The organism is Streptomyces silvae, from assembly GCF_016745505.1.
Taxonomy (GTDB): Bacteria; Actinomycetota; Actinomycetes; order Streptomycetales; family Streptomycetaceae; genus Streptomyces; species Streptomyces silvae.
Genome location: NZ_JAERUC010000080.1, coordinates 1 through 57277, shown reverse-complemented (window position 1 = coordinate 57277; position 57277 = coordinate 1). Strand labels below are relative to the sequence as shown.

The following is a 57277-nucleotide window of genomic DNA, read 5'->3' as shown; positions in this document are numbered from 1 at the left end:
GCCGGACGGCACTTTCATCGGCCAGCTGCTCATCCTCGCCAAGGACCAGACGGGACCGCGCGTCATCACCGCCAAGGGACGCGGGTTCTCGCCGGTGACGACCGACTTCCTGGTGGTCAGCGGCACCTTCCAGCCGCCCGGCGAGGTGAGCCGCCGGTGATCCACGAGGTCGACGAGGCCCTGCGCCGCCTGCTCGGTGAGTCCGGCCTGGAGGCGTCGGGCGTCGAGGTGGCCTTCGACGCCCCCACCCGGGACTGGGCGGCGCGCCGCAACGCCCCCACCGTCTGCGTCTTCCTCTACGACGTCCGGGAGGACGCCACCCGGCGCGGCAGCGGCGCCGGGGAGGTCTACGACGCCGAAGGGCACCTGGTGGCACGGCGCACCCCGCCGCGCTGGTTCGAGCTGACGTACCTGGTCACGGCGTGGGCAAGCCGCCCGCAGGACGAACACCGGCTGCTCTCGCAGGTGCTGGCGACCCTGACCGGCGCCGACACCCTGCCCGCCCGTCTGCTCACCGGCACGCTCGCCGACCTCGGTCTGACGGTGGGACTGGACACGGGCGGCGTCGGACTCGACGCCCCGGCCGCCGCCGACGTGTGGTCGGCGCTCGGAGGCGAGCTGAAGGCGTCCCTCCAGGTCCGGGCGCGGGCACCGCTCGCCGGTGTGACCACCGAGGCGGCGCCGCCGGTCACCGAAGGCCTCCTCGTGCGCACCGCCACCAGGAGAGAGGGCGCGCAGGCGACGCCGGGCCGCCGCCTGCGCTACACGGAGACCACCGACCCGGGCCCGGACGGCGGGCTCGCGGGCCCGCGCGAACGGGGCCCCGCACCCGCCCGTCGCCGCCGCAGAGGGGACCGCCAGCCGTGACGCACACCGTCGGACCCGGCGCCGTCGCCGGACCCGTGTCCGCCGACGTGGAACCCCTCTGGGACCGGCTCCGGCTGGTCGAGGAACGGGTGCGGCACGCCGTCGCCGCACGGCGCGCCACCGACCCCGACCCCGACGACCCGTACCGCGGCCAGTACCTCACTCCCGACGCGGTCGACCGCATCCTGGACGAGCCGGGCGGACTCGGCACACCCGGCCACGAGCCGTGGCAGCCCGCCGCCGGTTCCGTACTCGGCGGACTCGCCCGGCACTTCGGCCTGTCCCCGCTGGACCTGGACCTGCTGCTGGTGGCGCTGGCACCGGACCTCGACGCACGGTTCGAGCGGCTCTACGGCTTCCTCAACGACGACCTCACCCGCCGCCGGCCCACGGTCGGGCTCGCACTGGAACTGTGCGGGCTGCCCGGGGCGGCGTCCGCCCGCTTCCGGATCGCTCCCGGCGCGCCGCTCGTCGCGGGCGGCCTGGTGGAGATCACGGAGCCCGAACGGCCGCCGCTGTCACGCGTACTGGCCGTGCCCGACCGGGTGACCGGACACCTGCTGGGCAGCGACCGTCCCGATGCCCGGCTCGCCGGAGTGCTCGGCGTCGCGCGGGAGGACCCCACCGCGGAGGAAGCGGACGTCCTGCGGACGGCGGCCGCGGCAGGCACCGGCGTCGGGCTCGTCCATCTGCGCACCCGGGGAGGCGACGCGGCGGAGCTGGCCACCGCGGCCCTGCGCGCGGCCGGGCTGCGCCCGCTCGTCCTGGACGCGGTGGCGCTCACCCGGCGCGCGGGCGACGTACCGGAACTCGCCCGGGTCGCCGCCCTCGAAGCCCGACTCACCGGTGCCGGAGTCGTCCTCGGCCCCTTGGAGGCGCTCCCCGGCGAACCCACCGAACGCGCCCGCACACTCGGGGCGTTGTGCACGGCGCTGCGGGGGATTCCCCTGATCACGCACGGCACGGTCGGCTGGGCACCGGAGTGGGCGGCCGACACGCCCGTCGAGCTGGCCGTCGCGGCACCTTCGCCCGAACGGCAGACCGCGCGCTGGCGGCACGCTCTCGAACGGGCCGCTGCCGACACTTCAGGCGCCGCCGACTCCGGTGGAGGCTTCGGGACCGGTGACGCCGACAAGCTCGCCGAGGCGGTCGCCGCGCACCGCCTGGACTCCGGGCAGGTGCGCCGCGCCGCCGACGTGGCGGTACGCACGGCCGCCCTCGCGGGCCGCCCGGTCGGCCCCGACGACCTGCGCAGCGCCGTACGAGCCCAGAACGGCGCGGGGCTCGACCGGCTCGCCCGCCGGGTGGAGCCGGACGTCGGCTGGGACGACCTGGTGCTGCCGCCGTCCACGCACCGGCGGCTGCGCGAACTGGCGCTGCGGGCCCGCCATCGTGAGCAGGTGCTCGGGCAGTGGGGGATGCGGCCCGGCGGCGGCCGGGGGCGCGGTGTGGTCGCGCTCTTCGCCGGCGAGTCGGGCACCGGCAAGACCATGTCCGCGGAGGTCGTCGCCACCGATCTGGGCATGGACCTGTATGTGGTGGACCTGTCCACGGTCGTGGACAAGTACATCGGGGAGACCGAGAAGAACCTGGAGCGGATCTTCACCGAGGCGTCCGCGGTCAACGCGGTGCTGCTCTTCGACGAGGCCGACGCGATCTTCGGCAAGCGCTCGGCGGTGAAGGACGCGCACGACCGGCACGCCAACATCGAGTCGGCGTATCTGCTCCAGCGCATGGAGTCGTTCGACGGGATCGCGGTCCTGACCACCAATCTGCGGGCCAACCTCGACGAGGCGTTCACCCGGCGGCTCGACGTGGTGGCCGACTTCCCGGTGCCCGACCCCGGCCAGCGCCTTGCCCTGTGGGAACGCTGCCTGGGCGTCCGGCTGCCCCGCGCCGACGACCTGGACCTCACCTTCTGCGCCGACCGCTTCGAACTCGCCGGCGGCTCCATCCGCGCCTGCGCGGTCACCGCCGCCTACCTCGCGGCGGAGGCCGGCACTCCGCTCACCATGCGGCAATTGATGACGGCGGTCGCGCAGGAGTACCGCAAGCTGGGGCGGCTGGTGCTGGAGGGGGAGTTCGGGCCGTACACGGCGGAGGCGTTCGACGCCTGAGGTGCCTGCCCGCGCTGATCCACGGCGTCCGGGCGACGCAGCGGGCAAACAGGGTGTGGAGGGTGCTCGTGGTGTGTGGTCCCCGAGGGGTGTGGGCGCCGGACGCCGGCTCGCGGGCTCCACGTGAGGAATGTTCGTTTCTCGGTCTGGGAGGCCGCTGGATGCACGCGCATGACAGGAAGTCCCGTTCCGCCGCTCCGGGTGACAGGGACAGGGCGGTTCGCCCCGCCCTCCCGAGCGGGTTGATGGGGTTGCAGGCCGGTATCGGCAATGAGGCGGTGCTGAGGAGGATGCGCCGTGACCGTGAGGAAGAAGTTCACCAGCACCATGAGGGGTGCGGCCACGAGGGGGGCGTCCAGCGCTCCGATGTCGAGGCCGGTCTGCGTACGTCGGGCCGACCCCTGGACCGGGCGACGCTGGCCCGCAAGGGGGAGCAGTTCCAGGCCGACCTCTCCGGCGTGCGGGTGCACACCGGTGCCGCCGCGGAGCAGGCCGCCGCGGCCGTCCAGGCGCGTGCGTTCACGGTGAACCAGGACATCGTCATCGGTAAGCACGGCGGCGATTCCCACACGCTGGACCATGAACTCACCCACGCGGTCCGCAACCAGCAAAGGGCCTCGGCCGGGCACCCGACGGGCGGCGGGTTCAACATGACCCACCCGCACGACCACGAAGAACGTGAGGCGGAATCGAATGCCACGCGCATGAGGTCGGGCGGCGCCAGCGCGGTCCAGGGCCCGGGCGCCGCCGCCCCGCGCACCGCCTCCTCACCGGTGCAGCGTATGGAGGGCCCGGTGCAGCGCATGGAGGGCTTCGAGACCGAGATGGCGAAGCGGGTGAAGGGCGAGGGCGGAGGGAAACTCCCCGGCGACACCGACCTCGCGACGAGTCTCACGGAGGATTTCACGGTCGTCTCGGACTCCAGGAAGCTGGACGAGGGCGGCGCGTACTCCAACGTCGAGTTCGTCTCCGGCGCCGTCCAGGTGGTCGGCACGAAAGCGGCGGACGGCCCGGACGCACTCGACCGGATCGTCGACGAGATGAGGAAGGTCCGCGACGACTTCTACGCGGCTGCCGAGGGGACACCACTGGCGGACGCCACGATGCGTCTGACGCTGCAGCCCGCCGCCGAAGGTGTGACGCTCAGCAGCGAGGGCTACACCGACCAGGACGGGCAGCCGGGCCGGGGTAAGGGGCTCTACGTCCAGTACACCGTCGGCGTGCCGCTGGCGGGCATCCCCCAGGTGTTCGACAACTACCGGAACGACCCGGCGAGCGTCGGTCAACGGGCACTGCCCCGCGCCCTGTTCCGGCTGAACCAGGCCAAGCCGTTCGCGCAGGGGATCCTGGAGGAGTTCGAGGACGCGACCGCGGGCAAGAAGCGGAGCCGGGTCGACACGGACTCCCTCGACGGCTTCCTCCAGCTCTTCTTCACCCAAGTCGCCGCCGTGGCCGACTACCTCGCGACGGACAGTGACCAGGGACAGCCCAAGAACCTGACCATCTTCCTCTCCCGCTCACCCCTCGCCGACGCGTACCGCCTGCTCGACAGCGGGGCACAGAACTATCTGAAGAAGAACCGGGAACAGATCCTCGACGTGCTGTCCGGCTATCAGGAGACCACGGAGAAGGAGGGCGAGAAGCTGGAGTTCCGTGACACGGCCACCCGGCAGATGGCGGGCCTCGACGAGGTGAGCCTGCTGGACTACGCGAACTCCGCCCTGGCGGGCAAACCGAGCGTGTCCCAGCAACAGGTGTTCGGTGGAATGAAGGAGATCAGGCCGCACGCGGTCGAGGGCTCCACGGTGATCCCGATGGAGATCCGGGCGATCGGCAACTACTTCAAGACCTGGGACGAGCTGAAGACCGAACTGCGGAAGATCGCAGGCTGGGCGCAGCAGGGGTACGCGAAGGACCAGGAAATCCACGGCCGGGGTGGCGCCCGACGCTGAGCACCCCGCCGCGTGCGCCCCACCCGCCCCACCCGCCCCGGCCTGCGACCCGTTGTCCAGGGGCGGGCGGCGTCCGGCGGTGCACGCCGGGCGCCCGGAAAGGCAGCGGTCCTGCCCCTGATCATGCCCCCGCGTCCCTGCCGCCTCCGCGGACCCCCACGGAGACTCGACCTGGACACAGGTGAACGAACCCGAAGGACGCGAAGGAGCGAGTATGCCGACGTACCTCACCCCGGGCGTGTACGTGGAGGAGGTGCAGTCCGGTGCCCGGCCCATCGAAGGGGTAGGCACCGCCGTCGCCGCGTTCGTCGGGTTCGCCGCGAGCGGCCCGTTCCACGCACCGACGCTGGTCACCAGCTGGGACCAGTACACCCAGACGTTCGGCGGCTTCACCGAGGGCGCCTACCTGCCCCTCTCGGTCCACGGCTACTTCGCCAACGGCGGCGGCGCCGCGTACATCGTGCGGATCGGCGGCCAGGCCGAGGACGCCTCCGCCCCGGCGGCCGACGGCGGCCGGCGCGCGCCCAAGGCGGCGGAGCCGGTGGCACTCGGCGGATTCCTCGTCGCCGCGAAGCAGGGCGTCACCGGTGTGTCGGTCGAGGTCGCCGACGCGGAGGGCGAGAACCCGCCGGAGGACCGCTTCAAGGTCCTGGTCCGCCAGGGCGGTCAGGTCGTGGAGACCTACGAGGCCTCCACCCGCAAGAACGTCAAGGGATACCTGGTCACCCAGGCCCGCGCCTCCAAGCTGATCCAGGTCACCGAGGAGCAGGGCGCCGCCCAGGCCAGGCCCACCGCCCAGACCCTGGCCGTGCCCGACGCCCCGGCCGCGCCCGCGACGGGCGGCTCGGGTGAGGTCGCCCGCATCGACCCGGCGGAGTACGTCGGAGACGCCGCCGCCCGCACCGGGTTCGGCGGCCTGGAGACCATCGACGAGATCACCATGGTCGCCGTGCCGGACCTGATGAGCGCCCATCAGCGCGGCGACATCGACGCCGAGGGCGTACGCACCGTGCAGCTCGCGGTGATCTCGCACTGCGAGCAGATGGGCGACCGCGTCGCCGTCCTCGACGCCCCGCCCGGCCTCGGCGCCCAGCAGGTGCGCGCCTGGCGCAACGACGAGGCCGGCTACGACTCCCGGTACGCCACCCTCTACTACCCCTGGATCCGCGTCTTCGACCCGGCCACCGGACGCAACACCACCGTCCCGCCGAGCGGCCACGTCGCCGGTGTGTGGGCGCGCAGCGACGGCGAGCGCGGTGTGCACAAGGCGCCGGCCAACGAGGTCATCCGCGGTGCGGTGGACCTGGAACTCCGGCTCAGCAAGGGCGAGCAGGACCTGCTCAACCCGATCGGCGTCAACTGCGTACGGGCCTTCCCCGGACGCGGCATCCGCATCTGGGGCGCCCGCACCCTCTCCTCCGACCCGGCCTGGCGCTATCTGAATGTGCGCCGCCTCTTCAACTACCTGGAGGAGTCCATCCTCCTGGGTACCCAGTGGGTGGTCTTCGAGCCGAACGACGACCGGCTGTGGTCCAGCATCCGGCGCAACGTCACCGCGTTCCTCACCGAGGAGTGGCGCAGGGGCGCGCTGTTCGGCCGCACGGCCGAGGAGGCGTTCTACGTCAAGTGCGACCGGGACAACAACCCGCCGGAGTCCATCGACCAGGGCCGCGTCATCTGTGAGATCGGTGTCTCGCCGGTCAAGCCCGCCGAGTTCGTGGTGTTCCGGCTGGCCCAGTTCTCCGACAGCACCAGCCTCATCGACGAATGACTCGGGTCCAGCCGAACGAACCGCTCAGCAACGGAAGGTGACAGACAGTCATGGCAACGGGCGATGCTCTTTCCACCCATGTCTTCGGTGTGCAGCTCGGCGGCTACCTGGTCGAGTCGGTCCAGGAGATCAGCGGGCTGACCGTCGAGGAGGAGGTCGTCGAGGTACGCCAGGTCAGCGCGGAGGGCAAGCAGATCATCCGCAAGCAGCCCGGCGCCCGCCAGGCCGGTGAGATCACGATCACCCGGGGACTCGACCAGAGCGGTGAGTTCACCGACTGGATCAAGGAGACCCTCAACAACGGTGCCGTGAACTCCGCGCGGCAGAACCTCACCATCGAGATCAAGGACACCGAGGGCAACACGGTCCGCCGTATCCAGCTGATGCAGGGCTGGGCCTCCAAGTGGGAGGGGCCCTCCCTGAAGGCCGGCGAGTCGTCCGCGGCCACCGAGTCCGTGACGATCGTGTTCGAAGAGATCATCGTCGAATGAGGCGCCGTACCGTCACCGCGGGCAACCTGGAGGAGATCCTCCAGGCCACCGCGCCCGCCCCGGCGCCGGAGCAGGCGGCGGCACCCCCGGCCCCCGCCGCTCCGGCGCCGCCCCGGGAGGAGAACGGCCTGCGTACCGAGTTCGAGTTCGAGCTGCCGCGCGGCTATGTGGACGAGGCGGGCACGGTGCACCGGCACGGCGCGATGCGTCTGGCCACCGCCCGTGACGAGCTGCGTCCGCAGATCGACCTCAGGGTCAAGGAGAACCCGGCGTACCTGAGCGTGGTGCTGCTGAGCCAGGTGATCACCCGGATCGGAACCGTCACCGATGTGCACGCCGGGGTGGTGGAGCGGATGTACGCCACCGACGTCGCCTTCCTCCAGGACTTCTACCGCCGGGTCAACAGCGAGGGCCACACCCGTGCCGCGGTGACCTGCCCGCACTGCGAGGGCGGCTTCGAGGTCGACCTCTCGGGTGGGCGCCTGGGGGAATCGTGACGTACGCCCTTCCCCGGCTCCGGGAGGAGATCGCGTACATCGCCTATCACTTCCACTGGCAGCGCGAGGAGATCCTCGACCTGACCCACGGCGAACGTCAGCAGTGGGTGGCCGAGATCGCCCGCATCAACACCCGCGTGAACGAAGGCGGTTGAGCACATGGGATGGCGCGACAGGCTGCGCCGCCGGGCCGCGGACCCGTCTGCCGCGGATCCGGACCAGGGGGCGCCCGGCACGCCGGGTGCCGCCGCGCCCGACGCACCGGGGCCGTCCTCGTCCGACGCCCCGGCTCCTTCGGCGCCTTCCGTGCCCGGCGACTGGGACGGGGGCTGGCGCCGCACCGCCGCGCCGGAACTCACCGTGTCCCGCGCCCCGCTGGGCGTCAGCGACGGCCTCGCCTTCCGTGCGGGCCTGGCCGCCTGGCAGAACCCGACGTTCGGCAGCGGCCTCGGGCATGCGCTGCTGCCTGCCGCCCCGGCCGGTCTGGTGCACGGCGTCACCCGCCCGGCGGCTCCCCGGGCCACGCACACGGCCGGGGGTCCGCTGCTGCTGAGGGCGGTGCGGCCGGACGCCACGGATGGTGCGGACGCGGTGACGGCCGACGGGGCACCCGAGGTCGCCCGACGGCCGGTTGCGGGGGATCGGAAGCCCGGATCGACGGGACCCCGTCCGGGCTCCTCCGCCGTACGGCCTTGGGGTGACTCGGGTGGCGGCCCCCGTGCGGGGAAGGCGGGTCCGGGCGACGCGGCTCCCCGGTCCCGTGAGCTCACGGTTACGGAATCCCCCGCCGTCCTCGCCGCCTCACCGGCCGCCGTCCAGCGGGCCGTCCAGCCGGGCACGGGCCCGGTCGTGGCCCCCGTCGGCACCGGCCGTCCGCCGGTCGCCGCCAGGACTCCGCTCGTACGACGGGTGGCGGTCGTTCCGCCCGCAGGCGCGGCCCGGCCCCTTTCCGATCCGACCCCCGGGCGGGCGTCCGTGGCCCGGAGCACTTCCGGAGGCCGTACGCCGTCGGCCCCGGCCGCCCGGGACGCCGCTGCGGAGGCGACCGGGCCGCGCCCGGGACCATCCCGTACGTCCGGCGCCGACGGGTCCCACGCGGCGGTCCGGCCCAGCCCGTCGGGGCCCCGCCTGACCGTCGCCCGCCGCCCGTCGGGACCGGTGCGCCGCGTCGCGGCGGTGCGGCCCGCACCCTCTCCGGCGCCCCCGCGAGACGCCGCCAACACCATCCCCGGTGCCAGGGCGGACTCCTCCGCCCCCGTGCAGCGCACCGCTACGCGCACGGACTCCTCCGTCTCCGTACAGCGCGCCGCCACGAGCACGGACTCCTCCGGCACCGCCACACCGGACGTTACGAGCACGGACTCCTCCAGCACCGCCACACCGGACGCCCCTGTGCAGCGTGCCGTCACGCCCTCGCGCGGGCGCGCTCCCCTCGGCGCCCCGTTGAGTGAACTGCCTTCCACCGCAGAGCCGTTCGGCCGTTCCCCTGGCGCACCCGGTGCCGGTTCAGCGCCCGGTCCGGCCCTGCCCGTCGTCCAGCGCCAGGGCGACACCCCGGTGCCGTACGACAGCGGCACGAGCGCCACCGGGGGAGCGGCATCCGCGGGCGCTGCCGATGCCCCGCGCCGGACCCCGGCCCCGGACGGTTCGGGCGCCCGCGTGCGCGGTGGGCTGGGAGCGCCGCTGCCCGGGCTGCCGCCGAGCGCCGCGTTGCCCGGTCCCGCCACTTCTCCTGTTCCTCGCACGTCTTCCACGGGACCCCGCCCGGACGTCCAGCGCGCTCCGGGCGGGGACGCCCCGCTGCTGGGGACGGCCGACGTCCAGCGCGCCCTCGCGGAGCACTCCACCGCCGGGGCCACTCCCGTACCCCACGGAGACGGGCCCGCCACCCCGCTGGTGACGACCTCCCCGGCCGTCGCCCCCGGCCGCCCGGAACCCGCGAACTCCGCAGCTACGGAAGGCGCGGCAGCGGCAGGAAAGGCGCCCGGCGGGGCGAGCGCGGGCAGGCGACCCGGCCCGGACGTCCAGCGCGCTGACCGGCCGGCCTCCGGCGGACACCGCGCTGACGGGCCGGCCTCCGGCGGACCCCGGGCGGGCGGCCCGCGCTCCGGTGGGCAACGCCCTCGTCGCCCCGCCGCACCCGGCCCGGTCGTCGTGGCCAGGGCCGTGGCGCCAGGCTCCGCCTCCATCCGGTCCGCAGGTTCGGCAGACCCGCGCCCCCTCACCCTGACCGGCTCCGCACCGCCCTCGGCTCCCCGCAGCCTCTCGCTGCTGGCGGCCCGCCCGCTCACCCTGAGCTTCCGGGGGACCCCGGCGGGGGCGCCGCCGCCCGCCGCCGCCCGCTCCGGCGGCCGTCCCGTCGTGGCGGCGCGCTGGCCCGGTGCACCGGCCGCCGCGCAGGGCGACACCACGCCGCCGCCCGGGACACCGGCACACCGGGGCGGCCCGTCGGCCGTCTCCCCGGCAGCTCCCCCCGGCCGCTCCGGGATACCCGCACGTCCGCTGACCGGCCCGTATGCGCCTGCCCCCGGCACACCGCAGCTCCAGCGAGCCGTGTCCGCGACCGCGCACCTCGAACCGCAGGGCACGCGGGGCGCGCCGCCCGAGCACGCAGGAAGGCGAACGTCCGGCGTCCCGGCCCCGGTCCAGCGCGTCCCGGTCGTCCGTCCCGCGCCGCCCCGCCCCGTGACCGCGGGCGCGGCCATCGCCGTACCGGCGAAGTCCCTGCCGGTGACCGCCCCGCAGGCGCCGCCGCTCGCCGACCGCCCGGCGGGCCCTCCGGCTCGGGCGGGATCGCTCCCGGGGCCCCTTCCCACGGTCCGGCCGAGGACGGTCGCGCCGGGCGCCGCCGACCCGGTGCAGCGCGAGGCCGTCGCTTCCGCCGCCGACCCGCTCAAGGGCGTGCAGGGCAAGGAGATACCGGCGCGCGGCCGTCCGCGATCGTCATCCGCGCCCCCCGCTCCCACGTCCTCCTCGTCCTCCACCTCGGGCAAGGCGGCCTCACGCCGCCGTCCCGAGCGCCCCCAGGACGACCCCGGCTCCGAGCTCGACGACCTGGCGCGCCGTCTGATCGACCCCGTGTCGCGGCTGCTGCGCGCCGAGTTACGACGCGGTCGCGAACGCACCGGCCGCCCCTACGACGGACGCCGCTGAGGGCACGCCATGGACGAAGACCGACCGGACGACGAACGACTGACGGGCGAGTGACGGACCGATGACCGACAGCATCTTCGCGACCAGCGTGCATTTCCGGCTCGCGATCGGCGGCAACGACCTGGGTGCCTTCCACACGTGCTCCGGCATGGGCGCCGAGGTCGAGATGGAGACCTACGCCGAGGGCGGCAACAACGGCTTCACCTGGCAGCTGCCCGGCCGCGTGACCTGGTCCAACATCACGCTCACCCGGCCCGTCACCGCCGACACGGCGAAGATCGCCCGCTGGCTCGACGAGACGCTGAAGCGGGTGGAGCCCAAGGACGGCGAGATCGTGGCCCTGAAACCGGATCTCACCCGGATCATCAGCTGGCAGGTGTCCGGGATCGTCCCGGTGCGCTGGCAGGGGCCGTCCTTCGACCCCGCCAACTCCCAGGCGGCGGTGGAGACCCTGGAGATCGCCCATCAGGGCCTGCGCCCGTCCTGACCCCCCCACGCCCACGCACTCCGCCCCCGACACGCCGTCCCAGGAAAGGAGGTCCTGCTGTGTCCCCAGCACGCTCCAGCCGGGCCAGGGCCCAGCTGACGCTGAAGGAGCCCCCCGCCTCCGTCGGTGCCAAGCCCGGCGGGACCATCGCGCGGCTGAACCTCCAGTTCAACCCCTCCACCCTGGAGCTGAGCAAGAGCACCGAGTGGCGGCGCACCCCGTCCCGGATGGCGGGGCAGTCGGCGCTGCCGGAGTTCGTCGGCAGCGGCCCGCGCACGCTCTCCCTGGAGGTGTTCCTGGACGCCACTGCCACCCACGACAACTCCGTGGAGCTGGCGGTGGAGAAGCTGATGAAGGGGTGCGTGCCGACCCCGGCCAGCCTGGGCCGTAAGAAGCCGGCCAGCCCGTGGGTGCGGTTCGAGTGGGGCACGGCGCGGACGACGTCGTTCGACGGGGTGCTGTCGAGCCTGTCGGTGAGCTACACGCTGTTCGACGTGGACGGCAAGCCGCTGAGAGCCACCTGCGCGCTGTCCGTCGAGGAGGCGAGTGTCGACCCGGCGGGCCAGAACCCGACGTCCGGGGCGCGCAGTGCCCGCAGTACGCACACCGTGGTGGCGGGCGACAGCCTGGCCTTGCTGGCCTGGCGGGAGTACGGCGACGCGACGGCCTGGCGGGTCATCGCGGAGGCCAACGACATCGACGACCCGATGACTCTCGTACCCGGCACCGAACTGGTGGTGCCGGGGCTGCGTGACGCGGGCGCGGAGGAGGACCAGTGAGCACACCCGAGGCGCGGGGCGGCCGGTCGTTCGCCGCCGACCCGGTCATCGAGACGCCGGCCGAACTCCCGCGGATCTGGGCCGCCCAGCTGGTGAACTGCGTGGTCGACGAGAACGTGGGCCTGCCGGACTCGGCTGTCCTCACCTTCCGCGACCCCGACCACGAGTTCCTCCAGGACGTCGGTATCACCATCGGCACCCCGCTGAAGGTGTCGGTGGTGACCGTCTCCGGGCAGGCACGCGAGCGGCTGTTCGGCGGCGAGGTGACCGCCCTGGAGCTGGACCGGGACCGCACGGGCTCCTTCACGGTGGTGCGCGCCCATTCCAAGGAGCACCGTCTTCAGCGGGGCCGCAAGGTCGTGGCGTACCGGAACATGACGGCGGCGGCGATCGTCCGCAAGGTGGCCGCCGGGGCCGGGCTGGCCTGCGGGAAGGTCGACGCCGAGCCGGTCACCTACCAGCAGCTGTCGCAGGCCAACGTGTCCGACTGGGACTTCCTGCAGTTCCTGGCGGGTGAGAGCGGCGCGCAGGTGCGGGTCGACGACATGGGGCTGCTGCAGTTCACCAAGCAGCGGAAGGCGTCCGGCGCGCCCGCCCCGTCGACCTCGGCCACCCGCAGCCCGATGGTGCTGGAGCACGGAGGCAACCTGCTGGCCCTGCGGGCGTCGCTGTCGGCCGCGGCCGGCGCGCAGCAGGTGGAGGTGCGCGGCTGGGACGTCGCCAACAAGCAGCCCCTGGTGGCCCGCAAGCCGTCGGTGGACAGCGACACGGTGATGCCGGGGCTGAGCCCGGCGTTCGCCGCCCGGTTCGGCACGTCGTCGAAGCTGACCGTCACGGACACCCCGTACCGCTCCCTCGCCGAGACGGAGGCCGTCGCGGATGCCGTGGCCGCCGAGGTCAGCGCCGGGTTCGGCGAGTTGGAGGCGCTGGTCCTGGGCAACCCCAAGCTGAGGGCGGGCGTGCCCGTGGCGCTCGGCAACGTCGGGCAGGCGTTCTCCGGGAAGTACACGGCGACGGCGGTGCAGCACGTCCTCGAACCGCACGGCGGATACCGCACGACGGTGTGGGTGAGCGCCGGCACGGACCGCTCCCTGACGGGCCTGGTGACCGGCGGGAACGCATCCGGCCGCGGACCCCGCATGCCCGGTCTGGCCATCGGCGTGGTGACCGGGGTGCGCGAACCCGGTGGCGCCGAGTCCGGCGGCGTACAACTGAAGTTCCCCTGGCTGGACGACACGTACGTCACCGACTGGGTGCGCACCGTGCAGTGGGGCGGCAAGGGCGGTGGCGGCGTGTTCAGCCCGGAGGTCAACGACGAGGTCCTGGTCGGCTTCGAACAGGGCCTGCTGGACAGTCCGTACGTCATCGGCGGGCTCTACAACGGCGTGGACAAGCCCTCGCCGCACGACGTCCCGCTGGTCGACAGGACGACCGGGAAGGTCAACCGGCGCTCCCTCGTGTCGCGTTCAGGGCACCGGGTGGAACTGCTGGACGCACGGGCACCCGGTCCGTCCGGGGTCCGGGTGACGAGCGCCGACGAGCGCCTCGAAGTGTTCCTGGACAACCGGCGGGACCGGATCGAGCTGACCGTCTACGCCGGGAAGGGCCGCCGACGGCCCCTCAGCTCCGTCCTGCTCGACAAGAAGGGCATCACGCTGGACGCGGGGCGTGGCGACGTGAGCGTCTCGGGCCGGAACGTGGACATCCAGGGCCGGGTCGGGGTGAAGATCGGCGGCCGGACCGTGAGCGTCAACGGCTCGTCGGACGTCACCGTCGACGGCGGTCTGCTGGGCGTCCTCAAGGCCAAGCTCATCCGGATCAACTGACCTCTCCTGCCGACAGTCCCCTCGTTCCCAAGGAGTCCGCATGCCGGCCGCAGCCCGTACCGGTGATCCCACCAACCACGGCGGCGTGATCGCCCTGCCGGCCGGCCCCGCCGCCCAGGCGGTGGCGCGGGTGCTGATCGGCGGCCGCCCGGCGGCCGTGACCACGGGCCTTCCCGGCCCTCCGGGCAGTGTGCACACCTGCGTGGTGCCCCCGCACGCGCTCCTGGGGCCGGGCAACGTGGTCCTGCCCGATCCGGCCTCGCTCGTCCGGGGCCAGGTGCTCATCGGCGGGCTGCCGGCCGCGAAGATGCGTGACAGGACCACGTGCGGCGCGATGATCGTGGGCGGTGCCCTGAACGTCCTGATCGGCGGCGTCTGATGAGCGACCGGTTCATCGGCCGAGGCTGGGCGTTCCCGCTGCGCGTCGGGCCGACCGGCGGGATCGGCATGGTCGAACGGGAGCGGGAGATCGAGGAGGCGATCCGCCTGGTTCTCGGCACCGCGCCCGGCGAGCGGCCCATGCGCCCCGAGTTCGGCTGCGGCATCCACGACTACGTCTTCGCGCCCGGCGACGGTGCCACCGCCGGACGGATCGCCCAGCAGGTGCGCGAGGCGCTGGAGCGGTGGGAGCCGCGTATCGCGGTCGACGACGTGGTGGTCGCGTTCGACGCCGTCGAGGACGGCACCCTCTACATCGACGTGCACTACACCCTGCGTTCCACCAACGACCGGCGCAACCTGGTCTTTCCCTTCTACACGATCCCCTCCGAGGAGGGGGCCGAGGAATGGGGCGCCGCCTGATGGCCCTGCCCTCCCCGAACCTGGACGACCGGCGGTTCCAGCAGCTGGTCGACGAGGCGAAACGCTATGTCCAGCAGCGCGCCCCGGAGTGGACCGACCACAATGTCTCCGACCCCGGCGTCACCCTCATCGAGACGTTCGCCTACCTCGTGGACCAGCTGCTGTACCGGCTGAACCGGGTCCCCGACAAGAACTACACCGCCTTCCTGGACCTGCTCGGCATCCGCCTGTTCCCGCCGGCCGCTGCCGTGGCCGAGGTCGACTTCTGGCTGTCGGCACCGCAGCCCGACACGGTGACCCTGAGTCCGGGCACGGAGGTGGCCACCGCGGGCGGCGAGGCCGACGAGGCGGTGGTGTTCGCCACCACGGACGAACTGCGCATCGTGCCCAGTGAGTTGATCCGGCTGGTGACCGCGTTCCGCGGCGGTGAGCAGACCGACCGGACCGGTGAGCTCACCGAAGGCCGCGACATCCCCGCCTTCCAGGCGGCACCCCGGCCCGGTGACGCGCTGCTGTTCGGCCTGCCGACGGCGGTGCCGCGCTGCGTGGTCGCGGTGAACCTGGACAGCCGCGTGGAGGGCATCGGCGTCGACCCGCGCCAGCCCCCGCTGGTGTGGGAGGCGTGGGACGGCGGCGGCTGGCAGGTGTGCGAGACCGGCGAGGACTCCACCGGCGGCCTGAACCGGCCCGGCGAGATCATCGTGTACGTGCCGGCCGGCCACACCGCGTCGGTCATCGGCGGGACCCGGGCCGGCTGGCTGCGCTGCCGGGTCACCGAGGCGGAGCCGGACCAGCCCTTCTACTCCGAGTCCCCGACGGTGCGCGAGGCATCCGTGTTCACGGTGGGCGGCACCATGACCGTCGAGCACGCCGAGAGCGAGACCGACGTACCGCTCGGCACGTCGGAGGGCGTCGCCGGGCAGACGTTCCGGCTCGGCCGCCCGCCGGTCCTCCTCGACCGCGAGCCCCCCGTGGTGGAGGTCTCCTCGGCCGAGGGCTGGCAGCGCTGGGACCTGGTCGAGCACTTCGGCCGCTCGGGCCCGGCCGACCGCCATGTCCAGGTCGACGCCACCACCGGCGAGTTCACCTTCCCGCCGGCGCTGCGCGAACCGGACGGCACCCTGCGGCAGTGCGGCGCCGTACCGCCCAAGGGGGCCCGGATCCGGGTCGCCCGCTACCGCACCGGCGGCGGCCCCGCGGGCAATGTGGCCCGCGGCGCGATCTCCCTGCTGCGCAGCTCCGTCCCCTACGTCGCGCGGGTCGTCAACCGGGAGTCGGCCGGTGGCGGCGTCAGCGGCGAGACCCTCGCCAACGCCCGTCTGCGGGCACCGGACGCGCTGCGCATGCAGGAACGCGCCGTCACCACCGCGGACTACGAGATCATCGCCGGCCAGGCGGCGCCCTCCGTACGCCGGGTCCGCTGCCTGCCCGCCGCCGAAGGCGCGGGCGCGGTACGGGTGCTGGTGGTCCCGGACGCCGTGGCCGACGAGGGGGACGACCGCCTCCGGTTCGAACAGCTCATCCCCTCCGACCAGATCCTGCGGACGATCACCGCGAGCCTCGACGAACGCCGGCTGATCGGCACCCGCCTGGTCGTCGAGCCGCCGGTCTACCAGGGCGTCACCGTCGTCGCCAGGCTGGCGGCGGCCCCGGCCGACACCGACCGCGTCCGCGACGCGGCCCTGGCCGCCCTGTTCCACCACCTCAACCCGCTCGTCGGCGGCGCTGACGGCACCGGCTGGCCCTTCGGACGACCGGTCCAGTACGGCGATGTCTTCGGTGTCCTGCAACGCGCCACCGGCAACGCGCTGATCGAGGAGATCCTGCTGTTCCCCGCCGACCCGATCACCGGGCGGCGCGGCGCCCCGACGGACCGCGTCGACGTGGCCGCGGGCGCGCTGGTCTTCTCCTACCAGCACCAGGTGGTCGTCACGCCCCTGGAGCCGGAGGTACGCGGATGAGCCGTGCCGCGATACCCGGGCTGCCGAGCCCGCACCCGATCGGCGGGCAGCTGCCCGCGCTGTACGCCGACGACGACTTCGCGCAGCGCTTCACCGCAGGGCTGGACACCGTTCTCGCCCCGGTGTTCGCGACCCTCGACAACCTGTCCGCCTATCTCGACCCCCGGGTGGCCCCGGCCGACTTCCTGGCCTGGCTGGCGTCCTGGGTGGGCGCCGCCGACGACCCGGAGTGGCCGGTGGAGCGACGCCGCGAGACGGTGGCCCGCGCGGTCGAGCTGCACCGCTGGAGCGGTACCCGGCGCGGCCTGGTCGAGGCGCTGCGGCTCGCGCTCGGCGTGCACGCCGAGGTCGTCGGGGACGGCGGCGCGGTGTGGTCGAGCACCCCCGGAGCCGACCTCCCGCCCGAGCCTCCCGCCGAGGTCCTGGTGCGGGTGTGGCCGGACCGAGGGGGCCAGGCCGACCCGGCGCGGGTCCACGCGGTCGTGAGGGCCATGTGCCCGGTGCACACCGTCTGCCGGGTGGAGATCCTGCCCGGCCCGCCCACCGACGAAGGGAGGTGACGCCGTGCGCGCCTGTCCCGTGTGCGGGGCGTCCAACGGCCCCACGGACGACTTCTGCGGCAACTGCGGGACGTACCTGGGGTGGTCGGACGATCCGGCGCCTTCTGGCACGTCGCCGGAGCCGACGCCGAGTACGCCCGCGGAGCCGCCGCCGGGTGCGCCGCCGTCGGGTGAGCCCGCGGAGCCCCCGTCGATGGCGCCTGCGGAGCCGTCGTCGCGTATGCCCGCCCAGTCCGCGGCCTCCGGTACGTCCCCGGCTCCGCCGGCCACGCGCCCACCCGGCCCCGGCCCCACGGTTTCGGAGCCCCCGGCCCCCGGCCCGGCCGCCGGAGCCCCACCCCCCTTACCGCCTGCCGCACCGCCCGACACCGCCCGCCCGCCGGCCGCTCCGGCGCCGCCCCCGGCCCGCGCCGGTGGCCCCGCCGCCACGGCCGGGGCGTCCACGGCACCCGCCCCCATCCAGCCCGTACGCCCCGCGAAGGCCGTGGCCCCCCGCCCGGTCGTGCGCCCCGTGGAGGCGCCCGACGAGGTGGTGGGCGCGCCCTGCCCCTCCTGTGGCACCCCGAACCCGCCCGGCCGCCGGTTCTGCCGGCGTTGCGCGACCCCGCTGAACCCCGCCGCGAAGCCCGAGGCGCTGCCGTGGTGGCGGACGGTGTGGCCGTTCCGCCGCAGGGTGCGGGCGAGTTCGGGCAGGGCTGTACGGTTCCTGGTGATCCTGGCCGTGGTGGTGGCGCTGTGCGCGGGCGCCGTCCTGCTGCTCCCCGTCGGACGCGTGCTGTTCGAGGACACCCGGGACAAGCTGGGCAAGGCCGTGCCCATCACCCCGGTGAGCACCGAGGCGAGCGCCGCATCGCCCGGGCATCCTGCGAAGAACACCGTGGACGGGGTGAACAACAGCTACTGGGGTGCACCCGCGGAGGGCGCGTCGGTGACGTACACCTTCCGTCAGCCGTTCCGCCTGGTCGAAGTGATCATCAGCAACGGCCCGTCGAGAGACGCGGAGCATTACACCGACGAGGCACGCGCGCTCCGGATCGACCTGGAGGTGACGACGGAGGACGGCGAGCGGCAGCACAAGGAACTGAACCTCAACGACAAGCCGGATCCGCAGCCGATGCACATCGCTCTCAGCGACGTGAAGACGGTGCGCCTGGTCCTGCGCGAGCCGGTGGACCTGTCCTCGGGGCGCCAACTGGCCCTGGCGGAGGTGGAGTTCTTCCAGCGCGGCTGACCGGGGCCGGTTGCGATCAGTCCCGCGGCGGCTGGGCCGGCTGGTCCTCCGACCCGCCCGCACGGGCGCGGCTCCGACGGGCGTACGCCGCCTGGGCCGCCGCCCGCAGCCGTACGTAGAAGGGGTTGTCCTGGCTGATCTGCCACATGTGCAGGTAGATCAGCATCTGGTTGAGCACGGTGTCGTACTCGACCAGGGTGCCGGAGGCGTTTCCGGCCGCCTTGCCCCAGCCGACGAGGCGCTCCTTCTGTGCGGCGGTGATCTTGCGCGCCTTCTCGAAGGAGCTCGCGTACTGCTCCAGCTTCTCCGGCTGGGCACCGTAGACCAGTTTCTCCTCCAGCATGTCCCGCTGGAAGTCGTCGAACTCGCCGTTTCCGGCCAGGGCCGCCTTCAGATCGGCGAGCGTCTGCTGACGCTCCGTCGCCAGCGCCGCGACCTCCTGGTCGGTCGCTCCGGACCGCACCAGCTCCATCACAGGGCTGCTGCCGAACGCCTGATGTGCCGCGACATGGGTCAGCTCATGGGCGATGTGTCCCAGCAGGAAGGAGGTGCCGCCCCTGACCTGGGTGTCGACGTTGAAGGTGAACGCCGGGGCGTCCTCGGGGGCGGCCGGGTCGAGCTTCATGCCGGCCCTGCCACCCTGTGGGTACTGCATCACGGTCACCAGCGGAACCACAGCCATCAGCTCCCCGATGACCGACCGCGTCTCCTCGGGCAGCGTCTCGTCCTCGCGCAGCGCCCCCAGCTTCTGGACGAAGTCCCCCATCATCGCGTGGAACCTGCCCGCGGGGAGGGACTGGGACGCCTTGAGGGCTTCGCCGGCGGGATCGCGGAGGTCGAGGCCCGGGTGTTTCCCCTCCTCCATCGTCCGGTCGATCACGGTCAGCAGGTCTCGGAAGACCGCCTCGGCGTCCAACTGCCCCTGCGCCGCCTGGGCCTGCTCGCCGAGCCGCCGCGTGCCCCCGACCCGTGAGCCCGCGCCGCCCTTGTGGGCGACGTAGTCGCCGCACGCCCTGACGATGTCCTTGAGGGCGAGCAGCCTGGCTCCCTGTCTGGCATCCGGCAGCGCGTAGAACGCCGCGAGCGCCCTGTCCACCTCGGTGATCTCGGAACGGCCGCGCCGTGCGGTGCCCCCCGTGCCCTGCTTGAACTCGTCCTCGTTCATCATCCGGGACACCGTGACCATGTGAGTGACGACCGCGTTGCCGGCGGACCCCTGGAACGCCCCCGGGGTGCGCGGGCCACGGCTGCTCCTGGCAGGCGTCACATGCGGTGTGTCGTGCGTCTGCCCGGCTGCTTCATGGGTACGCATGGGCCAAAGTTACCGTCCCGGACCGAGGCCACGGGGGTTCCGGCGGAAATGCCGGAGGAGAGCCTCCGCCCCCCTGGCCCGGAGCAGGCACCCCCGTCAGGAAGCGTCGGCCGGGGGCTCCTCGTCGTACTGGGACGTCCCCGAGTCGAGCAGGGGCTCCTGCGTCTTCAGGTGCGCCGGGGCGAACGCCCGCAGCGCGTGGTAGCCGGTGATCACGACGAGCGTGCCGAGGGCGATACCGCTCAGCTCGAAGTTGTCGGTGATCTTCAGGCTGACACCACCGACGCCGATGATGATGCCCGCGGCGGCCGGCACGAGGTTGAGCGGGTTGCGCAGGTCGACCTTGGCGTTCAGCCAGATCTGGGCGCCCAGCAGGCCGATCATGCCGTAGAGGATGACGGTGATCCCGCCCAGCACCCCGCCGGGGATCGCTGCGACGACCGCGCCGAACTTGGGGCAGAGGCCGAAGAGCAGCGCGAAGAAGGCGGCGGCCCAGTACGCGGCGGTGGAGTAGACCCGGGTCGCCGCCATCACGCCGATGTTCTCGGAGTACGTCGTGTTGGGCGGGCCGCCGACGGCCGTGGACAGCATCGAGGCGGCGCCGTCCGCGGCAATGGCCGTGCCCAGCTTGTCGTCGAGCGAGTCGCCGGTCATCTCCCCGACGGCCTTCACATGGCCGGCGTTCTCGGCGATCAGGGCGATGACGACCGGTAGCGCGACCAGGATCGCGGACCACTCGAAGCTCGGCGCGTGGAAGGACGGCAGCCCGATCCAGTCCGCGTCCGCCACGGCCGACAGGTCAAGACGCCAGTGGTCGACCGCCTCGGCGCCGCCGGCCGGGGAGTGGATCTTCCCGAAGACCAGGTCGAGCACCCAGGACAGGACATAGCCGAAGACGAGCCCGAGGAAGATCGCGATACGGGAGAAGAACCCGCGCAGGCACACCACGGCGAGCCCGGTGAACAGCATCACCAGCAGCGCCGTCCACTGGTCCTGGGGCCAGTACGTCGACGCGGTGACGGGCGCCAGGTTGAAGCCGATCAGCATCACGACGGCACCGGTCACCACCGGCGGCATCGCCGCGTGGATGATCCGCGCGCCGAACCGCTGCACCACGAGCCCCATCAGGAACAGCACGGCACCGACCACCAGGACCGCGCCCGTGACCGTGGCACTGGTGCCGCCGCTGGCCCGGATGGTGGCCGCCACACCCACGAAGGAGAGCGAGCACCCCAGATAGCTGGGCACCCGGCCCTTCGTCGCCAGCAGGAAGATGGCGGTCGCGACACCGGACATCATGATGGCGAGGTTCGGATCGAGGCCCATCAGGACGGGCGCCACGAAGGACGCGCCGAACATCGCCACCACGTGCTGGGCGCCGAGCCCGAACGTACGGGGCCAGGAGAGCCGCTCGTCGGGGCGTACGACAGCCCCCGGTGCGGGGGTCTTCCCGTCGCCGTGCAAGGTCCAGCGCACGCCGAGGCCGCCCATGGTCGCTCCCTGATTGGTGTGTGCGGTGCGCCCTGGGGGTCCACCCGCGGAAAAAGATCAGAGCCATGGTAGTGCCGCGGCGGTCCGCTTCCGCGCGCGGCCCTGCCCGCCGGAACCAATCGTTCCGACCGAGGTGCCCCCGAGGGGCGAGGTCAGCCCTCCGCCGGGCTGCCGGCCGGCGCCTGCTGCGGGGCACCGCTCTCCGCGACCTTGCGGTCGCCCGCCCGCAGCACACCCGCGCCCAGGACCAGCCCGAACGCCAGCACCGTGACCAGGCCGAAGGACGCGAGCAGCGAGGTCGCCTCCGCCAGCGAGCCGATCGCGGAGGGGGCGATGAGCCCGGAGGTGTACGTGATGGTGGCCACGCCCGCGATGGCCCGGCTCGGGTTCGAGCCGGTGCGCCCGGCGGCGGCGAACGCCAGCGGGACGACGACCGCCACACCCAGGCCCATCAGCCCGAAGCCGCAGAGCGCGAGCGCGGGGCCGGGGGCCAGGACCACGAGCAGCCCGCCGGCCGTGGCCAGGAAGCCTCCGACGCGTACGGTCCGTACCGACCCGAAGCGGTCGACGACCTTGTCGCCGGCGATCCGGGCGATGGCCATCATCAGGGCGAAGGCCGTGGTCGACGCCGCGGCGAGCCCGGCGGAGCTGCCCATGATGTCCCTGAGGTAGACCGCCGACCAGTCCATGCTGGCCCCCTCCGCGAACACCGCGCAGAAGCCCACCGCGCCGATGACCAGCGCCGACTTCGGCGGCAGGGTGAAGCGCGGCGGCGCCTCCTCGTCGGGCAGGCTGCGCAGGTCCAGGACGCCCTGGCAGGCGATCAGGCCGATCGCGGTGAGCACCAGCGCGGCCAGGGTGTGGTGGAGCCGGGCGTCGGCCCCGATGTGTGCCGCGACCGTGCCCGCGGCCGAACCGATCAGGGCGCCCACGCTCCACCAGCCGTGCAGCCCGGACATGATCGACCTGTTGAGCCGGTTCTCCACCTCGACGCCCAGCGCGTTCATCGCCACGTCGGACATGCCCGCGGCTGCCCCGTACACGAACAGGGCCGCGCAGAGGGTGAGCAGATTCGGCGAGAGCGCCGGCAGGATCAGCGCGAGCGTCCACATCGCCAGCAGGACGCGCAGGGCCGTCCGGGCCCCGAAGCGGTGGCTGACGCTGCCGGCCAGCGGCATGGCCAGCGAGGCGCCGATGGCGGGGAAGGCGAGCGCGAGACCGAGCTGGCCCGCGCTCACCGAGGCATGGTCCTGGATCCAGGGGACCCGGGTGGCGAAGCTGCCGGTCACCGCCCCGTGCACGGCGAAGACCGCGGCGACCGCGTATCTGGCCCTGCTGATCTGCCCCATGCCGAAGACCGGGACCGCTGGTTCCTGTGTCATACGCCGTGCCCTCCCCTGAGAATTCCGGCCCGCCGGTGTCCCCGGCGCCGCCTCACGCGGTGCGGGCCGTAAACTATCAGGAACCCTGCCTGATAAATAACCCTCACGGCGCCCGGCCCCTCATCGATCTGGAAGGATCCCGGCATGCCCGCATCTCCGAGCACCGCCCGGGCCATCAACGACCGGCTCGCCCTGCGACACCTCCAGCAGGACGGCCCGCTGACGGCCACGCAGCTGAAGACCTTGACCGGCCTGTCCCGTCCCACGGTCGCCGACCTCGTGGAACGCCTCCAGGACGCCGGCCTGGTCCGGGTCGTGGGGGAGAGCGGCTCGGACCGGCGGGGCCCCAACGCCCGGCTGTACGGGATCGTCGCCGACCGCGCGCACCTCGCCGCCCTCGACGTACGGACGGACAGCGTCGCCGTGGTCGTCGCGGATCTGCTCGGCGTCACGCTCGCCGAGGCCACCCTGCCGATCGGCAGCGACACCGGGACGCGGCCGGCCGTCGAGCGCGCCGTGGCGATGCTGGAGCGCACCGCCCGCACCGCGGGCACGGCCCCGCTGCACAGCGTCGGCATCGGTGCTCCCGGCCTGATCGACCCCGTCACCGGCGAACTCAGGGACACCGCCGGTCTGCCCGCCTGGCACGGGGGCCTGGTCAGGGAACTCCAGCAGCGCCTCTCCGCCACCGTCCTCGTGGAGAACGAGACCAACCTCGCAGCCGTGGCGGAACACCGCGTCGGAGCCGCCCAGGACCGCGACACCTTCGTGCTGCTCTGGCTCGGCCACGGCATCGGCGCCGCCGTCATGCTCGACGGGAAGCTGCGGCGCGGCGCCTCGGGCGGAGCGGGGGAGATCGGCTTCATGCCGGTGCCCGGCACCCCGGGCGTCCCGTCGGCGGTCAACTGTGACGGGGGCTTTCACTCCCTGGTGGGCTCGGCCGCCGTCTGCGAACTGGCCGCGGAACACGGCATCGCGGCGCGGGACGCGACGGCGGACGCCGCTCAGGAGCAGGACCCCGCCGCGGCGTTCGCCGTCCGGACCGCCCTGCGGGCCGGCGGCACGGCCGGTGAGGCGTTCCTCTCCGAACTGGCCGACCGCCTGGCCCTGGGAGCCGCCTCCGTGGTCTCCGTCCTGGACCCCGGCTGCCTGGTCCTGGCGGGCGAGGTGGGCCGAGCCGGCGGCGACGCACTCGCCGCGCGGGTGGAGGAGCGACTGGCCCGGATGTCACCGCTGCGTACGGAGGTCAGAGCAGGGACGCTGGGCGGCGGCGCGGTCCTGAGCGGCGCCCTGTTCGCGGCCCGCGAGGCGGCGCAGGACGTGCTGTTCGGCGCGGGGGGATGAGCGAGGGGCCTGGCTGGGTGGTGGACCCGTTCAGGTCAGGCCCGGGACGGCTCCTCAGCTCGGGTACCCGACGGCCCCCGCCTCCACCAGGAAATGGCTCGCCTCGCCCCACCACGACACGTACAGACTGTCCCGCGCGCGGGTGCAGGCGACCAACAGCAGACAGCGTTCCGGTGGGCTTGGATTCTTGGCCCTCCTGTTGTCGGTTCAGGCGAGACATAGGGGCTCGCCTGAACCCTGCGCGAGCGGGATCCGGGGTAGCGGCCACGAACAGAACGACCTCTGCGATGTCCTTGAGAGGGGGTTCTGTAAATCGAAATCGGTTACGTATCTACCCTCAGTTCAGGAGGAATGGAGGAATTTTATTCGCTAGCCGACTCGCCGAGCCACTTGGCGAGGAGATCTGTGAACTCTTCATCCGAGATGGCGTTAGTGCTGGGATTGAACCCTTGCCAGGCGAGCGCTCGCTGGAGGACGTCTATCGGAATTCCGAATGCGCTGCTAAAAACGGCGACGAAGGAAACCGGGCCGAATGCAGGGCCAAGGGTGTCCTTTGCCAAGGTTCCAAGCTCTGTCGCCCCCGATCCTTGGCGGTGAGCCGTCCGAAGGGTGTTCGCGGCCTGCTGTATGAACTCGTTACTCATGAATTTTCCGTGCCTCTTTCTTTGGGTGGCTAGGGTAGAGGTGGTTTGAATATTACACCGACGTGACTGTAATCTCCGTGTGGGCCCCTCAGTTCGACGATGTCGACTTCTGTGAAGCCGTGGCGCGCGGCCATTTTTCCGGTGAATGTGGATCGTGCTGCAGATTCAAGGGCTTGCATGTCACCGGGGGAGGAGTTCCGTGCGGCAGAATTGAAGGAGTCCAAATTGTCTCGCAGGGTCCCTCCGTTCTGCCAGTACCCCTTGACGCCTTGCACATCATCTCCGAAATTTCTTATGGCGTTATCGAACATCGCTGAACCGCGCGGGGTGTCTGGCCCCTTCTCGATAACCAGACTCATGATGCCCTGGGAGTCCAACTCCGCCACAATTCCCTTCCCGCTGGGGTAGACATCCATGTACGGACAGGGTGCGAGCCCGAGCGGATCGATCCATGCGTGTGGGTTGCGCACGTACGCGACCGGATTGGGCGAGGCTTCCAAGCCGAGCGGGTCTGCGGTCAGGTACCGGGCTGTCGTGGGGTCGTAGTGGCGGAAGTAGTTGTAGTGCAGGCCCGTTTCGGGGTCGAAGTACTGCCCTGGGAAGCGTAGTGGCGTGTAGGTGGTGCTGTTCGCGGCCCAGGTGGTCATACCCCATAGCGTGCTCCGCGTGCGCCATGCGATCCGGCCCTCTTCGTCGACGAGTTCGCTGGGTGTGCCCGCCAAATCTGTGACGATGGCGAAAAACCGCGAGTCTATTTCTTCCTGCGGGGTATCGGCGGCGGTGATGCGTTCCCTTTGTGCCACGGGCCGCAGGCCTTGGTGGTCCCAGGTGAGAGTGACCGGGTGGGGCAGCTCGGTGGATGTGGTGGTCTGTTCGCACAAGGTCGTGTCGTCCCAGGTGAACTCCACCTGTTCGACGATGGTTTCTCCGTCCTTTCCCACACGGTGTTTCGCGGTGCGGCGCCCCAGCGGATCGTACGTATAGCGCCAGTGGGTGCCGTCTGGGGTGACAACCGAGGTGAGGCGGTCCTCGGCGTCCCACTCATAGCGCCAGGTATCTGGTTTACGGGACAGGCGGGTCTTCTGCCGGAGGGTGACGCGCCCGAGGGCGTCGTGCTCGTAGCGGACATTGCCGGCACGGATGATGCGGGTTCCCACGTAGGTGCGAGGGCCCGCGGCCTCCTGTTCGGGGTGGCCCGGTGGCCAGGCCGCCTGGGTTTGGTTGTCTGCCTCGTCGTAGGCGTAAGACTCGGTCCAGTTGGCCGCGTGCACTGCCGTCACCCGGCCGACCACGTCGAGGTCGAAGCGGCGGGAGCCGGATAGGCGGTCGAGGACACCGAGGAGATGACCGTCGGCGCGGTAGCTATACGTCCGCTGCTGAATCAGGCTGCCGCCCTCTCCCACCACCGCCTGGGTGCTGAGGCGGCCCAGGGCATCGAAGGTTTGCTGCTGGGTCAGCGTCTCACCGATGTGGCGTGTGACCTCGCGGCCGGCCTCGTCGTAGGCGATGTCGATGGTCCAGTCGGCGGCTAGCATGCCGATGCGCCGGCCAGCTGGGTCGTACGACCATGTCGTCGTCGCGCCGGACGGTGTCCTACGGCCCGTGCGACGCCCGAGCTCGTCGTACCAATAGGCCATGACGCGGCCGTCGATCGCCTCCTCGCGCACTCGGCCGAATCGATCCCGTAGCACCGTGAGTGTGCTGCCGCTTGGTCCGGTGGCCTGCGCTACCTGGTCGGTCAGATCGTAAGCGTAGGTAGTGACCTCACCAGTCGCGTCCTTGCGGACTACCTGGCCCAGCTCGTTCCGCTCGAGCCGAACCATCCGGCCCAGGGCGTTGGTGCGGGAAACCAGCCTGCCCGCTGCGTCGTGGGTGTAGGTCAGAGAGCGGTTGTCGAAGTCGGTCTCGGATGTCAGGCGACCGGCCGCGTCATACCTATAACTCCATGTCATACCCTGCGCATTGACAACCTTCGTCAGCCGCAGTGCGGTGTCGTGCTCGAACTCGTGGCGAACCCCGGCCGCGTCGGTGCGAGCAGCGAGCAGATCAAAGTGGGTGTACTCGAACTGGCTGACCGCACCCATGGGATTGGTGTGGCTGGTGCAGTTACCCTCACCGTCATACGTCCACGACTCGCTCGCGCCGTCCGGCGCTGTACGGCGGGACAGCCTGCCTTCCACCGTCCATTCCAGGTGAATTGTGGCACCGGTCGGGTCGGTGATGGCGATGGGACAGCCGAAGGCATCGCGCTCGTAGCGGGTCACCGCGCCCAGCGGGTCAGCGATCGCCGAGGGCAGCCCGGTCCGGTCGCAGGCCACGCGGACGGTGTGACCGAGCGGCTTGGTCACGAGCGTCAGGTTTCCCGCCTCGTCGTACGCGAAGCGACTGGTCAAGCCGGCGGAATCGGTCACCGAAGTGCGGTTGCCGCGCTCGTCGTAGGTCTGTCGGGTGATTGTCCCGTCCGCACCCTTGACGCGCACCGGTAGCCCGAGGGCGTTGTATTCGGCGGTCATGTCTCGCCCGTCCGGTCGGACCACCGATGTGAGACGGCCGTGCTCGTCGTACGCGGATCGGATGACGTGTCCGAGCGGGTCCGTGACTGACAGGAGCCGGTGGTAGCGGTCGTGCTCGTAGCGGGTAACCGCGCCGAGCGCGTTGATCTCGGCGACGACCTGGGCGCGGTCGTTGACCACGTAGCGCGTGGTGTGGCCGAGGCCGTCCGTCATCGACGTCATGCGCAGACCGGTGTCGGGGTCGGTGTCGTCCCAGGTGAAGTGGGCTTCGAGGTGGCCGTTGGTGCCGGCCTGGTAGACGCAGCGGTCGTGTTCGTCGTAGACGTACTCGTACTGGCTGCCGTTGGTGTCCGTCCACGCAGTGATGCGGCCCAGTTCGTCGCAGTCGAAGCGCAGGGGTTTGCCCGACGAGTTGGTGACAGTGGTGAGGTGGCCGTCGGTGTAGCCGTAGCGGTGAATCTCCTGATCGGTGCCGTCGGGGGCGGCGCCTGCCAGGTGCAGGGCGGTGACCCTGCCTTCGCGCGTGGTGAGTTTCAGGTGGTAGCCGCCGTGGTGCACGATCGACGTCGGAGCGCCCGCCTCGTCGTACTCGAAGGCGATCCAGCGGCCGTTACGGTCGTCGATCTGGGCCAGGAGCGCCAGCTCCCCGGTGGGCTGGTCGACGAAGTGCCTGACCTGGCCTGTCTCGGGGTCGGTGATGGTGTAGCCGTCGGCAACCCGGTCCAGGGGCCAGCGCCGGCCGTGGGTGGGCATGACGGGGACGCCAGGGGCCGGGTGCGGATAGGCGAGCAGGCTGCCTTCGTTGCAGCTGAACACCACGCCTTCCGCATCGATCTCCAGGCGTTGGTCGACCGTGCTCGACCAGCCGGAACCGAACCAGCGGCCGGCGCGGTGCGAGGAGTCGAAGACGCGCTCGAAGACGAGTGGCAGTGAGCCCGGCAGCACGATGTCCGTCTGCGGAAGCAGCATGCGCCCGGTGGCGACATCAACGGGGTCTCCGGCGCACTTGACCTTGCTGCACTGCTGCCCGTTGGAGTCGGGATTGCGCTCGTGGCCTTGGCGATGAGTACCGTTCGGGCGTTTGGGCAGGTCCTTCATCCCGGCCCGTAGACCGCTCTTGATCAGGCCGCCGCCCTTGGTGCCGATGAGCTCGGGGACGAGCCGGCCGATGAATTCGGAGGGGTCTCCCTTGGCTGCGTCCCAGGCGTTCTTCAGCGCGCGGTCGGGGTTGGCGACGGTGGACGTGAGGCCGGCGAGCGTCATGTTGACGCCCTTGTAGTACTCGGCCGGGTGCGTCAGGTTGTACGGGTCCTGGGGATTGACCGACCGGACGAAGTTCACCAGTCCCGCCGTGCCCTTGATGACACCACCGCCGAAGTGGGCCAGCTCCATCCCCTGGCCGACCCCGTAGTCGATCAGTTCCTGCTTCGCCCGGTCCATGCCGGTCGGTTCCTTCGGGGCGTGCGCCATCGCGGCGGTGATCGCACCCTTCGCTGTCTCGGCAGCGTCGTCACGTGCCTGCCGGGCACGTTGCAGGATCTCCTGCGCGTGCCGCCGTTTGGCTGCGCCCGGGTCGGAGAACGTTCCCGGGTGCGGAAGCGGATGGTCGGTGTTGCGGACCGCGTTGTATGCCTCCGCCTTCTCCTTGAAAGCGGCAGCCGCAGTTTCGTAGTCCCGCTTGCCCTCCTTGTAGAGAGCGATAGCCTCACCGGCCTTCGATTGCGCGCTGGTAATCGTCCCCGCGTACGTCTCCAACGCCTTGGCCGCGTCCTCGAACGCGTCCGCCGCGCGCACCCAGTCGGTGGGCAGGGTCTGGAACTTGGCGCGAAACGCGTCGGCGGCCTCGCCCTTCCAATGGCCGGAGTCGAGCTTCTTCATCCCGCCGCCGACGAGATCGAACGCCTTCTGGAAGTCGCGGAGGTTCTTCACCGTCGCGCTGATCTTCTCCGGACGTCCATGGATCAGCTCATCGGCTTCCTCGGTCTGACCGAGCTGCTGCTCCCCGACGTTCGCACCCAGCGAGGACGCGGTCTCATCGCCCCAGTCCTCGACCTTGTCCGCCCACTCGTCGGCACCGACCTTCTCCAGGCCCGAACCCAGCACATCGGTGCCCTTGTCGATGCCGGTGCCGACGATCTCCTTGCCCTTGTCGACAAGATTGCCCGCACCGTCGTAAAGGGCGTCGCCCCACTTCCCCCAGTCCGGCATCAGCGACTCTCCCCCCACCGCGGCTCCTCGGCCTGATCGAGGACCTCCTGGGAGGGATCGAGCTGCTCCTTCAGCCGCTCATCCGTCGCGTCCCGCACCGTCGGATCGAGTATCCCGTTGCGCTCCATCGAGTCGAGCAAGGCGTCGTCCACGTCGTACGCGGTGTCCTTCCAGGTCTGCTTGACCTCGGCCTGGGCGGCATCCCACGACTCGCGGCTGTAGTCCGGGTTGTCGTAGGCGGACTGGGTGCTGATCGTGTCCCAGCTCATCCCCTTGACCTCGTCCTCCGACGCATGCGGGTTGCCGTTCAGGGAGTTCACGCCGATCTTGATCGAGTCCTTGACGTACTGCTCCTGCTCCGCGTACGAACCCGCTGACAGACCGACGCCGAGTGCGAAGCCGTTGCCCTTCTGCGTCAGGGCACGGACACCCCACTCCCACCGGTTGCAGAACGTCTCGAACTCCGACGTCAGCCCGCCGTGCCCCAGCTCCAGCCCCGACAGCGCGAGATCCGAGAACCCCCGGCCCACCGACGCCTCACCGATGAACCCGAGCTCCTTCAACTCCGCATGCGCCAGGTTGATCCCCTTCGCGATCTCCGCCAACGCCTCCGGCGGCACCTGAAGATCCGCGTTCTCCCCGCTCACTGCATCCCCCCGAGATCAACCGCGACCGCATCCGGCACGATGCCCGCCACCGGCGGGAACAACATGCCGTCCGCACTGCCCGCATCCAGCGCCACTCCCGCCGGCCCCGGCAGCAACGGCACCATCACATCCAGCAACCGCGCACCCAGAACGGCCTGATACGTCCACTCCCGCCCGGCATCCCCACGGGCCAGCGCGAACCGGGCCAACGCCGCCTCGTCCGAGAAGGCACAGATCCAGCGCACGCCGTTCTGCTGCGCCGACCACAGATCGCCGGCTTCGTCCAGCGGCACCAGCACTGCCGTCCGCCGGAACTCACCCAGCAGCACTGCAAACTCGCGGCGCGCCGTACGCAACTGGTCCCGTTCGGCCTCCACCGACGTCGCAGCGGGCGCCCGCTCGGGAGGCGGTTCCGAAAGATCATCCAGGTCCGCGAGTCGTGATCGCCTGCGCTGCTGCTCCGGTATCCCGTCCCCGCCCGTGGTCATGCGAAGGATCATCACACGCACGGATTTTCGAGTGCAACGTGACTTCGCCTACTGGCTGGATCCTGCTGCATCGACGACGGGGGACACGTCCAGGACCGCCCACACCGTCTTGCCCGGGCCGTCCGCGCAGGGATACCAGCCCCACCGATCGGCCAGGGCGGCGACCAACAGGAGGCCCCGGCCGCCCTCCTGGTCGGGCGAGGCCGAGTCGTTGGGGGCGGGGAGGCGCTCGCCCCGGGTGTCGGTGACCTCGATGCGGATGGCCGTGCCTTCGGCGGAGAGGCGGAGGCGGAAGTCCCGGCCGGACACGTGACCATGGCGCACCGCATTGCTGCTGAGCTCGGCGACGGTCAGCAGCAACGCATCGTGCGCGTCACTCCCGTACGGAATGCCCCAGGCGTCGAGACGTTCACCGGCCAGACGCCGGGCGAGACGAGCGCCCCGCGGCGTGGAACTGAAACGCAACGTGAAGTGGTGCCAGGTGAATTGAGCGTACGGGGCGCGCGTCGGTCGTACGGGGAGTAGCGGCTGCTTGTCGGTCATTCCTCCACACTGGCGCGCAATGACTGAACGTGACCAGGGGTTACTCGCTGTCGCGGCCTGGATGTACGTGGAGACGGAGGGGTCTGTACGCGGGAGGGGCAGGCTGGAACGGGGTCAGGGCAGGCGGGTCAGGTCGCGCAGCTCTTCCACCAGTGCGTGGACGTCGCGTTCCGCAGGGGGAGTGGCGGGCGTCTCCGGCGGTGTGGCCCGGCAGGCGCGGCAGAGGCCGTCGGGGAGTGCTTCGGGAGCGCCGGGGCGGCCGCATTCGGTGCACTCCGCGAGGAGGCGGCGCTTCGGCGTGACCGTCGTGGTGGGGGTCGGGCCGCTGGCCACGAGCGGCGGCAGTTTGTCGGTGAGGCGGCGGCGTACGAGGCCCACGGGGGAGCCGACCTGCGCGGGGAGGCCTGCGGTGAGCGCCTGGGTGAGGTAGTCGGTATCCACGCCGCGTGCGAACCAGCTGGCAGCCAAGGGCTCCAAGGTGCGGCAGTCGGCTGCGGAGAGTGCCAGGCGCGTGTCCCGGCGGCCGAGTTGGGCCAGGGCGAGGTACGCGGGGGAGGAGGCGGTCGGGGGCGTCGCCTGTGTGCGCTGCTCGGGCACGACGTGTGGTGCGGACGCGGGGGGTGTCGGGGCCGGGGCCTCTGCGTCGGCTTTCGGGGGAGCGGGTGCCGCTTCCGGTGTGGGGCGGCTGCCCTGGGTGGTCAGGAACGTGTCCCACCACTCGTTGTCGCGGGCGGTACGCGACCAGTAGGTGCGGGATACCCAGCGGACCTGGTCGCCTTCGCCGGCCAGGCACCGTACGCGTCGCAGATGTCCGGCCACTCCGAGTGCCTTCAACGCGCTGGAGACGGCCATCTGGCCGTACAACGGGAGGCTCTTGGCGAGCGACTTGATGTCCATGGCCGCGCCGTCCGGGAGCCGGTCGACGTATCCGGCGATGTGCCGTTCGCGCTCCGGCATCAGCGCGAAGTCGTCCGGCCGGGGCGCGCGTTGGCCTGTTGCAGTGCGCTTGCCGTAGCCGGGGCGGGCTTTCGCGTACGGGCGCGAGGATGCGGGTGCGCGAAGGGCGGAGCTAAGGTGCTCGGTAGCCACGAGATCGTCTTCCGTTCGATCTTGAGGTGAGACCCCGGCCTGGTGTTTGCGCACCGCGTCGGGGTCGACTCGTCGGTGGCACCGTAAGCAGGCGTGACGGTGCGCCGCAAGCTGATCACATTTAGTCATACCGGCTGGCTGTGACGGGGTAGGGAGGGTGGGGAGGTTTTCCCAAACCCTTCTTTCACCTACCGGGTGAACAACATCGCTCGGGTCTCGAAGTCCGCATCCCGGCTCCCGAATCCCGAAGCTCAAGCGTCGGGCCCGCGCCCGTGATCATGTCCTCCCAACGAGTGAACGACCCGTTTCCGGCGCTCGAAGCTCGGCTCACGGGTGTCGAGCGTCGGGCCACTCCTTCGATGGAACGCGGCGGGAACGGTGTGCGTGCGAACACGCGGGTCGTTACGGTGCCCGAGTGGGACGAGCCGGAGCGGGCGCTGCCGTCGGGAACCTCGAAGGCCCTTTCTTCGCAGGCTGGTTGTACGCGATGGGCTGAGGCGTGTACGTACATGGGACAGGCGGTGGCGATGACGCAGGACGAGGCGGCCATGGATGCGGGGGCGGTGGCCTCGCCGGGAACGCAGCCTGAGGGCAAGTCGGAGAACGGCGTGGCGGTCGCCTTCGGGCGCCAGTTGAAGCTGCTGCGGGTGCGGGCGGGGCTGGACCGGTCGGAGTTCGGGAAGAGGCTGGGGTACGCGGCACAGTCGGTGGCCTCCTTCGAGCAGGGGCGGCGCATTCCGCAGCCGGAGTTCGTCGACAAGGCGGACCGGTTGCTGGAGGCCGGTGGGCTGCTGATGGCCCTGAAGGAGGAGCTGGCGCGGTCGCAGTACCCGGCGTTCTTCCGGGACGCCGCGCGGCTGGAGGCTGAGGCGCTGGAACTCTTCCTCTACGCGGTGAGCGCGGTACCTGGACTTCTGCAAACCGAGGAGTACACCCGTGCCCTCCTTGCGATGCGTCGGCCGCTGCTTGATCAAGACACCATCGAGCAACGCGTGTTGTCTCGCATTGCGCGGCAGGAGGTATTCAACCGTTGGCCTGCTCCCCTGACGAGCTTCGTGATCGAGGAAGCTGTACTGCGGAGGCCGTTCGGTGGGAGGGCGGTGCTGCGGGGCGTGCTGGAGCAGATTCTGCTTGTGGGGCGTCAGCGAAGCGTCGAGATCCAGGTCATGCCGACGGTTCGCGAGGACTATGCCGGACTGGATGGGCCGTTCACCTTGATCACGCGAAGGAGCGGCGAGCAGCTCGCGTACTTGGAGGTGCAGGGGCGCAGCATCCTGTTGACCGATCGCGACGAGGTGCGCTCCGTGGCGGCGCGCTATGGGATCATCCGTTCGCAGGCTCTGACTCCACAGGAGTCTCTGGTGTTCATCGAGAAGTTGCTGGGAGAGCTATGAAGACCACCGATGCTCCTGTCGCCCAGGAGCTGGTTTGGTTCAAGAGCAGCTACAGCGGGGCCGAGGGCGGCGAGTGCATCGAGGTCGCCTCCGTGGCCAGGCATGTGTACATCCGGGACTCGAAGCAGCCGGACGGCCCCATGCTGACCGTCGGCGTCCGGGCATGGGCGGGATTCCTGGGGCTGGCCGCGAACTGAGCCACCCGTACGGAGCGCCCCCGCGCCCCGCGAGGGAGCCGTCAGGCCTGGACCTGGTGACCGTTCGCCCTGCCGCACCCACGCTCTGTGACCCGTCCCACAGAAGTCACCCGGATGGACCGTTGACCGCCGTGGCACAATGACCGTGTACCAGCAGCAGCGCACTCCGGGGTCGGTGTAATTCCGAACCGGCGGTTATAGTCCGCGACCCGTCCGCATCCAGCGGCCGGTTGACCAGGTGAGATTCCTGGACCGACGGTGAAAGTCCGGATGGGAGGCAGTGCGCGGCGGGTTGTCACAGGTACGCCGCCGTCGGCGGACGTGGGTTTCCGGGATGCTCCGGAGTGCCACGTCCGTGCAGCCGATTTCCGGCGTTCCCCTGTTGCGGTCCGCTTCATCTGTCGTCATCGACAGGCCCCGGAGTCCGTGCCCGAAGAGGCAGGAGGACCCGGTGGCCACCGCAGCCGAAAGAACCGCCATGCGGCGGGCGATCACGCTCGCAGCCCGCGGACTCGGCGCCACCAGCCCGAATCCGGTCGTCGGATGCGTCATCCTCGACGCCGCCGGGGAACAGGCCGGCGAAGGCTTCCACCAGCGCGCCGGCGGGCCGCACGCCGAGATCCACGCCCTCCGCGCGGCCGGCGAGCGGGCCCGGGGCGGCACCGCCCTCGTCACCCTCGAACCCTGTAACCACACCGGACGCACCGGACCCTGTGCCCAGGCACTCGTCGAGGCCGGCGTCCGGCGTGTCGTGTACGCGGTGAGCGACCCGAACCCGCAGGCCACCGGCGGTGCCGACACCCTGCGCGCCGCCGGCGTCCAGGTGGAGCAGGGCCTCCTCGCCGACGAGGCGGAGGCCGGCAACACCGCCTGGCTCACCTCGGTCCGCCTCGGCCGTCCGTACGTCCTGTGGAAGTACGCCGCGACCCTGGACGGCCGGATCGCCGCCGCCGACGCGACCAGCCGCTGGATCACCTCGCCCGAGGCCCGCGCCGACGTCCACCGGCTGCGCGCCGAGGCCGACGCCGTGGTGGTCGGCTCCGGCACCGCCCGTACCGACGACCCCCAGCTGGGCGTGCGGGGCGTCGAGGGTGCCGTGCAGCCCCTCCGGGTGGTCGTCGACACCGGCGCCACCGCCGTCCGGCCCGGGGCCCGGGTCCTCGACGGGTCCGCGCCCACCCTGATCGCGGTCGCCGACGACGCCGAGGCCGGACACCTCCCCGAGGACGCCGTGCTGCGCCTGCCGCGCGCCGCCACCGGGCCCGGCCTGGACATCGGCGCGCTGCTCGCCGCCCTCCACACCCGGGGCGTCCGTTCCGTACTCCTCGAAGGCGGGCCGACCCTGGCCGGGGCCTTCGTCGCCGCGGGAGCGGTCGACACCGTCGTCGGCTATCTCGCCCCGGTCCTCCTCGGCGCGGGCCCCGCAGCCCTCGCCGACGCCGGAATCTCCACCATCTCCCAGGCGTTGCGCCTCGATGTGACCGAGACCGTCCGTATCGGCCCCGATCTGCGCATCACCGCCGTCCCCGTTCCTGCTCGGAAGGGAAACTGAGTGTTCACCGGAATTGTCGAAGAACTGGGTGAGGTCACCGCCGTCGAGAAGCTCGACGACGCCTCCCGCTTCCGACTGCGCGGCCCCGTCGTGACCGAGGGCACCAAACACGGCGACTCCATCGCCGTCAACGGCGTCTGCCTCACCGTCGTGGACCTCGGGGACGACGAGTTCACCGCCGACGTCATGGCCGAGACGCTGGACCGCTCCAGCCTCGGCGCGCTGGCCGCCGGCTCCCGGGTCAACCTGGAGCGCCCCATGGCGCTCGGCGGCCGCCTCGGCGGGCACATCGTCCAGGGGCACGTCGACGGCACGGGCCGCATCGTCGAGCGCCGGGTCTCCGAGAACTGGGAGATCGTCAAGATCTCCCTCCCCGACGGGCTGGCCCGTTACGTCGTGGAGAAGGGCTCGATCACGGTCGACGGAGTGAGCCTGACCGTCGTCGACGCGGCCTCCGACCACTTCACCATCAGCCTCATCCCCACCACCCTCGCGCTGACCACGCTCGGCATCAAGGAGCCCGGCGACCCGGTCAACCTCGAGGTGGACGTCCTCGCGAAGTACGTCGAACGGCTGCTCGGCCACGGCGTCGCGCCGCACTCGGGGGAGCCGGTCGCATGAGCACCCTGGACTGGCTGAACTCGGAGGCGTTCACCGCCTTCGGGCAGCACATCATCTGGTCGGACATGCTCGGAAACACGATCGGCCTGATAGCCCTCGCCCTCGGCTGGCTCCGCTCGGTCTGGACCTGGCCCGCCCAGCTCCTGTCCGGCGTCGTCCTGGTCGCCGCGAACGTCTCCGTCCAGCAGGCGGGCAGCGTCGGCAAGCAGCTGATCGTCATCGCCGTCGCCGTCTGGGGCTGGCAGCAGTGGACGCGCGGCAGGCAGCAGGCCCAGGACGGCTCCATCGCCGTACGCTTCGCCACCTGGCGCGAGCGCGGGTACCTGCTGGGCGGCGCCGTCGTCGGCACCCTCGCGGTCGGCGGGCTCTTCACCGCCTTCCCCTCGCTCTCCTGGAGCCCGTGGGCGGACGCGTACATCTTCGCCGGCACGCTCGTCGCGATGCTGGCCCAGGCCCGCGGCATGGTCGAGTTCTGGTTCGCCTGGCTGCTCGTCGACCTCGTCGGCGTACCGCTCAACTTCCACAGCGGACTCGCCTTCTCCGGTCTCATCTACGTCGTCTACGGCGCCCTCGTCCTGTGGGGCATGCGCGACTGGTGGCTGCGTACGCGGACACCCGCTCTGGAAGGAGCCACGGCATGACTGCCCAGCCCACCTGGTTGCACGACCGCACCCTCGAGGACCTCTCGCTCGACCCCGTCGAACAGGCCATCCGCGACATCGCCGCCGGACGGCCCGTCGTGGTCGTCGACGACGAGGACCGGGAGAACGAGGGCGACCTCGTCATCGCCGCGGAGAAGGCGACCCCCGAGATCGTCGCGTTCATGATGAGCGAGTGCCGCGGTCTGATCTGCGCGCCCATGGAGACCGACGAGCTCGACCGCCTCGAACTCCCGCAGATGGTCGCGCACAACACCGAGTCCATGAAGACGGCCTTCACCGTCTCCGTCGACGCCTCCGCGGCCCACGGGGTGACCACCGGGATCTCCGCCGCCGACCGCGCCACCACGCTCCGGATGCTGGCGGGCGGCCACGCGGAGCCCGGCGACTTCGTGCGCCCCGGCCACGTCTTCCCGCTCCGCGCCCGCTCCGGCGGTGTCCTCGTCCGCAACGGCCACACCGAGGCGGCCGTCGACCTGGCCAGGCTCGCCGGGCTGCGTCCCGCCGGCGCCATCGTGGAGATCGCCGGCGAGGACGGGGTGATGCTGCGGCTGCCCGAGCTCGTCCCGTTCGCCCGCAAGCACGGCCTCACGATCATCTCCATCGAGGACCTGATCGCCTACCGCCGCAGCGCCGAGCCCACCGTGCGCCGCGAGGCCGAGGTCCGGCTGCCCACCAGCTTCGGCCCGTTCACCGCGTACGGCTACCGCTCGCTCGTCGACGGCGTCGAGCACGTCGCCCTCGTCCACGGCGACATCGGTGACGGCCAGGACGTCCTCGTCCGGGTCCACTCCGAATGCCTCACCGGTGACATCTTCCAGTCCCAGCGCTGCGACTGCGGGCCCCAGCTGCACACCTCCATGGAGCGCATCACGGCCGAGGGCCGCGGGGTCGTCGTCTATCTGCGCGGCCACGAGGGCCGGGGCATCGGCCTGCTGTCCAAGCTGCGCGCGTACGAACTCCAGGAGCGCGGCTCCGACACCCTGGACGCCAACCTCGAACTCGGGCTGCCCGCCGACGCCCGGGACTACGCGGCCGGTGCCCAGATCCTGAGCGACCTCGGCGTGCAGACCCTCCGTCTGATGACCAACAACCCGGACAAGACCGCCGCGCTCGTACGGCACGGGCTCGACGTCACCGGGCGTGAACCCATGCCCGTCCAGGCCGGCGAGCACAACCTGCGGTACCTGCGCACCAAGCGGGACCGGATGGGACACGACCTGCCCTGGCTCGACGCCACGGCGTCCGCCTGCGGCAACCAGTAACCACGCACACACGCACACGCGAACACACAGGAGAGACATGAGCGGCAAGGGCGCACCCGAACTGTCCGTACGCAACTGCGGAGACCTGCGGGTGGCGGTGATCGCGGCCCAGTGGCACGAGAAGGTCATGGACGGGCTCGTCGACGGGGCCCTGCGCGCCCTGCACGACCTGGGCATCGACGAGCCGACATTGCTGCGGGTCCCCGGCAGCTTCGAGCTCCCGGTGGTGGCCAAGGTGCTCGCCGGCCGCGGCTACGACGCGATCGTGGCCCTCGGGGTGATCATCCGCGGCGGCACCCCGCACTTCGAATACGTGTCCCAGGGCGTGACCAACGGCCTCACCCAGGTCACGGTCGATACCGGCGTCCCCGTCGGATTCGGCGTGCTCACCTGTGACGACGAGGCGCAGGCCCTGGACCGGGCCGGGCTCGAAGGCTCCAACGAGGACAAGGGGCACGAAGCGGTCACCGCGGCCGTGGCGACCGCCGCCACCCTGCGCACCGTCAGCGAACCCTGGCGCTGAGCAGCCCTCCGGCACCCCGTATTCTAAGGACCATCATGGCCAACAAAACCTTCGAAGAGCTCTTCGCCGAGCTCCAGCTCAAGGCCGCCGACGGCGACCCCTCCACCTCCCGCACCGCCGAGCTGGTGGACAAGGGCGTGCATGCCATCGGCAAGAAGGTCGTCGAGGAGGCCGCCGAAGTCTGGATGGCCGCCGAGTACGAGGGCAAGGAAGCCGCCGCCGAGGAGATCTCGCAGCTGCTCTACCACGTCCAGGTGATGATGGTCGCCCGCGGGATCTCCCTCGACGACGTCTACGCCCACCTCTGAGCCACCCCCGCACGTCCCGGAACTCCCTCCGCACAAAGGAAACCTGACCTCATGCTGCGCATCGCCGTCCCCAACAAGGGTGCAATCTCCGGGCCTGCGATGGCGATGCTCCATGAGGCGGGCTACCGGCAGCGCAAGGAGTCGAAGGAACTCGTCCTGGTCGACCCGACCAACGAGGTGGAGTTCTTCTACCTGCGGCCGCGCGACATCGCGATCTACGTCAGCTCCGGCCGGCTGGACATCGGCATCACCGGCCGCGATCTGCTGCTGGACTCCGGGGCCGAGGCCGAGGAGATCCTCCAGCTCGGCTTCGCGCGCTCGACCTTCCGTTACGCCACCAAGCCCGGCACGGCCACCGGCCCCAAGGACTTCGACGGCATGACGATCGCCACGTCCTACGAGGGCATCGTGGCGAAGCACCTCGCCGAGGAGGGCGTCGACGCCTCCGTCGTCCACCTCGACGGTGCCGTGGAGACGGCCATCGAGCTCGGCGTCGCGCAGATCATCGCCGATGTCGTCGAGACCGGCACCAGCCTGCGCAACGCGGGCCTGGAGGTCATCGGCGAGCCGATCATGACGTCGGAAGCCGTCGTGATCCGCCGCACGGGCGCCGACGCCGAGGACCCCAAGGTGCAGCAGTTCCTGCGCCGCCTCCAGGGCGTCCTGGTCGCCCGTTCGTACGTGATGATGGACTACGACTGCCGGGTCGAGCACCTGGAGCGCGCCGTCGCCCTCACCCCGGGCCTGGAGTCGCCGACGATCTCCCCGCTGCACCACGAGGGCTGGGTCGCCGTCCGCTCCATGGTCGCCTCCAAGGAGGCCCAGCGGATCATGGACGACCTGTACGAGCTGGGTGCCCGCGCCATCCTCACGACGGCCATCCACGCCTGCCGCCTCTGACGGCCGGACCCCACCGCACACCGAAGGACGACTGCGCCACCATGTCCGACCCCGCGCCCAGGCCGCCCGGACTCCCCGCTCTCCCGGCCACCTTCAGGCCCACCCTCACCCGGGTGGTCCTGCTGGCCGTCGGGGCGGCGATGTTCGTCGTCATCACCACGATCGCCCTGGTCCTGGAGAACCTCAGCGCGGGGGAGCGGACCAGCTTCGTCTTCGTCGCCCTGCTCTTCCTCGCCGTCCTCGCCCTGCTCAGCAGGCCCCACGTCACCGCCGACGAGACGGGGGTCACGGTCGTCAACATCACCCGTACCCGACGACTCGCCTGGGCGGAGATCCTCCGCGTCAATCTGCGCGCCGGAGACCCCTGGGTGTTCCTCGATCTCAGCGACGGCACCAGCATGCCCGCGCTCGGCATCCAGCCCGGAATCGCCAGGGCACGGGCCGTCAGCGACGCCCGCACCCTCCGCGCACTCGCCGAGTTCCACGGCAGCGGAGTGAACGACGCCACTGAGAACGGCTGAGCCCACTGCCCCGTTCGCCCCGATCCCGATTATTCTGGATCCGGTGGCGCACCGGGTGCGCCCCGCCCCGCACCAGAAGGCCCTCGGGCCGCGGGGCACTTTCCTGCGACCCAAGGAGTGACTCCCTCCAGCAATGGACGGATCGTCCGGTAGTACCTGCGCCGCCCCCTCCCCGGAGGCGGCGGCATGACCACCCCCCTGTTGCTGCTCCTCGCGGCATTCCTTCTCATCCTCGCCAACGGCTTCTTCGTGGCGGCCGAATTCGGTCTCGTCACGGTGGACCGGCCGGACGCCGAGCGCGCCGCCGCCGAAGGCGACCGCCGGGCCCGTACCGTCGTCGCCGCCCTGCGCGAACTCTCCTTCCAGCTCTCCGGCACCCAGCTGGGCATCACGATCACCTCGCTGGTCGTCGGCATGCTCGCCGAACCGGCGCTCGCCCAGCTGCTCGCCGGACCGCTCACCGCCACCGGGATGCCCGAAGGGGCCGTCCCCGGGGTGAGCGTCGTGATCGGCATGCTGTTCGCCTCCGCCGTCCAGATGGTGATCGGCGAGCTCGTACCGAAGAACTGGGCGGTCTCCCGGCCGCTCCAGGTCGCCCAGTTCGTCGCCGGACCGCAGCACCGCTTCTCCACCCTCCTGCGGCCGGTGATCACCGCTCTGAACACGGTCGCCAACCGGCTGGTCAGGCTGCTGGGGGTCGAGCCCACCGACGAGCTCGCCTCCGCCAGGACCCCGGGCGAGCTGGTCTCCCTGGCCCGGCACTCCGCCGAGGCAGGCACCCTCGAACAGGACACCGCCGACCTCTTCGTACGGACGCTGTCGCTCGCCGGGCTCACCGCCCAGCACGTCATGACCCCGCGCGTGAAGGTCAGCGCCCTGCAGTCCTCCGCCACCGCGGCGGACGTCCTCAACCTCACACGGGCCACGGGTCTGTCCCGCTTCCCCGTCTACCGGGACCGCATCGACGAGGTCGTCGGCATGGTCCACCTCAAGAACGCCCTGGCCGTCCCCTCCCAGGACCGGCTGCGCACCCCGGTGAGCCGGATCGCCGTGGCACCGCTCCTGGTGCCCGAGACCCTGCCCGTCGAGCAGCTGCTCAAGCGGCTGCGCAGCGAGCAGCCGATAGCCGTCGTGGTCGACGAGTACGGCGGCACCGCCGGTGTCGTCACCCTCGAGGACATCATCGAGGAGCTCGTCGGCGAGGTCAGGGACGAGCACGACGCGGAGGGCGCCGACCGCCCCGAGCTGACGCCCGTCGTCGCCGAGGACGGCCGGGCCGGCTGGGACGTGGAGGGCAGCACCAGGGTCCTGACCCTGCGGCGGATAGGCCTCGATGTACCCGAGGGACCGTACGAGACCGTGGCCGGACTGGTCGCCGATCTGCTGGGGCGCATCCCCGCCCCCGGTGACCGGGCCGAACTGCCCGACTGGCGGATCTCCGTCCGCCAGGTCGGCCACTACCGGGCCGAGAAGGTCCGCTTCGTCCGGCTGACCGACACACCAGCCACCCCGGCGGGACGGCCGGACCGGCCGGAGCACCTCACCCAGGACCTGCTGGAGGCCTTGCGATGAGCCTCGTACAGCTGCTCTTCGCAGGTCTCCTCGTCCTGGCGAACGGCTTCTTCGTCGGCGCCGAGTTCGCGCTCGTCTCCGTACGGCGCAGCCAGGTCGAGCCCCTCGCGGCAGACGGGTCGAGCCGGGCCAGACAGGTCCTGTACGGCCTGGAGAACCTGCCGCAGATGATGGCCGCCGCACAGTTCGGCATCACCGTCTGCTCCCTCACCCTGGGCGCGGTCGCGGAGCCGACCGTCGCCCATCTGCTGGAGCCCGTCTTCCACGCGGCGCACGTGCCCGACGGGCTCGTCCACCCGCTCGGCTTCGCGGTGGCCCTGGTCTCGGTGGTCTTCCTCCACCTCGTCATCGGCGAGATGGTCCCGAAGAACCTGGCGATGGCCGCACCCGAGAAGACCGCGATGTGGCTCAGCCCCGGCCTGGTCGGCTTCGCCCGGCTCTGCCGGCCCGTGACCTCCGCGCTCGGCGCCTGCGCCAGGCTCGTCCTGCGGCTCTTCAAGGTCGAGCCCAAGGACGAGGTCGAGGCCGTCTTCACCAGTGAGCAGCTCAACCGGCTGGTGGAGGACGCCGGCATGGCCGGTCTGCTGGAACCGGAGGCGCAGGAACGCCTCGGGGACGCCCTCGAACTGGGCAGCAGGCCCGTCACCGACGTCCTGCTCGACCGTGCGTCCCTGGTGACGGTGGACCCCTCCGTCACCCCGCGCCGCATCGAGGAGCTGACCGTGCGGACCGGCTACTCGCGTTTCCCGGTCTGCGCCGAGGGCGGCGGCCCGTTCATGGGCTATCTGCACGTCAAGGACGTCCTGGAGCTGGAGGACGGCGAGCGGGCCGTCCCGCAGCAGATCTGGCGCCCGATGGCCACCGTACGGGCGGAGCTCCCCCTGGACGACGCCCTGACGGTCATGCGCCGCGCGGCCACGCATCTCGCCCAGGTCGCCGACGCGTCGGGCAAGGTGCTCGGGCTGGTCGCCATGGAGGACGTCCTGGAGATGCTCGTGGGCGAGGTCCGCGACCCCGCCCACCGTGTCTCGGTGCCCCGCCGCACGGTGGAGGCGCCGAAGGCCATGGCCCCGCTGGGCTGATCACCGCCGCCGGGCGGTCCCTCCGGGGTCCGCCCGGCGGCGCGCTCAGAGCGCGCCGGGCTCCTGCTTCCCCCGGTCCACAGGACCCCGCCCCGACAGCACCTCGCCGTACGCCTGCATCAGGTCCGGCAGGCGCAGCGTGGCCAGATCGTCCCTGGTCGGCGCGGCGGTGTAACCCGACAGCCGCAGGTCACGATAGGCGCAGCTCTTCTCGTACAGGGTGCGCAGGAACCGGCCGTTGCCCAGCTCGTCGATCCAGCCCTGGTCGACCACGTGCCCGCTGATGCTGCGCAGCTCGTCGAGCGACTCCTCGTCCCACACGTCGCCGTTCTCGGCGGCCAGCACCCCGCCGATCGCGGTGAGTTCGAGGGGGCGGTAGCTCGGGAAGTCGACCCGGGTCGTGAAGCGCGAGGAGAGCCCCGGGTTGGTGGAGAGCAGCCGGCCCATGCCCTCCGGATAGCCGGCGAGGATGACCACCAGATGGTCCCTGTTGTCCTCGGCGCGCTTGAGGAGGACCTGAAGGGCCTCGTCCCCGTACGCGTCTCCCTTGCTGTAACCGGAGTTGGAGAGGCTGTACGCCTCGTCCACGAACAGCACCCCGCCGAGCGCCGAATCGATCAGCTCGTTGGCCTTCACCGCGGTCTGCCCGAGGAACTCGCCGACCAGGTCGGACCGTTGGGCCTCCACCAGGTGGTCGCCGCCGAGGAGACCGAGGGCGTAGAAGACCCGGCCCAGGATCCGGGCGACCGTCGTCTTGCCCGTGCCGGACGGTCCGGAGAAGACGAAATGGCGCTTCGGCGGCTGCACCGGCAGCCCCTGCTCCGCGCGCAGGCGCGCCATGTTCAGCTGTGCGGACAGGGCCTTGACCTGGCGTTTCACCGGTTCGAGACCGACCATGCGCTCCAGCTCCGCGAGCGCCTCGGCGAGCATCGCCGGGTCGCTCGGCCCCGCGGGGAAGGCGGCGGCCCGGGGCGCCCCCGGCTTCTCCCGCGCTCCACCGCCGGCCCCGGACGGGGGCGCCACGGCCCCGGGCATGACCTGCGGGTCGCCGCCGAGCCAGGGCTCACGGCCGTCGACCAGGTCGGTGGTGAGCCCCAGGTCGGCGTCCGTCTGCGCCTCCGTACCCGAGCCGTCCGCGCCGAAGCCGGCCAGCGAGACTGCGGCGAGGTCGCCGGCCTCGTCGTAGCCGTCGCCCTCGGAGATCGCCGCGAGTCTGGCCGAGGTGTCCATGAAGGCCGGGTCCACGCGGTGCACCGCGCGGTAGAGCGGCAGGGCCGCCGCGCTCCGGCCGGTGCCCTCATGGGCACGCGCCAGCCAGTAGCGCAGCTCCTTGCGCTGCGGCTGCTCGCTGCGGCAGCGCATCAGCGCGGCGGACAGCAGGGGCTCCGCCTGCCCGTACATCTCCAGGCGCACCCGGGCCATGCCGCCGAAGAGCCCCGCCTCGATGCCGAGCAGCGGATCGTCGATGAGCTGCTCCGTGGTGCGGACGAGCTGGTCCCAGTCCTTCACCAGATAGGAGCGGCAGGCGTGCAGGAAGCGGACCTGGGGATCGGTGTCGACGGGCGGCAGACCCGCCAGCGCCCTGTCCAGCTCCGGCACATGGCGGCCGTCCAGCCAGTGCGAGGCGTGCGCGAGGAGCAGATCGCGCGGGCTCTCCAGCACCGGCTGCACCCACCACCCCAGCCAGTACCACGAGTTGAGCGTACGGCGGTGGCGGGCGCGCTGCTCGCCGAAGCGGTCGCGGTGGCGGTACATGCGTAACAGCGCCGTGGTGGTGTCGATCCGCAGCGCGTGCAGCCCCAGCCAGCCGTCCGCCATGCCGGGGTCGAACCGCACCGCCGTTCTGAACTCCTCCTCGGCCTGCGGGTACGCCCCCATGGTGTAGGCGTCCACCCCCCGCAGCCAGGCAAGGTCGGCCGGGGCCTGTGTGCCCGGCGTGCCGATGTCCATCAGGTCCCCCACAAACCGTGCCCCCAGAATGTCCCGCCCGCACAGCATGCCCAGCTCGGCACGGCTAATCACCGCGCCGGGGACGGGAATTGACCACACCCGCGACGCATCGTACCTGCACAGGGAGTGAGCGGTTAAGTACGTAACCGGCGCTTCGTCCGCGGTGACCGAGGGTGAGTGGAGGGGCCGGGCCGGCGGGGGTGCGAGGGCAGAACGAAGCCCCCGATCACGGGGGAACAACCGGGGGCTTCGCGTCTGCGGGGGCTCCGAAAAGCCGCACATTGAGAACGTAAGACCTGTACGGCCCCTCGGTCAAGCCGAGTTGGGGCGGCTTCGGGGCTTTTTCGTACTGACCGGTATGGCGGCCCTCAGGCTTCACTGTCCGTGACGATCCGACTCGTCACCGCTGTCGGGTGAGGACCTTCCAGCCACATGTATCCCGTGGGCATCCTCCGTACCACCGCGTCCGCGAAGGGGTACGAGGGATCGTCGGCGAAATGCCGGTGCTCCGCGAGGACCCAGCCGTCCCAGAACTCCGCGAGGCCGGGCCCGTCGCGACGTCTGCCCTGCTCCCAGGACGCCTCGCGGTCGCCCTCCATCCACAGCAGCCCCGCGAGGAACGGCCGGACCGCGGCGCGCCCGGCACCCACCCCCTCGATCAGCATCACAGGGGCCGGGTCCAGCGTCCTCGGCGGTCCGAAGCACCGGGCCGTCCAGTCGTACGGGGCGTAGCGCGCGGACGCGCCCCGCGCGAGCGGATCCAGGACCTGCGCCCGCAGCCGGTCCGTCCAGGCGAAGAGCTCCTCATGGGTGGCGAGGTCGTCCAGGCGCAGCACGGGCGCGCCGCCGAGCGCCGCGGCCAGCCGGCTGGCGAAGGTGCTCTTGCCGGACCCCGCGTGCCCGTCGACCGCGACCAGCCGCACCGGCCCGCAGGACGGGGGCAGGGAGCGCAGCCGGCGCGCGAGGTCCGTCAGGTCGTTCATGTCCCCACCCTAGGAGCCCGCGGCGCGTCCCCGCGGGTCCGGTCGGCCCGCCCAGGTCACGCCAGTGGACCAGACCAATATTGATGGCGCGGCACGGGGCGAATCACTGGCCGGATGCGGCATCGACCCGCGATAGTTGGCGCACCGATCGGCACCCGCAGCCCAATCCGCCAACGACCGGGGGTCCGCCCATGACCAGACCGACTTCACGCAGGACCGTGCTCACCGCCGCGCTCGCGGCCGCGGCCGGGGCGGGCGCCGTGGCCTCCGCCGGCCCGGCGGGCGCCGCACCCACCCGCACCTCATCGGCACCGGCGGCGGACTCGCTCGTGGACAACCGTTTCTGGAGTACGTACACCGAATGGCGCTGCGGCTCGTCCGCCGGGACCCGGGCCGTCGCCGGACGCCGGGCGGGCCTGGAGATCTCCGCCCCCGCCGGACGCACCGACTACACCGACCCGCACACGGGCACGACCAGCACCTGGGAGTACGCGACCTGGACCTCCCCGGTCCACCGCCTCGCCGTCCCCGCCACCGAGGTGATCGCCTCCTGGAACGCCCGCGCCCCGAAGGGCACCTGGATCCAGATCGAGCTGCGCGCCGGCTACGCGGACGGGACGGACACACCCTGGTACGTGATGGGCCGCTGGGCCTCCGGTGACACGGACATCCGCCGTACCTCGGTCGACGACCAGACCGACGGCAGGAGCACGGTCTGGACCGACACGCTGTCCCTGGACGACGCGGCGAGCGGGCTCCGGCTGGTCTCCTACCGGCTGCGGCTCACCCTCCACCGCACGCCCGGCACCCGGCTCACGCCCACGGTCCACCGGGTCGGCGCCATGGGCTCGGACGTCCCCGACCGCTTCACCGTCCCCGCCACGGCTCCCGGCGTCGCCCGGGAACTGGCGGTGCCCCGCTACTCGCAGAACGTCCATGTGGGGGAGTACCCGGAGTACGACAACGGGGGCGAGGCCTGGTGCAGCCCCACCTCCTCGCAGATGATCATCGAGTACTGGGGCCGCAGGCCCACCGCCGAGGACCTGTCCTGGGTCAAGCCGGGCATCGCCGACCCCCAGGTCTGCCACGCGGCCCGGTACACCTTCGACTACCAGTACGACGGATGCGGCAACTGGCCCTTCAACGCCGCCTACGCCGCGACGTACAAGGACATGAACGCCGTGGTCACCCGGCTCGGGTCGCTGACCGACGTGGAGAAGCTGATCGCGGCGGGTATCCCGGTCATCACGTCGCAGTCGTTCCTCAAGGAGGAGCTGACGGGGGCGGGGTACGGGACCTCCGGTCACCTGATGACCGTCATCGGCTTCACGGCCGACGGCGACGTGATCGCCAACGACCCCGCGTCGCCGTCCAACGACGCGGTACGCCGCGTCTACCGCCGGCGGGAGTGGGAAAATATTTGGTTGAGGACCAAGCGCTATGACGCGAACGGCGCGGTCAGGAGCGGCACGGGAGGCGTCTGCTACCTCTACTGGCCGGCGGACCCGACCGCGGGCCAGCGCAGCGTCCTGCGGTCGCTCGGTCTGGTCTGAGAACGGAAAGCTCAAGCCCGCCCGCCCGCTCCACCACCGGGACCGTCAGGGGATCGTGTGGTGGGGCGGCGGCTGATCCTGCGGGTCCGGGCTCAGGTCCTGGAGGCCGATGACCCTCAGGAGTTCGAGGCGCTCGTACGCCGGTGTGCCCGGCCGTGCCGAGTGCACGATGAGCTGCTGGCTGTGCCCGTCGCTGAGCAGCACGTCGCAGTCGAGTTCGAGCAGGCCGACCACCGGGTGCAGGAACCGCTTCGGCGACGGGCGGCGCGCCAGGACGTCGTGCGACTTCCACAGCGCTTCGAACTCCTTCGACGCGGACCGGAGTTCGGCCACGAGCGCGGCCGGGCCGGGGTCATCGGGCCGGGCCGCGACGACCGCCCGCAGGCTCGCCGCGTGCGCGCGGGCGTGCTGCTCGTGGTACTCGGGCGGGGACAGGTCACGCGTGCCCGGCACCGTGAACCAGCTGCGGATCAGATTCGTCCCGGTGTGGTCACCGCCGGCCAGGGCCACCGCCATGGCGTTCTGCGCGAGCACCTCGCCCCAGTCGCTCACCACCATCGCCGGGAGGTCGTGCAGCCGGTCCAGGATCAGCAGCAGTCCCGGGCGGACATGGCCGGAGGAGCCGCCCGGCCGGGGCGGTTCCTCGCCCGCCAGATGGAACAGATGATCGCGTTCCGTGTCCGTGAGCCGCAGGGCACGGGCGAGGGCGGAGAGCATCTGGCGAGAGGGGTGCGAACCGCGGCGCTGCTCCAGCCGCGTGTAGTAGTCCGTGGACATCCCGGCGAGCTGGGCCACCTCCTCGCGGCGCAGGCCCGGGGTGCGGCGCCGCGGGCCCGCGCTCAGGCCCACGTCGCCGGGGGCCAGGCGGGAGCGGGCGCGGCGGAGGAAGTCGGCGAGTTCGGTTCGGTCCACGGTTTCAGGATCCCTCGGAACCGGATCCGTATCCAGGGAGTGCCGGTCCCTGGACAGACGCGTCTCTCCCGTCGTCGCCACGGTTCCCCCACGGTGGGGACATGGCTACGACAACGAGGAGGCGGCCATGCTGACATTGGTGACAGGGGCGACAGGCCAGGTCGGGCGACGGTTCGTGCCGCGGCTGCTGCAGGGCGCGACGCCCGGCGACGAGGTGCGGGTCCTGGTGCGCGACGCGGCGCGTGGCGAGCGGTTCGCCGAGCTGGGCGCGCAGGTGGTGGTCGGTGACCTGCGTGACGCGGGGGTGCTCGCCGGGGCGACGGCCGGCGTGGACGCGGTGGTGAACGTCGCCGCCGCGTTCCGCGGAGTGCCGGACGAGGAGGCGCGGGCGGTGAACCGCGACGCGGCCATCGAGCTCGGCCGGGCCGCGGTGGCCTCCGGTGTACGGCGATTCGTGCAGGTCAGCACGGGTCTCGTATACGGCGCGGGGCGGGGCAGGGCGCTGGTGGAGAGCGACGGGACGATCCCCGGCACGCATCTGTGGGGAACCTATCCGGAGTCAAAATGGGAGGCGGAGCAGGCCCTCGGAGCGATGGAGGGCCTGAACGACCTCCGCATCGCCCGTCTGCCCTTCGTGTACGGAGACGGGGACCCGCACCTCGCCGACGTGATGAAGTGGGCGCCTAAGTGGCCCGCCATGCAGCGCCTGCACATGGGCCACCACGTGGATGTGGCGCAAGGCCTGCGGCGGCTGCTGTACGCGCCCGGGGCGCACGGCGTCTACAACATCGCCGACGACGCCCCGGTCACGATGGTCGACCTCTTCCAGTTCCACGGGCTGCCGGTGCCGCAGGAGGCGCTCGACCTGGACGTCCCGGACCCCTGGCACGGGGTGATGTCGACGACCCGTATCCGTCACGAACTGGGCTACCGGCCGCTCATCCCGTCGGTGTGGACGGCGCGGGAGGCGGGCGTGCTGTAGCGGACCGGGCCCGGTGTCGCCGTGCTGCCCCGGGAGCCGAGCGCGCCGGCTCCGGCGGAGGCGGGCCACAGCTGATCCGCACCCCGTCCCCTACGCCGGGACCGCCCACTCGCCCACCCACACATGGGTGATGGCGCTGACGTAGCGGGCACCGCACCGGTCCACGGGCACCACCAGCTGGCTTCCGGCCGTGTCCAGGTCCCGGCCGTCCAGCCGGGTGGCCAGCAGCACGGGGGCGTCTCCGAAGTCGGCGTCGATCTCCGCCCAGGCCAGCACGGTGCGGTGCCCGTCACCGCCGGACACCGCGAGTACGAAGCGGGAACGGTCCTTGCGCCGCCGGACGTCGAACAACGGGTGCGCGTCGAGGACCACCTCGCGTAACAGCGGCCCCTCGAAACGGTGCTGCTGCGGACCGCTCGTGGCGCAGTCGAAGACCACCTCGGCCCGGTGCTGCTCCCAGCCGTCGCGCAGATCTCCCACGGTCAGCGTGGCCGGATGCTCCACGTTTCCGAGGAGGGCCAGCTCGGCCGGGCGTGCGGGCGAGGAGCGGGGCTGTACGCCGAGATGGTTCACGGGACTTCCCCCAGTCGGACGGCCCCCGCGGGGCGGCTGTCCCAAGGCATGCCCAGGAGTCGCACGGCGGAATCGTGTCTGCGAGGCGATATCCAGCCTTCGGCTGCTTGTGAGCGCCGATACCGGCTTTCCGCCCGCTTCTGCGGTCGGTGCGCCGGGCGGCCGGGACCGAGGGGCGCCCGTGCGCCGCCCCGGCCCCGGCCCGGGCGGTCACCAGGTGACGGGCAGGGCGTGCAGTCCGTAGATGACGGCGTCGTACTTGAAGGGAATCGCTTCGAGCGCGTCGACGGTCCGGAGGGTGGGGATGCGGCGGAAGAGGGTGGGATAGATGACCTGGAGCTCCATGCGCGCCAGCGGCTGGCCCACACAGTGGTGGCTGCCCGCCCCGAAGGCCTGGTGGTGGCGGGCGTTGCGGGTGAGGTCGAGGCGGTCGGGCTCGGGGAAGACCTCGGGGTCGCGGTTGGCGAGTTCGCCGAGGAGGATCACGCCCTCCCCGGCGCGGATGGTGCGACCCGCGATCTCGATGTCCTTCACGGCGGTGCGGCGCCGGCCGAGGTGGACGATGGAGAGGTAGCGCAGGAGCTCCTCGACGGCGGTGCGGATGACCGCGGGGTCGTCCGTGTCGCGGATGAGGGCGAGCTGGTCGGGATGCTGCAGGAGAAGGAGCGTGCCCAGGCTGATCATGTTCGCGGTGGTCTCGTGTCCGCCCAGGAGCAGCAGCACGCCCATCGTGGCGGCCTCGCGGCGGGTGAGTTCGCCGCTCTCGATCTGCGTGCAGAGGCTGGAGAGGAGATCGTCGCCGGGCTCGGTGAGCTTGCGGCCGACGAGCTCGTCGAGGTAACCGGCCAGATTGCCGTGGGCCGTCGCGCGTTCCTGCGGGGAGGCCACGGCGGACACGATGACCTTGCTGTTGCTCTGGAAGAACGCGTGGTCCTCGTACGGGACGCCGAGCATCTCGGAGATGACCAGGGAGGGGATGGGCAGGGCGAGATCCTGGACGAGGTCGGCCCGGCCGGGGCCCCGGAGCATGGCGTCGATGAAGTCGTCGGCCATCTCCTGCACACGGGGGCGCATCGCCTCGACCCGCTTGATGGTGAAGGCGCCGCTGACCATCCGGCGCAGCCGGGCGTGCTCAGGGTCGTCCATGCCGACGAAGCTCAGATCGGTGCTGCCGGCGTGGGCGTGCGAAGGGTCCACGGGGCTGGGGAAACCCGGCCGTGTGAACTCCACGCTCAGGCGCGGGTCGGACAGCAGCGCCTTCTGTTCGGCGTGCCCGGTGACGGCCCAGGGGGTGCTGTCGCCCCAGGAGCGGACCCGGGTGAGCGGCCCGTACCCGGACAGCGCCCGCAGGTCGGGGGAGGGGGCGAAGGGGCATTCGGGGGAACGCGGCGGCGGGAAGTCGGGGATGTCGAGCGTGCCGGCTTCGGGGGTGGCGGGCGTGCTGGTCATGGGCTTCTCCGGTGGGGGGCAGGTGGGTTCCGGTCACCGCTGAGTGGCAGCGGACGCGGGCGGGGGCGCGGGGGCGTAACGGTCGAGGAGGTGCTGTCGGTGGAGGCGGGCCTGCTTGGGCATGCTCCAGCCGAGGACGGCGACGGGGTGGCCCTCGTCGTCGTACCGGGCGACGAACCGGCCCTGCGCCGGGTCGCCCTCGACGACGTGCATCGTGGCGGTGGGCGTGGGCAGCCCGTACACCTGGATCTTCACGCCGAGCTGATCGGTCCAGAAGTAGGGGACGGGGCTGTAGGGGCGGTCCTCGCCCAGGATGTTCGCCGCGACCACCATCGCCTGCTCGGTGGCGCTCGTGCGGTTCTCCAGCCGCAGGGACCGGCCGAGGGCCTCGTGGTGGAAGCGGGCCACGTCCCCGGCGGCGTACACACCGTCGGCGGCGCGGCACCGGGAGTCGCAGACCACGCCGTCCTCCAGGTCGAGCCCGCTGCCGGCCAGCCAGTCCGTGGCGGGGGTGCTGCCGACGGCCGCGACGACGAGGTCGGCGGGGATCGTCCCGCCGCCGGCCACGCGGACACCGGTGACGCGTCCCCCGGAGGTCTCGAGCCCCTCCACCAGGGTGTCCGGGCGCAGCCGCACGCCGTGCCCGGTGTGCAGCGCGGCGAGCAGTCCGGCGGCCTCGTGGCCCAACTGCGCCCGCATCGGGGCGGCTTGCGGGCCGGTGAGCGTCACCTCGGAACCCATGAGCCGGGCCGTGGCGGCGATCTCGGCGCCGAGCACCCCGTCCCCGACGACCACGACCCGCCTGGCCTCCAGCAGTTCCCCGCGCAGCCGTGTGGCGTCGTCGAGGGTCCGCAGCACGTGCACACCCGCAGGGCCGGTCAGGCCGGGCAGCCGGCGCGCGCGCAGTCCGGTGGCCACCACGACGGCGTCCGCCTTCAGCTCCCTCCCGCTCGCGGTACGCACGGTGCGGGTGGCGTCGTCGAGGGCCGACGCACGCTCGCCGAGGAGGAACTCGGCGTCCAGGGCGTCGAGTACGTCACGCGTACGGAGCTGAGTGCGCCCCGCCTCCCACGCCCCGGCCAGCACCTGCTTCGACAGGGGCGGGCGGTCGTACGGCAGGCCGGCTTCCTCACCGAGCAGGGTGATCCGCTCGCGGTAGCCCTTGCGGCGCAGCCCCTCCACCACGGCGAGGCCGGCCGCGCCCGCTCCGACGACGAGCACGCCCGAGGGCGTGCTCACGCGTCCTCGTGGAGGTGGATCGCGGCGGCGGGGCAGAGGTCGGCGGACTCACGGACCCCCTCGTGCCGGTCCGCCGGGGGTGCGGCGTCGAGGAGGACGACGATGCCGTCCTCGTCACGCTGGTCGAACACCTCCGGCGCGATCAGTACGCACTGACCGGCGCCGCAGCACTTCTCCTCGTCCACGGTGATCTTCATGGTGTCCCCTTCCGGGATGGGTCGGTTCCGGGTGGTCCTTCAGCGGCGGGTGGTGGGCGCGGCGAGCAGCCCCACCAGCGCGTCCTCCAGCGCGTCGGCGGTGCGCTCCCAGGAGGAGCCGGCCTCGGCGGGGGCCTCGGCCAGCGCGTACTCGCGCTCCGCGCAGGTGTGGACGATCAGATGGCGGGCCATGTCGGCGCGTCCCTTGCGGGCCTCGGGGGGAACGATGTCGTGCAGGCACCGGCCCAGCCCCTGGAGCGTGCGCCGCAGGCTGTCGCGGGTGAGGGACTCGTCCGCCACCAGCACCCGCATCAGGGGGTCGGTCATGACCTGCACGGAGAAACGCGCGTGCCAGGACGGGACTCCGAGGGCGGCGTTGTGCTCGGTCACCGGGCGCATGAAGCAGCGCACCCAGTCCCGCAGGTCGGTGCTGTCGCCCGCGGCCTCCACGTAGCGCGTGCGGATCACGTCGATCGCGTCGCCGTGCCGGCTCATGATGGCCCGTACGAGCGTCGCCCTGCTGCCGAAGTGGTAGCTGACGGCGGTGTTGTTGCCCTGACCCGCCGCTTCGCCGATCTGCCGGTTGGAGACGTTCGACAGGCCGTGCTCGGCGTAGAGGCGCTCGGCCGCCGCCATGATGGCCTCGCGGGTGCCGGCACCGCGGCCGGTGCGAGGCTCGGTTCTGTTCGCCATGTCGTCAACTGCCTTCCTGGGATCGCCTTCCCGGGCAACTAGACATCGCTCCCTCCGTTTAAGTCAATCAACTGACTTAATTGGGTGCCCCGGGTGGCCCGTGGTGGCCGGAAACATGCGCCACGGCTGCCGGCGCTTCCCCCTGACGGGCGGCCCCGGAGCACGCGCTAGGCTGCAGACGCCTCGTGGGGGAAGTCCGGTCGAAGTCCGGCGCTGACCCGCAACGGTAGGCGGAACCCGGCACGTGGTTCCGTAAGCCCGATCACCCGCGGTGGCGAAGCTCCTGTTGATCGCCGTGGACTGCGAGAGGCGCTGCGAACGGCGCCTGGCGTCCCGAGCCGCTCCTTGGATGACGTAGGCACGGCCCGAGGCGAAAGTTGTCCGCCTGTGGCCACGCCCCCCGACCGAATACCGCCCGAGCGCGTCCCCCTGCCCCTCCTCGTGACCGGCCTGTGCGTCGCGCTCCCGGTGTCCCTCGCCTGCGGGGCGGGGATCGGCGCGTCGGGGCTCTCGTGGGGTGAGGTGCTGCACCATCTGTGGGCGGGGCTGACCGGTGGCGTCATCGCCCCGGACGAGGTCTCCTCGTACACCATCGTCTGGGAGCTCCGCTTCCCGCGCTCCGTGCTCGCCGCGGTCGTCGGGGCGGGCCTGGCGGCCGTCGGTGTCGCCGTGCAGGCCATGGTGCGCAACGCGCTCGCCGATCCGTTCGTCCTCGGCATCTCCTCCGGCGCGGCGGTCGGGGCCAACGCCGTGCTCATCTTCGGGGCCTTCGGGGCGCTCGGCGTCTGGGCGCTGTCCACGGCGGCCTTCCTCTCCGCGCTCCTCGCCATGGTGCTGGTGTACACGATCGCCCGGACCCCCCGGGGGCTGACACCGCTCCGGCTCGTGCTGACCGGCACCGCGATGTACTACGGATTCTCGGCCGTGACCACCTTCATGGTGTTCGCCGCCGAACGGGGCGAGGCGGCACGGTCGGCGATGATGTGGCTGCTCGGCAGCCTGGGCGGCGCCACCTGGTCGTCCGTGCCGATCGCCGCCGGCGTCGTGCTCTGCGGACTCGCCCACCTCGGCTGGTCGGCACGGCGCCTGAACACCCTCGCCATGGGCGACGAGACGGCGGCCGCCCTGGGAGTGGACGCCGGGCGCCTGCGCAAGGAGCTCTTCCTCGTCTCCGCCGCCGTCACCGGTGCGGTGGTCGCGGTCAGCGGGGCGATCGGCTTCGTGGGCCTGATGGTCCCGCACGCCGCACGGATGCTGGTCGGCGCGGACCACCGCCGGCTGCTGGCCGTCGCACCCCTGGCGGGCGCCGTCCTGCTGATCTGGGTGGACATCCTCTCCCGCGTGGTGCTCGCGCCCGCCGAACTGCCCGTGGGCGTACTGACCGCCGCCATCGGGGTGCCGTGCTTCGTCCTGCTCATGCGCCGCCGCACCTACACCTTCGGAGGCGTCTGATGCAGATCGACATCGACACGCTCACCGTCGAGATCGCCGGCGCGCGCCTCGTCGAGGACGTCACACTGCGCGCGGGCAGTGGGCAGGTCGTCGGCCTCGTCGGGCCCAACGGCAGCGGCAAGTCGACCCTGCTGCGCTGCGTCTACCGTGCCCTGCGCCCCTCGGCCGGCTCGGTCCGCGTCGGCGGCGACGACCTGCGGGCCATGACGGCCAGGGAGAGCGCGCGCAGGCTGGCGGCCCTTCCCCAGGAGGTGGCCGCGGAATTCGACTTCACCGTCGCCGAGATCGTGGCCATGGGCCGCCAGCCGCACCAGGGCGCGGTGGCCCGCGCCACCGACGAGGACCGCCGGATCTGCGCGACCGCGCTGGAGGACGTCGGCGCCGGCCATCTGGCCGGCCGCGGCTTCCTCACCCTCTCCGGCGGGGAGAAGCAACGGGTCCTGATCGCCCGTGCGTTCGCCCAGCAGCCACAGGTGCTGGTGCTCGACGAACCCACCAACCACCTCGACATCGCCCAGCAGTTGGAGGTCCTCGCGCTGGTGCGCGGCAGCGGACTGACCGTGCTCACCGCGCTGCACGACCTCAACCTCGCCGCACTGCACTGCGACCTCCTCCATGTCATCGACGCCGGGCGGATCGTCGCCTCCGGCGCGCCCCACGACGTCCTCACGCCCGAGCTGCTGGCCGGCGTCTTCGGCGTACGCGCGCACCGCGTGCCGCACCCCGAGACCGGCGCCGTACAGCTGCTCTTCGACCGCCTCCCCTCCGCGTGAGCGCCCCGTCCCGTCCCCGTCCAGCCCAAGGAGTCCTGACCGCCATGCGTGACCTCGTACGCCCCGCCGCGCTCGCCCTCGCCCTCTCCCTGTCCCTCGCCGGCTGCGGAGCGGACGTCGCCCCGGGAGGAGGGGAGGGGGACGGCGCCCCGGCGGCCGGCGGCCACTACCCGGTGACCGTCGAGAACTGCGGCGAGAAGAAGACGTACGACAAGGCGCCGCAGCGGGTGGTCACCAATGACGTCGGCATCACCGAGATCATGTTCTCGCTCGGGCTCGAGGACCACATGGCCGGCTATGTGATGCCCGACGACAAGGGGGACCTGACCTCCGTCCCCTGGAAGGACGGCTACGGGAAGACGAAGTGGCTGTCGAAGGAGCAGATCAACAAGGAGCTGGTCCTGGACGCCGGCGCCGATCTCGTCTTCGCCGGCTGGAACTACGGCTTCAGCGAGGGCGAGGGCTTCACCCCCGCCGCGCTGGAGCGGGTGGGCGTCGACTCGTACCTGCTCAGCGAGTCGTGCCGGAACGGCCAGGGCAAGGCCCGCGGGGTGATGGCACCGCTCGACGCGCTGTACACCGACCTGCGGAACCTCGGCCGGATCTTCGATGTCGAGGACCGGGCCGGCGCGCTCATCGCCTCGTTCCGCAAGCAGGTGGCCGAGGCGCAGGCCAAGGCCCCGAAGGGCGCCGACCGCCCGCGGGTCTTCCTCTACGACGACGGCCAGGACAAGCCCCTGACCTCCGGTGCCTACGCGGGCCCCCACGACATCATCACCAAGGCCGGCGGCGACCACATCATGAAGGACCTGAAGGACAGCTGGACCACGGTGGGCTGGGAGACCGTCGTCGCCCGCGACCCCGAGGTCATCGTGATCAACAACTACGGGGACACCACCGCGGAGCGGAAGCGGGCGTTCCTGAAGTCCTACGCGCCGCTCGCGAACGTCTCCGCCGTCAAGAACGACCGGATCGTCGTCCTCGACTACGTGGACCTCGTCGAGAGCCCGCGCAACCCCGCGGCCATCAGCTCCCTCGCCGCGGAGCTGAGGAAGCTCCGCTCCTGAGCCGGGCGGGACTCCGCAGTACGGGCCGGGCCCCGCCGCGCGCGAGGGCCGGGCCCTGGGCCGCGCCCTGTGGCGTCCCCCACAGTCCGTACGGCCGGGATCCCGCGCTTCCCGTGTGGTGCCGGGGAAGAAGCGGACCGGCGGCTTCCGGTCGGGCCCGCCGCTGTGATCCGGGTCTCTACCGTCGTGCCCGCCCGCGCTGGCACTGTGGTCGGGTCACGGGGGACGACCACAGCCGAGCGACCGAGCGAGATGCCATGACCGCGACCACAGCCGAGAACCGGACCCACGCCCGCGCCCGTACCGGCGGCCCCAAGGACGGGCCGAAGGTCCTGGAGCACATCCTGGGCTGGACGCTCGTCGTCGTCCTCGCCATGTTCGTCACCCAGGCCGGACTGATGTGACCCAGGGACGACGGGTGGGGTGGGGCGCCCGCCCGGCACCCCACCCCTGACCCGCCCTGCGGGTCGTGTACCCCGTCGGGGCTAGTTGATGGCCCGGATCAGCTCACCGTCCGACGTGTCGCCGCTGAGCTCCCAGAAGAAGGTGCCTCCCAGGCCCTGCTCGCTCTTGTAGTCCATCTTCGTGGCGATGGTGGCCGGGGTGTCGTAGCTCCACCAGTTGCTGCCGCAGAGGGCGTACGCCGTGCCCGCGACCGTGTCGGTCGCCGGGCAGCTGTTCTTCAGGACCTTGTAGTCCTCGATGC

54 protein-coding genes and 1 riboswitch (1 of these 55 cut by a window edge) are annotated in these 57277 nt (G+C 71.8%); of the genes, 36 read left to right on the top strand and 18 right to left on the bottom strand.

The genetic code is table 11. The annotated features are described in order from the left end of the window. The 17 genes from JKV81_RS10870 to JKV81_RS36165 form a co-directional block, all read left to right on the top strand. Positions 1–160, top strand: the final stretch of a protein-coding gene (locus JKV81_RS10870) for a hypothetical protein (protein WP_236056238.1). Its footprint begins 2981 nt before the window's first position; only the last 160 of its 3141 coding nucleotides appear in the window; its start codon lies beyond the left edge, outside the window; its stop codon occupies positions 158–160. Next, complete coding sequence (locus tag JKV81_RS10865; RefSeq protein WP_129261309.1) at positions 157–867, top strand: Pvc16 family protein; 711 nt, start codon at positions 157–159, stop codon at positions 865–867. The genes JKV81_RS10870 and JKV81_RS10865 overlap by 4 nt, the downstream gene beginning before the upstream one ends. Next, positions 864–2984, top strand: a complete 2121-nt coding sequence (locus JKV81_RS10860; RefSeq protein ID WP_202075555.1) for an AAA family ATPase — start codon at positions 864–866, stop codon at positions 2982–2984. Before JKV81_RS10865 ends, JKV81_RS10860 begins: the two co-directional genes overlap by 4 nt. Before the next feature lie 290 nt (positions 2985–3274). Then, positions 3275–4936 carry an eCIS core domain-containing protein gene (locus JKV81_RS10855; RefSeq protein WP_164992667.1) on the top strand — a complete coding sequence of 554 codons (1662 nt, stop codon included), beginning with the start codon at positions 3275–3277 and terminating at the stop codon, positions 4934–4936. A 214-nt stretch (positions 4937–5150) separates the two neighbouring features. Beyond that, entirely contained in the window at positions 5151–6707 is a 1557-nt protein-coding gene (locus tag JKV81_RS10850; RefSeq protein ID WP_202075554.1) for a phage tail sheath family protein, read from the top strand. Between the two features lie 50 nt (positions 6708–6757). Then, positions 6758–7198 (top strand): phage tail protein, encoded by a 441-nt coding sequence (locus JKV81_RS10845; protein WP_099176901.1) that lies wholly within the window; start codon positions 6758–6760, stop codon positions 7196–7198. Next, positions 7195–7695 carry a zinc-ribbon domain-containing protein gene (locus tag JKV81_RS10840; RefSeq protein WP_129261300.1) on the top strand — a complete coding sequence of 167 codons (501 nt, stop codon included), beginning with the start codon at positions 7195–7197 and terminating at the stop codon, positions 7693–7695. Before JKV81_RS10845 ends, JKV81_RS10840 begins: the two co-directional genes overlap by 4 nt. Further along, positions 7692–7850: a DUF6760 family protein gene (locus JKV81_RS10835; protein WP_164992666.1), complete on the top strand. Its 159-nt coding sequence runs from the start codon at positions 7692–7694 to the stop codon at positions 7848–7850. Before JKV81_RS10840 ends, JKV81_RS10835 begins: the two co-directional genes overlap by 4 nt. 4 nt (positions 7851–7854) lie before the next feature. Further along, positions 7855–10848 (top strand): hypothetical protein, encoded by a 2994-nt coding sequence (locus tag JKV81_RS10830; RefSeq protein WP_202075553.1) that lies wholly within the window; start codon positions 7855–7857, stop codon positions 10846–10848. 61 nt (positions 10849–10909) lie between these two features. Beyond that, complete coding sequence (locus tag JKV81_RS10825; protein WP_099176904.1) at positions 10910–11335, top strand: phage tail protein; 426 nt, start codon at positions 10910–10912, stop codon at positions 11333–11335. Positions 11336–11394: 59 nt separating this feature from the next. After that, positions 11395–12114, top strand: coding sequence for a CIS tube protein (locus JKV81_RS10820; RefSeq protein ID WP_129261296.1), 720 nt, complete (start codon positions 11395–11397; stop codon positions 12112–12114). Further along, positions 12111–13940 carry a VgrG-related protein gene (locus tag JKV81_RS10815; RefSeq protein ID WP_202075552.1) on the top strand — a complete coding sequence of 610 codons (1830 nt, stop codon included), beginning with the start codon at positions 12111–12113 and terminating at the stop codon, positions 13938–13940. The genes JKV81_RS10820 and JKV81_RS10815 overlap by 4 nt, the downstream gene beginning before the upstream one ends. 40 nt (positions 13941–13980) lie before the next feature. Continuing rightward, a complete protein-coding gene (locus tag JKV81_RS10810) occupies positions 13981–14319 on the top strand; it encodes a PAAR domain-containing protein (RefSeq protein WP_129261292.1) in 339 nt (112 codons plus the stop codon). Next, a complete protein-coding gene (locus tag JKV81_RS10805; RefSeq protein ID WP_129261289.1) occupies positions 14319–14741 on the top strand; it encodes a GPW/gp25 family protein in 423 nt (140 codons plus the stop codon). The genes JKV81_RS10810 and JKV81_RS10805 overlap by 1 nt, the downstream gene beginning before the upstream one ends. Continuing rightward, positions 14741–16702, top strand: coding sequence for a putative baseplate assembly protein (locus JKV81_RS10800; RefSeq protein ID WP_202075597.1), 1962 nt, complete (start codon positions 14741–14743; stop codon positions 16700–16702). The genes JKV81_RS10805 and JKV81_RS10800 overlap by 1 nt, the downstream gene beginning before the upstream one ends. Then, positions 16699–17262 (top strand): phage tail protein, encoded by a 564-nt coding sequence (locus JKV81_RS10795; RefSeq protein WP_202075551.1) that lies wholly within the window; start codon positions 16699–16701, stop codon positions 17260–17262. The genes JKV81_RS10800 and JKV81_RS10795 overlap by 4 nt, the downstream gene beginning before the upstream one ends. Before the next feature lie 484 nt (positions 17263–17746). Continuing rightward, complete coding sequence (locus JKV81_RS36165) at positions 17747–18493, top strand: zinc ribbon domain-containing protein (protein WP_236056308.1); 747 nt, start codon at positions 17747–17749, stop codon at positions 18491–18493. A 16-nt stretch (positions 18494–18509) separates the two neighbouring features. Here JKV81_RS36165 and JKV81_RS10785 read toward each other — a convergent pair whose 3' ends face one another. The 3 genes from JKV81_RS10785 to JKV81_RS10775 form a co-directional block, all read right to left on the bottom strand. Next, a complete protein-coding gene (locus JKV81_RS10785; protein WP_129261283.1) occupies positions 18510–19805 on the bottom strand; it encodes a hypothetical protein in 1296 nt (431 codons plus the stop codon). A 96-nt stretch (positions 19806–19901) separates the two neighbouring features. Beyond that, complete coding sequence (locus tag JKV81_RS10780) at positions 19902–21296, bottom strand: uracil-xanthine permease family protein (RefSeq protein WP_129261281.1); 1395 nt, start codon at positions 21294–21296, stop codon at positions 19902–19904. 152 nt (positions 21297–21448) lie between these two features. Continuing rightward, on the bottom strand, positions 21449–22678 hold the full coding sequence (locus tag JKV81_RS10775) for an MFS transporter (protein ID WP_202075542.1): 1230 nt from the start codon (positions 22676–22678) through the stop codon (positions 21449–21451). 144 nt (positions 22679–22822) lie between these two features. On the opposite strand from JKV81_RS10775, the gene JKV81_RS10770 reads away from it, so the two are divergent. Beyond that, entirely contained in the window at positions 22823–24022 is a 1200-nt protein-coding gene (locus tag JKV81_RS10770; protein ID WP_202075540.1) for an ROK family transcriptional regulator, read from the top strand. Positions 24023–24384: 362 nt separating this feature from the next. Here JKV81_RS10770 and JKV81_RS10765 read toward each other — a convergent pair whose 3' ends face one another. The 6 genes from JKV81_RS10765 to JKV81_RS10740 all read right to left on the bottom strand — a co-directional run bounded on the left by JKV81_RS10765 (position 24385) and on the right by JKV81_RS10740 (position 32154). Beyond that, positions 24385–24666 (bottom strand): hypothetical protein, encoded by a 282-nt coding sequence (locus JKV81_RS10765; RefSeq protein WP_129261275.1) that lies wholly within the window; start codon positions 24664–24666, stop codon positions 24385–24387. 29 nt (positions 24667–24695) lie between these two features. Next, positions 24696–29387, bottom strand: coding sequence for a putative T7SS-secreted protein (locus JKV81_RS10760; RefSeq protein WP_202075538.1), 4692 nt, complete (start codon positions 29385–29387; stop codon positions 24696–24698). Then, the gene (locus JKV81_RS10755; RefSeq protein WP_202075537.1) at positions 29387–30034 is read right to left on the bottom strand and encodes a hypothetical protein; all 648 of its coding nucleotides are present in this window, start codon (positions 30032–30034) and stop codon (positions 29387–29389) included. Before JKV81_RS10755 ends, JKV81_RS10760 begins: the two co-directional genes overlap by 1 nt. Continuing rightward, positions 30031–30522: an SseB family protein gene (locus JKV81_RS10750; protein ID WP_202075536.1), complete on the bottom strand. Its 492-nt coding sequence runs from the start codon at positions 30520–30522 to the stop codon at positions 30031–30033. The genes JKV81_RS10755 and JKV81_RS10750 overlap by 4 nt, the downstream gene beginning before the upstream one ends. Positions 30523–30570: 48 nt before the next feature. Then, positions 30571–31065: an ATP-binding protein gene (locus JKV81_RS10745; protein WP_202075531.1), complete on the bottom strand. Its 495-nt coding sequence runs from the start codon at positions 31063–31065 to the stop codon at positions 30571–30573. A gap of 114 nt (positions 31066–31179) precedes the next feature. After that, entirely contained in the window at positions 31180–32154 is a 975-nt protein-coding gene (locus tag JKV81_RS10740) for a MarR family transcriptional regulator (protein WP_202075529.1), read from the bottom strand. Between the two features lie 527 nt (positions 32155–32681). Between JKV81_RS10740 and JKV81_RS10735 the strand changes: the two genes are divergently transcribed. From JKV81_RS10735 to JKV81_RS10680, 12 genes are all read left to right on the top strand, one after another. Next, positions 32682–33548 (top strand): helix-turn-helix domain-containing protein, encoded by an 867-nt coding sequence (locus JKV81_RS10735; protein WP_202075527.1) that lies wholly within the window; start codon positions 32682–32684, stop codon positions 33546–33548. Further along, complete coding sequence (locus tag JKV81_RS10730; RefSeq protein WP_202075525.1) at positions 33545–33745, top strand: DUF397 domain-containing protein; 201 nt, start codon at positions 33545–33547, stop codon at positions 33743–33745. Before JKV81_RS10735 ends, JKV81_RS10730 begins: the two co-directional genes overlap by 4 nt. 157 nt (positions 33746–33902) lie before the next feature. Beyond that, positions 33903–34033: riboswitch (FMN riboswitch) on the top strand. 163 nt (positions 34034–34196) lie between these two features. Further along, a complete protein-coding gene (gene ribD / locus JKV81_RS10725) occupies positions 34197–35297 on the top strand; it encodes a bifunctional diaminohydroxyphosphoribosylaminopyrimidine deaminase/5-amino-6-(5-phosphoribosylamino)uracil reductase RibD (protein WP_202075523.1) in 1101 nt (366 codons plus the stop codon). Continuing rightward, a complete protein-coding gene (locus JKV81_RS10720) occupies positions 35298–35918 on the top strand; it encodes a riboflavin synthase (protein WP_202075522.1) in 621 nt (206 codons plus the stop codon). Next, on the top strand, positions 35915–36559 hold the full coding sequence (locus JKV81_RS10715; protein ID WP_099176922.1) for a nicotinamide mononucleotide transporter family protein: 645 nt from the start codon (positions 35915–35917) through the stop codon (positions 36557–36559). The genes JKV81_RS10720 and JKV81_RS10715 overlap by 4 nt, the downstream gene beginning before the upstream one ends. Then, positions 36556–37842 (top strand): bifunctional 3,4-dihydroxy-2-butanone-4-phosphate synthase/GTP cyclohydrolase II, encoded by a 1287-nt coding sequence (locus JKV81_RS10710; protein WP_124279780.1) that lies wholly within the window; start codon positions 36556–36558, stop codon positions 37840–37842. Before JKV81_RS10715 ends, JKV81_RS10710 begins: the two co-directional genes overlap by 4 nt. 37 nt (positions 37843–37879) lie before the next feature. Further along, the gene (gene ribH / locus JKV81_RS10705) at positions 37880–38365 is read left to right on the top strand and encodes a 6,7-dimethyl-8-ribityllumazine synthase (RefSeq protein WP_099176924.1); all 486 of its coding nucleotides are present in this window, start codon (positions 37880–37882) and stop codon (positions 38363–38365) included. A gap of 35 nt (positions 38366–38400) precedes the next feature. Next, positions 38401–38673: a phosphoribosyl-ATP diphosphatase gene (locus JKV81_RS10700; RefSeq protein WP_031097852.1), complete on the top strand. Its 273-nt coding sequence runs from the start codon at positions 38401–38403 to the stop codon at positions 38671–38673. 51 nt (positions 38674–38724) lie between these two features. Further along, positions 38725–39573: an ATP phosphoribosyltransferase gene (gene hisG / locus JKV81_RS10695; RefSeq protein ID WP_099176925.1), complete on the top strand. Its 849-nt coding sequence runs from the start codon at positions 38725–38727 to the stop codon at positions 39571–39573. Between the two features lie 41 nt (positions 39574–39614). After that, complete coding sequence (locus JKV81_RS10690; protein ID WP_124279781.1) at positions 39615–40094, top strand: PH domain-containing protein; 480 nt, start codon at positions 39615–39617, stop codon at positions 40092–40094. A gap of 186 nt (positions 40095–40280) precedes the next feature. Beyond that, positions 40281–41666, top strand: coding sequence for a hemolysin family protein (locus tag JKV81_RS10685; RefSeq protein WP_202075521.1), 1386 nt, complete (start codon positions 40281–40283; stop codon positions 41664–41666). Then, complete coding sequence (locus JKV81_RS10680) at positions 41663–42748, top strand: hemolysin family protein (protein WP_124279783.1); 1086 nt, start codon at positions 41663–41665, stop codon at positions 42746–42748. Before JKV81_RS10685 ends, JKV81_RS10680 begins: the two co-directional genes overlap by 4 nt. A gap of 45 nt (positions 42749–42793) precedes the next feature. On the opposite strand, the gene JKV81_RS10675 is transcribed toward JKV81_RS10680, so the two are convergent. Further along, on the bottom strand, positions 42794–44698 hold the full coding sequence (locus tag JKV81_RS10675) for an AAA family ATPase (RefSeq protein WP_236056232.1): 1905 nt from the start codon (positions 44696–44698) through the stop codon (positions 42794–42796). A gap of 368 nt (positions 44699–45066) precedes the next feature. Next, entirely contained in the window at positions 45067–45681 is a 615-nt protein-coding gene (locus JKV81_RS10670) for a uridine kinase family protein (RefSeq protein WP_202075520.1), read from the bottom strand. Positions 45682–45872: 191 nt separating this feature from the next. Here JKV81_RS10670 and JKV81_RS10665 point away from each other — a divergent pair, with 191 nt between their 5' ends. After that, the gene (locus JKV81_RS10665; RefSeq protein WP_202075519.1) at positions 45873–47234 is read left to right on the top strand and encodes a C39 family peptidase; all 1362 of its coding nucleotides are present in this window, start codon (positions 45873–45875) and stop codon (positions 47232–47234) included. Positions 47235–47279: 45 nt separating this feature from the next. Here JKV81_RS10665 and JKV81_RS10660 read toward each other — a convergent pair whose 3' ends face one another. Continuing rightward, positions 47280–48146, bottom strand: coding sequence for a helix-turn-helix transcriptional regulator (locus tag JKV81_RS10660; protein ID WP_202075518.1), 867 nt, complete (start codon positions 48144–48146; stop codon positions 47280–47282). A gap of 127 nt (positions 48147–48273) precedes the next feature. Here JKV81_RS10660 and JKV81_RS10655 point away from each other — a divergent pair, with 127 nt between their 5' ends. Further along, the gene (locus JKV81_RS10655) at positions 48274–49128 is read left to right on the top strand and encodes an NAD-dependent epimerase/dehydratase family protein (RefSeq protein WP_129261252.1); all 855 of its coding nucleotides are present in this window, start codon (positions 48274–48276) and stop codon (positions 49126–49128) included. A 90-nt stretch (positions 49129–49218) separates the two neighbouring features. Here JKV81_RS10655 and JKV81_RS10650 read toward each other — a convergent pair whose 3' ends face one another. The 5 genes from JKV81_RS10650 to JKV81_RS10630 all read right to left on the bottom strand — a co-directional run bounded on the left by JKV81_RS10650 (position 49219) and on the right by JKV81_RS10630 (position 53279). After that, a complete protein-coding gene (locus tag JKV81_RS10650) occupies positions 49219–49701 on the bottom strand; it encodes a molybdopterin-dependent oxidoreductase (RefSeq protein WP_202075517.1) in 483 nt (160 codons plus the stop codon). Positions 49702–49911: 210 nt separating this feature from the next. Then, entirely contained in the window at positions 49912–51150 is a 1239-nt protein-coding gene (locus JKV81_RS10645; protein WP_202075516.1) for a cytochrome P450, read from the bottom strand. Positions 51151–51183: 33 nt separating this feature from the next. Continuing rightward, positions 51184–52389 (bottom strand): NAD(P)/FAD-dependent oxidoreductase, encoded by a 1206-nt coding sequence (locus JKV81_RS10640; RefSeq protein ID WP_202075514.1) that lies wholly within the window; start codon positions 52387–52389, stop codon positions 51184–51186. Then, positions 52386–52586 (bottom strand): ferredoxin, encoded by a 201-nt coding sequence (locus tag JKV81_RS10635; RefSeq protein ID WP_124279790.1) that lies wholly within the window; start codon positions 52584–52586, stop codon positions 52386–52388. Before JKV81_RS10635 ends, JKV81_RS10640 begins: the two co-directional genes overlap by 4 nt. Positions 52587–52625: 39 nt before the next feature. Beyond that, positions 52626–53279: a TetR/AcrR family transcriptional regulator gene (locus tag JKV81_RS10630; protein WP_129261244.1), complete on the bottom strand. Its 654-nt coding sequence runs from the start codon at positions 53277–53279 to the stop codon at positions 52626–52628. Positions 53280–53666: 387 nt separating this feature from the next. On the opposite strand from JKV81_RS10630, the gene JKV81_RS10625 reads away from it, so the two are divergent. The 4 genes from JKV81_RS10625 (at position 53667) to JKV81_RS10610 (ending at position 56975) form a co-directional block, all read left to right on the top strand. Then, entirely contained in the window at positions 53667–54731 is a 1065-nt protein-coding gene (locus tag JKV81_RS10625) for a FecCD family ABC transporter permease (RefSeq protein ID WP_241748411.1), read from the top strand. Further along, complete coding sequence (locus tag JKV81_RS10620; RefSeq protein ID WP_164992665.1) at positions 54731–55504, top strand: ABC transporter ATP-binding protein; 774 nt, start codon at positions 54731–54733, stop codon at positions 55502–55504. Before JKV81_RS10625 ends, JKV81_RS10620 begins: the two co-directional genes overlap by 1 nt. 44 nt (positions 55505–55548) lie before the next feature. Further along, positions 55549–56571: an ABC transporter substrate-binding protein gene (locus tag JKV81_RS10615; RefSeq protein WP_129261242.1), complete on the top strand. Its 1023-nt coding sequence runs from the start codon at positions 55549–55551 to the stop codon at positions 56569–56571. A 257-nt stretch (positions 56572–56828) separates the two neighbouring features. Next, a complete protein-coding gene (locus JKV81_RS10610) occupies positions 56829–56975 on the top strand; it encodes an SCO1431 family membrane protein (RefSeq protein ID WP_107489921.1) in 147 nt (48 codons plus the stop codon). A gap of 81 nt (positions 56976–57056) precedes the next feature. Here JKV81_RS10610 and JKV81_RS10605 read toward each other — a convergent pair. Then, on the bottom strand, positions 57057–57277 hold a 221-nt coding region (locus tag JKV81_RS10605), incomplete at its 5' end, for a glycosyl hydrolase family 18 protein (protein ID WP_236056220.1).

Coding starts and splice junctions, on each gene's coding strand:
- JKV81_RS10855 (WP_164992667.1), top strand. CDS start 3,275: ATGCGCCGTGACCGTGAGGAAGAAGTTCACCAGCACCATGAGGGGTGC.
- JKV81_RS10850 (WP_202075554.1), top strand. CDS start 5,151: ATGCCGACGTACCTCACCCCGGGCGTGTACGTGGAGGAGGTGCAGTCC.
- JKV81_RS10845 (WP_099176901.1), top strand. CDS start 6,758: ATGGCAACGGGCGATGCTCTTTCCACCCATGTCTTCGGTGTGCAGCTC.
- JKV81_RS10840 (WP_129261300.1), top strand. CDS start 7,195: ATGAGGCGCCGTACCGTCACCGCGGGCAACCTGGAGGAGATCCTCCAG.
- JKV81_RS10830 (WP_202075553.1), top strand. CDS start 7,855: ATGGGATGGCGCGACAGGCTGCGCCGCCGGGCCGCGGACCCGTCTGCC.
- JKV81_RS10825 (WP_099176904.1), top strand. CDS start 10,910: ATGACCGACAGCATCTTCGCGACCAGCGTGCATTTCCGGCTCGCGATC.
- JKV81_RS10810 (WP_129261292.1), top strand. CDS start 13,981: ATGCCGGCCGCAGCCCGTACCGGTGATCCCACCAACCACGGCGGCGTG.
- JKV81_RS10805 (WP_129261289.1), top strand. CDS start 14,319: ATGAGCGACCGGTTCATCGGCCGAGGCTGGGCGTTCCCGCTGCGCGTC.
- JKV81_RS10800 (WP_202075597.1), top strand. CDS start 14,741: ATGGCCCTGCCCTCCCCGAACCTGGACGACCGGCGGTTCCAGCAGCTG.
- JKV81_RS10795 (WP_202075551.1), top strand. CDS start 16,699: ATGAGCCGTGCCGCGATACCCGGGCTGCCGAGCCCGCACCCGATCGGC.
- JKV81_RS10785 (WP_129261283.1), bottom strand. CDS start 19,805: ATGCGTACCCATGAAGCAGCCGGGCAGACGCACGACACACCGCATGTG.
- JKV81_RS10780 (WP_129261281.1), bottom strand. CDS start 21,296: ATGGGCGGCCTCGGCGTGCGCTGGACCTTGCACGGCGACGGGAAGACC.
- JKV81_RS10775 (WP_202075542.1), bottom strand. CDS start 22,678: ATGACACAGGAACCAGCGGTCCCGGTCTTCGGCATGGGGCAGATCAGC.
- JKV81_RS10770 (WP_202075540.1), top strand. CDS start 22,823: ATGCCCGCATCTCCGAGCACCGCCCGGGCCATCAACGACCGGCTCGCC.
- JKV81_RS10765 (WP_129261275.1), bottom strand. CDS start 24,666: ATGAGTAACGAGTTCATACAGCAGGCCGCGAACACCCTTCGGACGGCT.
- JKV81_RS10760 (WP_202075538.1), bottom strand. CDS start 29,387: ATGCCGGACTGGGGGAAGTGGGGCGACGCCCTTTACGACGGTGCGGGC.
- JKV81_RS10750 (WP_202075536.1), bottom strand. CDS start 30,522: ATGACCACGGGCGGGGACGGGATACCGGAGCAGCAGCGCAGGCGATCA.
- JKV81_RS10745 (WP_202075531.1), bottom strand. CDS start 31,065: ATGACCGACAAGCAGCCGCTACTCCCCGTACGACCGACGCGCGCCCCG.
- JKV81_RS10735 (WP_202075527.1), top strand. CDS start 32,682: ATGACGCAGGACGAGGCGGCCATGGATGCGGGGGCGGTGGCCTCGCCG.
- JKV81_RS10730 (WP_202075525.1), top strand. CDS start 33,545: ATGAAGACCACCGATGCTCCTGTCGCCCAGGAGCTGGTTTGGTTCAAG.
- JKV81_RS10715 (WP_099176922.1), top strand. CDS start 35,915: ATGAGCACCCTGGACTGGCTGAACTCGGAGGCGTTCACCGCCTTCGGG.
- JKV81_RS10710 (WP_124279780.1), top strand. CDS start 36,556: ATGACTGCCCAGCCCACCTGGTTGCACGACCGCACCCTCGAGGACCTC.
- ribH (WP_099176924.1), top strand. CDS start 37,880: ATGAGCGGCAAGGGCGCACCCGAACTGTCCGTACGCAACTGCGGAGAC.
- JKV81_RS10700 (WP_031097852.1), top strand. CDS start 38,401: ATGGCCAACAAAACCTTCGAAGAGCTCTTCGCCGAGCTCCAGCTCAAG.
- hisG (WP_099176925.1), top strand. CDS start 38,725: ATGCTGCGCATCGCCGTCCCCAACAAGGGTGCAATCTCCGGGCCTGCG.
- JKV81_RS10690 (WP_124279781.1), top strand. CDS start 39,615: ATGTCCGACCCCGCGCCCAGGCCGCCCGGACTCCCCGCTCTCCCGGCC.
- JKV81_RS10685 (WP_202075521.1), top strand. CDS start 40,281: ATGACCACCCCCCTGTTGCTGCTCCTCGCGGCATTCCTTCTCATCCTC.
- JKV81_RS10680 (WP_124279783.1), top strand. CDS start 41,663: ATGAGCCTCGTACAGCTGCTCTTCGCAGGTCTCCTCGTCCTGGCGAAC.
- JKV81_RS10675 (WP_236056232.1), bottom strand. CDS start 44,698: ATGGACATCGGCACGCCGGGCACACAGGCCCCGGCCGACCTTGCCTGG.
- JKV81_RS10670 (WP_202075520.1), bottom strand. CDS start 45,681: ATGAACGACCTGACGGACCTCGCGCGCCGGCTGCGCTCCCTGCCCCCG.
- JKV81_RS10665 (WP_202075519.1), top strand. CDS start 45,873: ATGACCAGACCGACTTCACGCAGGACCGTGCTCACCGCCGCGCTCGCG.
- JKV81_RS10655 (WP_129261252.1), top strand. CDS start 48,274: ATGCTGACATTGGTGACAGGGGCGACAGGCCAGGTCGGGCGACGGTTC.
- JKV81_RS10645 (WP_202075516.1), bottom strand. CDS start 51,150: ATGACCAGCACGCCCGCCACCCCCGAAGCCGGCACGCTCGACATCCCC.
- JKV81_RS10635 (WP_124279790.1), bottom strand. CDS start 52,586: ATGAAGATCACCGTGGACGAGGAGAAGTGCTGCGGCGCCGGTCAGTGC.
- JKV81_RS10630 (WP_129261244.1), bottom strand. CDS start 53,279: ATGGCGAACAGAACCGAGCCTCGCACCGGCCGCGGTGCCGGCACCCGC.
- JKV81_RS10620 (WP_164992665.1), top strand. CDS start 54,731: ATGCAGATCGACATCGACACGCTCACCGTCGAGATCGCCGGCGCGCGC.
- JKV81_RS10615 (WP_129261242.1), top strand. CDS start 55,549: ATGCGTGACCTCGTACGCCCCGCCGCGCTCGCCCTCGCCCTCTCCCTG.
- JKV81_RS10610 (WP_107489921.1), top strand. CDS start 56,829: ATGACCGCGACCACAGCCGAGAACCGGACCCACGCCCGCGCCCGTACC.